This window comes from uncultured Aquabacterium sp. (assembly GCF_913773725.1).
GTDB lineage: Bacteria > Pseudomonadota > Gammaproteobacteria > Burkholderiales > Burkholderiaceae_C > Aquabacterium.
Map to the genome: position 1 here is coordinate 1 of NZ_CAJYGK010000137.1, position 56661 is coordinate 56661.

Below are 56661 nucleotides of genomic sequence, written 5' to 3' on the forward strand. Positions count from 1 at the left end.
TGGATCTGTCCCAGCGCGGACGGGCATATCCAGGCCACGGCCCGGGATGCCCGCGGCCGTAAGCAGTACCGGTACCACGCGCGCTGGCGTGATGTGCGGGACGGGCACAAGTTCGCGCGCATGAAGGCCTTTGGCGAGGCGCTGCCAGCCTTGCGTGAGCGCGTGGACCGCGACCTGGGACGGCCCGAGGCCGAGCCAGGACGTGCCGCTGTGCTGGCCGCGCTGGTTCGCCTGCTGGACCGGACACGGCTTCGGGTGGGCAATGGCATCTACGCGCGGGACAACCGTTCCTACGGGCTCAGCACGCTGCGACAGCGGCATGCCGAGATCGAGGGCCCTCGGGTCCGCCTGCACTTCCGGGGCAAGTCGGGGGTCTGGCACGATGTGGCGCTGCAGGACAAGCGGGTGGCCCGCGTGCTGCAGCGCTGCCAGGAACTGGCCGGCCAGCGCCTGTTCCAGTACACCGACGCGGTCACGGGCGTGCGGCACGCGATCGACTCGGGCGATGTGAACGATTACATCCGCGATGCCACAGGAGGAGACTTCACGGCCAAGGACTTCCGAACGTGGCACGGCAGCGTTCTGGCGTGGCGCCTGCTTCCGGCGTGTGCGGACGGTGACGCCCCTGTCAAAGCCGTTTCGCAGGCGCTCAAGCAGGTGGCGAGTGCCTTGGGCAACACCGTGGCCGTCTGCCGGAAGGCCTATGTGCATCCGGCCTTGATCACGTGTGCGGAGCAGCGCGTGTGGCCTTGCAGACCGCAGACCGAGTCTGCGTCGGCGTTGTCGGTGAACCTGCCTCCTGTGCACGGTCTCGGTGAGGACGAGCGCGGCCTGCTGGCCTTTCTGGAGGCTCTGGCATAGCGCCGTGTGTGCGGAACAGCGTTTGCTGATCGAAGAGATTCCGTCAACCGGCTCAGCAACCATGCGTGCACCTGTTCACCCCTCCGATGCCCCGCAGCCCCGCCCGGCTGCCACACTGAACTGGCTCTGGAGCGGGACGCTGGCCAGCGTCCTGTCCGCCCTTGCGCTCGCCTGGCATGGCCGCCGTCGCCACGGCAGCAGCGTGTCCCTGCTGAACGCGCCCAGCCACTGGCTGCATGGCGAGCGCGCCTTGCGCGCCAACATGCCGAGTTGGCGCTTCACGTTCTGGGGCCTGTTGATCCATCAGCTCAGCAGCCTGTGGTGGGCAGCGCTGTACGAGGGGCTCATCCGCTGGGCCAGGCCTGGCGCCGGCCCCGACAGACCGGTGCCCACCGAACCGCCTTCGCCGGTGGCGGCGACTCCGGTCGATGCGGCGCGTCCGGTGGCGCTGGCCGCGGCCGTCACACTGCTGGCCTGGTTTGTCGACACGCGGGCGGTGCCACCGAAGTTGCGCCCGGGTTTCGAGCGGCGCGCCTCACGTGCCGGCATCGCCTGTGTCTACGGTGCGTTCGGCGCGGGCTTGCTCATCGCCGGGTTGAACCGGCGCCACCGGCAAATTCCAGCGTCCGCCGGCAAAACGTGCGGACGGGCAGATGTCGCTCCTTCGCCCGGGGCGCCGTCGAACTGACCCTGTTGGGGTGAAGGGCCCGGCATGGTGCTTGCCCATGACGTCCGGGCGACCTCGTTGCGAAGCAGTCAAGACGAGGTCATGTGTCCTGTGTATCTCAACAGAAAGGAACGTGTCATGATCAGTTTGATTGTTTGGTTGGTGGTGGGCGGGATCGTCGGCTGGCTGGCGAGTCTCATCATGAAAACGGATGCCCAGCAGGGGGTGTTGCTCAACATCGTCGTCGGACTTGTGGGGGCTGCCCTGGCAGGGTGGTTGATCTCGCCGCTGGTCGGGGTTCCGAGCATCAACGACAACTCGTTCAGCCTCGGCTCGATCCTGGTGTCACTGATCGGTGCCGTGATCCTGCTCGGCATTGTCGGCCTGATCCGCGGCCGGCCTCGGGCGTGATGCCATGACAAGCATGCGCTCGATTCGTGCGGCTGTGACAGGCTTGACCAGATGGCGGTCGAAGCCGGCTGCACGGGAGCGCTTGAGGTCGTCGGCCCGGCCGTAGCCGGAGACGGCCACCAGCCACCCTGCATGCCCGCGGGCGCGCAGGGTGGCCGCCACCTCCAACCCGCCCAGCCCGGGCAGGCCGATGTCCACCAGCGCGAGATCCGGCTGGGTGGACAGGATCAGCGCAATGCCGTCCGGCCCGTTCGTGGCCACCTGCACGGTGTGCTGGTCCAGTGCCAGCATCGACCTCAGGGCTTCGCCCGCATCGTCGTTGTCTTCGACGATGACCACCCGCAGCGGCGGCAGAGGTCCTTCGGCCAGGGCCTGCACGGCGGGCTCGGGCGGCTCGCAGGCGGGTAGCCGAACCGTGAAGGTGGCGCCCTGTCCGGGGCCATCGCTGTGCACGGCGACCTGGCCGCCATGGTGCTCGACCAGCCGCTTCACGAGCGTCAGCCCGATGCCCAGCCCACCCTGCTGGCGATCCAGCGTGCGTTCACCTTGGACGAACAGGTCGAAGACCCTGGACTGCAGAGCCGGGCTCAGGCCTGCCCCCGTGTCCTGCACCGTGGCCACCGCCTCCGGGCCGGAAGCCCCTTCGCCGGGGCCCACGGTGAGTGTGATGTGGCCCCCGGGAGGGGTGTACTTCAGTGCGTTCACCAGCAGGTTGGTGAAGATCTGCTCCATGCGGCTCGGGTCGGCTTCGACCCAGACGGGCTGGAGGTGGGCCTTGACCGTGTGCTGTGCCAGTTGTCCCGCCAGGTCGAGGGTGTGCCGCACGCGGTCGGCCACGAGGTCCAGCCGGATGGCGGTGTTGTCCTCTTCGTGCTGGCCTGCCAGCACGCTGGCCACGTCGAGCAGGTCATCCATCAGACGGCCGAGGTGCGCTGCCTGGCGCGCGATGATCTGACGGGCGCGCTTGGCCAGATCCTCCTGTGTGCCGGCCCGGTTCAATACTTCGCAGCCGGCTGCGATCGCCCCCAGCGGATTGCGGAGTTCATGGCCCAGCATGGCCAGGAACTCGTCCTTGTTCCGGTTGGCTTCTTCGGCCTGTTGCCGCGCGGCCGTCTCACGCGCCACCAGCGCCAGGCGAGCGGCTTCGATGGCCTTCTGGGTGGTGATGTCGACCACCACGCCGCTGACCTGCTCGGGCCGGCCTCGCGCATCCCAGGTGAAACGCAATCGTGTGCCGAGCCAGCGGACCTCTCCGTCCGCGCCCTTGTGCCTGAACTCGAGCATGTGGGCGTTGGTCCGGCCAGCGGCCGCAGCGCGCAGGGCCTGCACCACCCGGTTGCGGTCTTCGGGCAGAACCCGACGCAGGCATCGCCGAGCCGAACCGCGCAGCTCCGACAGCGGCAGATCGAGCAGCCGCGAGAAGCCCGTGCTCCAGTGCACCAGCGCATGACGCCGGCTGTGCTGGAAAAAGCCGACGTGACCGGCCGCCTGGGCCAGTTCCACCAGTTGCTGGTTGGCACGCAGGCCCTTCTCCGCTGCGGCCAGCGAGGCCTCGTCCTGCTGCCGGGCCGTGATGTCGGTGAAGCTGGCAATCGCACCCCGAGGGGCGCCGCGGCCATCGAACAGCGGAACGGCATGGGCGATCACCTTGCGCACGGCCCCGTCCGGCGCCTGGATGGTGAGCTCCACGTCTTTCTGGGTCCACCCTGTCCGCGCCGCCTTCTGAAGGGGCAGGGCGTCGGCCGGGACCACCATGCCTTGCTGGTACATCGGGCAGTCCGGCCAGCCGCTGCGCTCCGCCTGGGCGATGTCCGGGGTCTGCTCGGCATCTTCGCCCAACATGCGCGTGAGGGCGGGGTTGCGCAGCACATGCCCGCAATCGCGTTCCTGCGTCATGGCCAGCCCGATCGGACTGCTCCGGAACAGGGTCTCGAACTCGGCGGCCTGGCGCTGCAGGCGCTCGTGGGCGATGTCGCGCCGGGCTTCTTCTCTCTGCAGGGCCTGTTCCAGCATCTGCAGCTCGCGCACGGTGCTGGGTTCGCCACGCCGTTGGGGCCCGTGCAGGGCCAGGGCCCGCAACGGACCGGTCACACGGCTGGCAACCCCCATGGCGAGCAGCATGCCGCCCGCCAGCGACGCGAGGCCCATCAGCAAGGCCGTGGTGACCGAAGCGCGGTGGGCCCGGTCCATCGGCTCGGCGGGTTCGCCGATCACGACGCCCCATTGCCCGGGATCGATGCGTTGCCATGCGCCATAGGCCTCGCCGCCTTCCAGGATGCCGATCCGGCCGGTTCCCGAGGGGCCGTCATTCAGACGGACGCGCGTGAGTGCGGGCAAAGGTTGGGCGACCACCGCCTCGCCGCCACGGTTGCGCGCCACCAGTCGCAGGTCGCCATCGAAGATCGACATGAAGGCGCTTTGCGGCAAGCCCGATGTGCCGATCAGGCTCATCCAACTGGAGGGGGGAATCCACGCGCCCAGGGCGTAGGCGAGTTTGCCCTGCACGTGCACCGGCACCAGCACCCCGGTGGCGAGACGGCCATCCGGCCCCGTCGTGAGGTTGGTCACCACGGGCCGGGCGGTCTGGCGCAATCTCGTCAACGCAGCGGGGTCGCTGAGCCGGCCCAGCGGTCGTCCCGCCGGTTGCTGGGTGTTGAAGACGATCTGTCCGTCCAGTTCGGACAGGAAGACGCTGCCCCAGCTTTGACGCGGCGAGGGCAGCGCAGCCAGTGATGTGAACACCCCTGCGAGGTCCCCCTGCTGCAACTGGTCCGTCATGGCCAGCACCTGCAAGGCCTCTGCCGACGAGGCCAGTTCACGGTCCACCGTCATGGCGAACGCCCGGACTGCCCGAGCGAGGTCGGCATCGAGCTGCGCTCTGCTTTCCCGGGCCTGCTCCGAGATCAGCCAGGCGGCCAGCAAGGTCATGGGCACGGTGGCCAGAAGGGTCACGGCCAGCAGGTGAGCCCTCAAGGACGCTGTGGACCAGCGCAGCCGGGACCACGCATCACCTTTGAAAAACACGCTCAACCTCATGACTGCGCCGCATCGACGAATCCAACAGGGTACTGCGCCGGGGCCGTCCGTCAAGTCCTCATGCAGGCGGCGGCACCCAGCATGGTGGCTCAATCGGCGCAGGCCACTCAGGTGGCCTTCACACCCAGCTTGCGTGCAATGTCCTGTGCCATGGACAGATGATGCCGCAGTGTCGGCAGCGTGGTCTGTACGAACTCCTTCATGCTGCTGTCGGTCAGCTGGCCCTCGGCCTTCTGGAACAGATCGATGTCCTTCTGATGATCCTGAAGGCCGACTTGCCGGATGAACTGACGGTCGAACTCCTGACCCTTTGCCTTGCCCAGACGCTCGATGACCTGGCGCTTGGCGGGAGGCACGGCATTGGGCAGCGTCATGCGGGTGCCGACCAGCTGCGCCAGACGGTTGTTGGCACTGCCATGGTCGTCCACCAGTGTGGTGGCCATTGCCTTGACATCGGGGTGCTCGGCTTTCTCCACGGCCATTTGGGCCACGGCCACTTCATACAAGCCCGCTTCCGTCGCGGCCCGCGCAAACGCCTGGTCCTGTGCGCTCAGGGGCGCCTGGCTGCTGGCCCCCGGTGTCACGGTGCTGGCGCCTGGTGCTGCGCCGGGAGCGGCGCCCGGCGCGGTGCCGGTGTCGCCGCCCATGCCCGAGCCCGTGTTGCCCGTCGTGCCGGTCGACCCGGTGGTGTCGCCCGAACCGGTGGCGCCCGCGGTGCCGCCGGCATTGTCCGTGCCGCTGCCGGACATGGCCCCGGGGGTCGTGCCCATCGTGCCGGCCGTTCCGGAGTCCGGTGCACTGGCCGGGCTCATGTCGCCCGTGGTCGGGGCATTGTCGCGGCGGTTGCAGGCGCCGAGCAGGGCCGAGGCCGTCAAGAGGCAGGCGAGCAGGCCGGTGAGGCGAAAGGTCCTGTGCATCATGTTCGCTCCTTGCGTGAAGGGTGGATAAGGGGGCGAGCGGACCGGCGCGCTGGCCGGTGCCCTGTGGGAACGGGCAATCCCCGTACCGCCCGCGCGCATCGGGTCAGACCATGTTCTCGGCCCGCACCCTTTCGTCGAACAAGACCATGTCGACGCCCAGTGCGCCGGCGGCTTCGCGCAGCGTGAGCCCGTGTTCATGCGCGTGCAGGGCCACGGCCGCCGCCCGGTCGTAGCCGATGTGGGGTGCCAGCGCGGTCACGAGCATCAATGTGCGCTCACGCAGTTCGGCGATCCGTGCCGCATTGGCTTCCAGGCCCCGTACGCAATGCGCTTCGAAGCTCGTGCATACGTCGGCCAGCAGCCGGATGCTCTGGAGCACGCTGTGAGCCAGAAGCGGCTTGAACGTGTTGAGCTCCAGGTTGCCGCCGGCTCCGGCCAGTCCCACCACGGTGTCATTGCCCAGCACCTGGACGCACACCATGAGCAGCGCTTCGCACTGGCTGGGATTGACCTTGCCCGGCATGATGGAGCTGCCGGGCTCGTTGGCGGGCAGGACCAGCTCGCCGAGCCCGCAGCGTGGTCCTGAGGCCAGCCACCGCAGGTCGTTGGCGAGCTTGGTCAAGGCGACGGCCAGCACCTTCAGGGCGCCATGCAGCGCCACGAGCGCATCGTGTGCCGCAATGGCTGCGAACCGGTTTGCTGCGGGGCTGAAGGGCAGGCCGGTCTCCTCGGCGAGGGCCTGGGCCACGCCCTCACCGAAGCCGGGTGGCGCATTGAGCCCGGTTCCCACGGCTGTGCCGCCGATGGCCAGTGCCTGGACCGCGGGCAAGGCCTGGACGATGGCCTGCTCGGCATGGGCCAGTTGTGCTTCATAGCCCGACAACTCCTGCCCCAGGGTGAGCGGCACGGCGTCCTGCAGATGGGTCCGCCCGATCTTCACGAGGTGGCCGAAGCGGCCGGCTTGAACATGCAGGCTGCCGCGCAAGGCGGACAGCGCTGGCAGCAGACGCTGGTGCACCGCGAGCGCGCTCGCGACGTGCATGGCAGTCGGAAAGACGTCGTTGGACGATTGGCTCCGGTTGACGTGGTCGTTCGGGTGAATGAAGGCGCTGCCGTCCTCTTGAGCGGCCCACAGGGCCTGCGCGCGATGGGCCAGGACCTCGTTCATGTTCATGTTGCTCTGCGTGCCTGATCCGGATTGCCAGATCCGCAGCGGAAAGGCCTGCTCATGCTGTCCGTCGAGCACTTCGGTGGCAGCGGCCATGATGGCCGTGGCGATGGGCTCGGGCACGGTGCCCATCGCCGCATTGGTTCTGGCGCAGGCCCGTTTGACGCGGGCCAGAGCGAGGATCAACTCCCGCGGCAGGGTCTCGGTGGAGATGTCGAAATGCCGCAGCGCGCGCTGGGTCTGCGCGCCCCACGGCGCTTCGACGGGGACGGCCACGTCGCCCAGGGCGTCATGTTCGATGCGCGTATCCAGATGGGTCATGGTGCAGCAACCTGTGGGTGCAGCAGTGGCCCGCGCAGCGCGCGCACGGCCTCCGCCAGGGGAAGGGCATCGCGCTCGTCGAGCAGGGCGCGAAGGCGTTCACGCCAGCATCGGTGGATGAGCGTATGGTCGGCATCGTGGGGATGCAGCTCGAACCGCACCAGCGGTTGGGCGTGCCAGCGTGCGGCCACCCAGGCGTTGCGGGGCAGGGAAACGGCGCGTCGCCAGGCAGAGCGTGTGCTGAACGCCATGCACGCGCTCCGGTAGCGCTCTGCGGCGGGCAGGCTGTAAACGGATCTCAGCGTGGCCGTGTAGTCCAGGGGCAGCTGCTGCAAGGCTTGCCAGGTGCCCCGGCTCATCAGCCAGGCCGGCGCGACAAAGCCGTACAGGGGCCAGCCACGGCGGCTGAACCAGCGGCGGCCGGCCTCCAGCCTGCGCAGTGCCTCGTCCTGAGGCAGAGCAGAAAACTCGCCTTCGCCGTCGGTGTACCAGCGCCGCTTGACATGATCCATCCAACCTGATGGCTCGCCGTCGTCCAGATGGCTGTAGCCGTGCAAGGCGAGTTCGTGCCCCTGCCGGTGGAAGTCGTGCAAGGTCTGCTCGAAGTGACGGTTGGACGGACGAAGGTGGTAGCGCGGCACCACGAGCAGCGTCAGGCGCACGTCCGCCACTTCCTGCACGGCGTCGATGACCCGCTGGCAGGCCGACAGGGTGAAGGGCGCCACGTCGTGGACCGTGACGCTCAACATGGGCCGAGGGGGCAGGGATGGGTGGGTCATGGGATCACATCAGCCTCTGGTAGTGGTGCATCAGACCCTGCATGGCAGCAGACCAGTCGTGCTGCAGCGCACACTGGCGGGCCGCGAGGCCGAGGCGGGGCTGGTCGTCGCGCAGGCAGGCCTCGATGGCTTCGGCGAAGTCGGTGGCCGTGCCTCGCTCCACGCGCAGTCCTGCCCCGCCGTCCACGAGTTCGGCCAGACCGGCCCGGTTGCGCACTACAACGGGACAGCCGCAGGCCATGGCCTCCAGTGCGGCCAGGCCGAAGGTCTCCTGGTCACCGGCATGGACGAACAGATCGGCGCTGGCCAGGATGCGTGCCAGTCCTTCAGGCCGGTGTTCGTGCGGCAACAGGCGCACCTGCCTGCCTCGGGGAGGGCAAGGCCCGGCGCCCACGGCGACCAGAATGTGATCAGGACCCAGGCGTTCGGCCGCGGCAGCCAGAACGTGGAGGTTCTTCTCGGGGGCGAAACGCCCGGCATAGACCAGGATCCGGTGCGCGTCCGACAGACCGAGCTCGCGGCGCCAGGCCGGATCGCGTCGTGCTGGATGGAACAGGCCGGTGTCCACCCCCAGACCCTGGTGCACCACGCGCTGGAGCCCGGCGTCGCACAGCGCGCGGTACATCGCCTGGCTGGGCGCGAAGACCAGGTCGAACTGCCGGTAAAGGTGACGCAGATACCAGCGCGCGGCCGCAGCGCCCGCGGCGCCCGTCCAGCGCTGCACGAGGGTCGGCAGGTCGCTGTGGCAAAAACTGACGACCGGAATGCCGAGCCGCTGGCCGGCGTCCAGCGCGGCCCACGCCAGTCGGTAAGGATCACCGGCTTCGATCAGATCAGGGGAGCGGGATGCCAGCTTGCGCGCGGCCGCCTGGCGATTCAGCGGGGCACGGTAGCCCCCCGAGCCCGGCAGGGGGACCCCGTCCAGCGGCAGGGTGTCCGGACCATCCTGCGCCCCCACACCGGGTGCAGCCACGCTGTGACGCCACCCCGAACAGGCACGCAGCCAGGCGCGCTTGGCCTGGATGTAGCGTCGGACCCCGCCCCCGGTGGCGCTCCAGAACATCGTGACATCGAGCAGGTGGGGCATGACGTGGGACACAGCAAGCCAAAGGGCGATCCTCCGCCTTGGCAAATGACGTGCCCGGCACCCCGGGCACACCGCCTGCCAACACCACGGATGCGGCGCACAGCCGGAAACGGCGCGCCTGTCTTCAACTTCATCATCAGGAGCACATCATGGAACGAGACGACATCATCGAGGTCCTCAACGACCTGATCGAAAACAGCCGTGACGGCCAGCAAGGCTTCAACACCTGTGCCGAACACGTCAAATCGCCCGAGTTGCGCGATATCTTTCTTGCGCGCGCTTCCGCTTGTGCAGCAGCCGTGTCGGAATTGCAGGTCCTGGTCAGCGAGTGTGGTGGCACGCCGGACGACAGCGGCTCGATCAGCGGTGCCATGCACCGTGGTTGGGTGGCCATGCGCGGCACGCTGAGCGGCTACACCGACGTGGGCATGCTGGAGGAATGCGAGCGGGGTGAGGACGTGGCAAAGGCACGCTACGAGAAGGCCTTGTCGCGTCCCTTGCCCGAGCCGATTCGGGCCGTGGTCGAGCGTCAATACCAGGGCGTGCTGCGCAACCACGAGCAGGTCAAGCTGCTGCGTGACCGCTATCGCACGGCCGTTTGACGGCCCGCGCATGCCATTTCTTGCCGGCAGGCTTGCCGGCCCCGACAGGAGGATCCGATGCAGAGAATTGCCGATGTGATGACGCGAGGGGTCGAGGTCATCTCGCCGGACGCAACCCTTCAGCAGGCCGCCCAGATGATGGACGACCTGAACGTGGGGGCCCTCCCGGTGTGCGACAACCGCCGGTTGGTCGGGATGATCACCGACCGCGACATCACCGTGCGCGCCACCGCCAGCGACCTGCGCCCCAGTGACGTGCGGGTGGGGGACATCATGACCGAACACCCGCGCTGGTGTCTGGAAAACCAGAGCGTCGAGGAAGTGGCTCAGCAGATGAGCGACGTGCAGGTCAGGCGCATTCCCGTTCTGAGCGACGCGCAGGAACTGATCGGCATCGTCTCGTTGGGTGACCTGGCGGTGCGTGAGCCCGCCGCGGTGCAGGATGTGCTGCGCGAGATATCCACGCCAGCAGAGCCTGACCGTCCCCCCGTGGCCTGAGCCCGAAACGGACGCCCCCGGCCCGATCATTGTCGGGTCGGGGCGCATGAGAGCATGAGGGGGGCCTCAGCGGCGCTCGCTCGAGCCGCCTTCGAAGAAGCGCCGGTTGGCGCTGCTCCAGCCTTCGTCGACGACGTTCGGCCACTTGTCCGGCTCGAAGCTCGGCGCCTGCTTCAGGCGCTCCTTGTCGATGTCCAGCACCCGGTGGTCACGGCCGGGAACCGAGCGCAAGGCGCTCCAGGGTACGGCGTGCATGCGGTTGCCCATGCCGAGGAAGCCGCCGGTCGACACGACGGCATAGCTGACCATCCCCTGGCGGTCCAAGACCACGTCCTTGATGTCGCCGACCTTCTCACCCTGCAGGTTGCGCACGTCCGACCCGATGATCTTGCTGACGCGGTAGATGCGCTGCCAATCCTCCTGAGCGGACTTCCCCGCAGCCTGGTTGGCTGTGGTGGCAGGGCGCGCCTGACCAGCTGCGCTCGTACTGGCTGGGCCCGTTTGCGCGAAGCCGGGGACCACAACGGCCGCAAGGCCCATGCCGGCCGCGATCCGGATGACTTGCTTCATGATTTACTCCTTGTTAAAAGATGAATGTGAGGAACTTCGCGAAGGTGGCGGCAAACTCCATGCCCAAGGCGGGCATGTCGCGCGCACCCGCTGCGGCGGTCCATTCCCCCTTTCTCCTGCGCATGAAACCCCTGCCACTCCAGAGCCTGAAACGGACTCACCGCCCGCGCCTGCGCTGGCCCGTGGCCTCTCTCCGGACCTATCTGCTGCTGGTCATCGTCGTCGCGACTGTGCCTCTGGGGGCGCTCACGTCCTGGTTGATGGCGCAGGAGATCCTGGCCTCTCGCCGGCAGCTCAGCCAGGGCCTGATCCAGACCGCCGGCTCGCTGGCGCTGATGGTGGAGCGTGAGCAGGTGTCCTCGATCGATGCGCTCACCATCCTGTCTCACACCACGAGCCTCAAGGAGGGCAATCTGGCCGGCTTTCATGCCCGGTTGGTCCGATTGCCGCTGATCCGCCCCTCGTGGAGCCGCGTGGTGTTGACCGATCCGGAAGGCCACACCCTGCTGCGCAGCACCGATCCCGTCGATCCGGTCCTGATGGGCGCGGCCGTCCCTGCGCGCCCTTTGCCGGGCGGGATGCTGCCGCCACCCCGCATTCAGGGGCTTCGCGGTGCATCGGGCAATGACCTGTTCACCCGCATCGCGGTCCCGGTCGAGGTGCAGGGCCGGCTGGCGTACTGGCTGGCCGCCGACATCCATGCTTCGGCCTGGCAGAGCCTCATCGGTCAGGGGCACTCCCCTCATGCCGGCTACGTCACCGTGTTCGACGAGGGGTACCGCATCATCGCGCGCTCGCTGCACCCTGAGCGCTTCGTGGGGCAGATGCTCCCCCAGGATGGCAGGGCCCGGATGGGCAACAAGGCCTCCGGCTTCCAGAAGACCAGCCTGCTCGAAGGCGGTGACACCTACGTCGCGTGGCAGCGGATCGCGCTGTCGCAGTGGGGCATTGGCGTGGGCGTGGCGGCCACCCCGCTCGACCGAGGCAACCTGTGGGCGATCTCGATGGCGGTGCTGGCGGCCCTGATTTCGCTGCTCGCGGGTGTCGGGCTGTCTTTGTTCGTGGTGCGGCGCGTGAACGAGCCACTGCATGCGTTGGCCACAGGCGGGGCCTCCGCCGTGCCGGGCGAGATTGCCGTGCATGAGATCGCGCAGTTGCGCGATGCCATGCGCTCGGCCGAAGCCCAGCGGGAGCAGGCGCGCGAGCGGCTGGAGGCCAAGGCCGCCGAGTTCGAGACGCTCTTCAACACCAGCCCGATCGGGCTGTCCATCACACAGGATCCCGATTGCCGTGTGGTGCTGCGCAACCCGGCGAAGGTCGCGATGTTCGGCTTTCGCGAAGGCCAGGTCGCCTCGTACGAGATGCTGCAGAACGGCCGCCCGTTGCAACCGCACGAGCACCCGCTGCAGCGGGCCGCACGGGGAGAGACGGTCTGGAACCAGGAGGTGGAGGTGCGCCATCCTGACGGCAAGGTGTTGCGTCTGCTGGCGCACGCGGTGCCCCTGCTGGATGGCCATGGGCACCCGCGCGGGGCGATCGCCACGTATGTCGACATCACGGAGCGCATGCTGGCTCAGGAGCGCCTCATGCGTGCTCGCACACGTCTTCAGGACAGCCAGCACCTTGTCGAACTGGCGCAGGAGGCGGGCGATGTGGGCTTCTTCGACCGTGTTCTGGCCACCGACACCGTCACCATGACCTCGGGGCTGGCCCGTCTGTTCGGTCTGGACCGCCGGGCGGTCGAGACGAGCTGGGTGGGCTGGCTGGCTCGGGTGCACCCGGACGACGCGCCGGTGATCGAAGCCACCCTGGCCCAGGCGTGGGCCGAGCAGGCACAACAGGTTGTCTTCAAGTTCCGCACCGCGGGCCAGGCTGAGGAGCGCTGGTTATCGAGCCGGACGGTGATGCTCTACAGCACCGAAGGCACACCGCTGCGGCTCATCGGCGTGATGGTGGATGTCACGGCGCAGCAGCAGGTGGAGCAGGAACGGGCGCGCCTCATTTCGCAGGAGCATCAGGCGCGCCTCGAAGCCGAGCGGGCCAACAGGGCCAAGGACGAGTTCCTGGCCATGCTCGGACACGAGTTGCGCAACCCCCTCAGTGCCATTTCTGCCGCGATCGAGGTGCTCAACCGCATCAGCTCGCAGGACGAGCAGGCTGTAAAGGTGCGCACCATCATCACCCGCCAGACTCGCCATCTGGCGCGCCTGATGGACGATCTGATGGACGTGGCCCGTGTCATTGCCGGCAAGATCCACCTGTCGCGTCAGCCGCTGAACCTCGGTGCCATGGTGGGAAGGCTGGTGCATACCATGCAGGTCTCCGGCCTTCTGCAGGCTCACCCATTGAGCGTGCACACGGAAGACGTGTGGGTCAACGGTGATGCCATGCGCCTTGAGCAGATCGTCAACAACCTGGTGACGAATGCGGTGAAGTACAGCCCGCCCGAACGGCCGATCACCGTGCGGGTCCATCGGGATGGCACCAAGGTCAAGCTGGAGGTCATCGACCAGGGATTCGGCATTCCCGCGCATTTGCTACCGCACATCTTCGACCTGTTCGTGCAAGGCGAACGCACGCTGGACCGGCGCCAAGGCGGGCTGGGTATCGGCCTGACACTGGTGCGCCGCCTGGCAGAACTGCACGATGGCGAAGTCGCTGTGCGCAGTGGCACCGAGGGCAGCGTGTTCACGGTGACGATGCCCGCCCTTGACGGTGAGCCGGTGGAGCCGACCGCAGACTCGGTGCCAGCCACGACAGCCCGCGAGGTGGTACTGGTGGAGGATAACGCCGACGCCCGCGAGGCCCTCACCACCATGCTTACGCTGCAGGGACACCATGTACAGGCCGCGGCCGAGGGACGGTCCGGTCTGGCGCTGTTGCTGGCCCGGCGGCCCCACCTGGCCCTGGTCGACATCGGCCTGCCCGGGCTGACCGGCTACGAAGTGGCCCGACAGGCGAGGGCGGCCGGCCACACGGGCTGGATGATCGCGGTATCGGGGTACGGGCAGCAGCAGGACGTGCAGCTTGCGCTGGAAGCCGGGTTCGATGCCCACATGGTCAAACCCATCGACGGCGCGGCGCTAGAGCGCTGGCTGGCCCGTGCACCCCGTGGACCTGGGGCGGCGGCCTGACCTCCGGTGCACAGCGCGGGGAGCCGGGCACACGCTTTGCCCTGACGGGGCATTGCATTCCCAAGGAGGTTTGACGATGTTCCCGGAACGGCACCCCGAATACCAGCGTCTCCGTGACGCGCTGGAAGCCGCCTACCGCGCCCCCGTATGGAACAGTCAGCGCATCGACCGCCTGGCCGACGCGCTTGCACGGATCGAGCGCCGCGCGGCGGCGCTGCCTGCGGGACTGTCTGCGCCGTTCAGGCCGTGGCCTGAGGGGGATCCTGAGAGGACGACGGGGAGCAGGGCGCGGTCCACTCGCGAAGCAGTGTCTCCGTGAGGTGGTCCCCCCGCGCGGACGCGAGCCGGATCAGGTCCTTCACATTGCCGTCATGGACAAGTTCATGCCCCTGACCGCGCTGCAGGCGGCGAAGGATCTCGTTCAGATCGGTTTCATCGGGTGAGGTGGCCATGGATGCTCCTTGATCATTGATGCGACAGGCCGGTGCGGCAAGCACCGTGCCGTTGTGCATCAGGGGATCGGTATCGGCACGGTGATTGCCGCCATACGGCAGCGCCCGAATCGCGGTGCCATCCGGACGACTCCATGCGCACCCTGACCCACGACCCGCACCTGTCTCAGGCGCACGGCCATGAAACCTTGCCAGGGTGGCGCCGCTGGCTCTTTGCGACCAACCACAAGGACATCGGAACCCTTTACCTGCTTTTCTCGCTGAGCATGCTGATGATCGGCGGCGTCCTCGCCTTGCTGATTCGTGTCGAGCTCTTTCAGCCGGGCCTTCAGTTGTCCTCGCCCGACTTCTACAACCAGCTCGTCACCATGCACGGGCTGATCATGATCTTCGGCGCCATCATGCCGGCGCTGGTCGGTTTCGCCAACTGGATGATCCCGCTGCAGATCGGCGCATCCGACATGGCCTTTGCCCGCATGAACAACTTCAGCTTCTGGCTCATGGTGCCCGCAGGCGTGCTGTTGATCGGCACCTTCTTCATCGATGGCGGAGCTCCGGCTGCAGGGTGGACGCTCTATCCGCCACTGAGCACCCAGATGCCAAGGGGCATGGACCTGGCGATCTTCTCACTGCACCTGCTCGGGGCCTCCTCGATCATGGGGGCGATCAACATCATCGTCACCATCCTCAACATGCGGGCTCCCGGCATGACGCTGATGAAGATGCCCATGTTCTGCTGGAGTTGGCTGATCACTGCCTACCTGCTGATTGCTGTCATCCCGGTGCTTGCCGCTGCGATCACCATGGTGCTCAGCGACCGCCATTTCGGCACCAGCTTCTTCAACCCGGCAGGCGGCGGAGACCCGGTGATGTTCCAGCACGTGTTCTGGTTCTTCGGCCATCCCGAGGTCTACATCATGATTCTGCCGGCCTTCGGCATCATCAGTCAGGTCGTGACTGCCTTCGCCCGCAAGCCTTTGTTCGGCTACGCGTCGATGGTCTATGCCACGTCTGCCATTGCCATCCTCAGCTTCATCGTGTGGGCTCATCACATGTTTGCCACCGGCATGCCTGTCACGGGACAGCTGTTCTTCATGTACGCGACGATGCTGGTGGCCATCCCGACCGGGGTGAAGGTGTTCAATTGGGTCGCCACCATGTGGCGGGGCAGCATGACCTTCGAGACGCCGATGCTGTTCGCCGTGGGCTTCATCAGCGTGTTCTCGATCGGCGGGCTCAGCGGCGTGATCCTGTCCGTCGTACCGGTCGATGTACAGGTCCATGACACCTACTACGTCATCGCGCACTTCCATTACGTGCTCGTGGCCGGCACCCTGTTCGCGATGTTCGCCGGCTTCTACTACTGGGCGCCGAAATGGACGGGCGTCATGTACGACGAACGCCGCGGGCAATGGCATTTCTGGCTTTCTATCGTCAGCTTCAACCTGACGTTCTTTCCCATGCACTTCCTGGGGCTGGCGGGTATGCCGCGCCGCTATGCCGACTACCCCATGCAGTTCGCGGACTTCAATGCCGTCGTCTCGGTGTCTGCCTTCGTGTTCGGGTTGGCGCAGGCCTGGTTTGCCCTCTTCATCGTGTGGCCGATGCTGCGCAAGCGCGGGCTGCCGGCGCCCGCCCGCCCATGGGAGGGCGCGCAAGGGCTGGAGTGGACCCTGCCCACACCGCTGCCTGCCCACACTTTCGAAACGCCTCCCGATCTCCGGAGCCACCCGATGCCTTGAGGCATGAGGTCTCTTTCTTGACCGCGGGCATGGGGTTTGCCGTTTGGAGCCACTCTTCTACGGAACAAGGTGGGTGACGCATGGCCAAATCGACGTTGCGCGTGCTACTGGTGGGCGACGTGATGCTGGATCAGTACTGGGACGGTTCGGCCTCTCGGATCTCGCCGGAGGCGCCTGTGCCGGTGCTGGCCGTCAAGGGGCAGAGACAACGTCCCGGAGGCGCCGCCAATGTCGCCGTCAACCTGGCTGCACTCGGATCGCCGGTCACGCTGCTCGCACCGTTCGGCGACGACGAGGCGTCGGATGATCTGGCCGACATGGTGACGGACGAGGGTGTGGTCCTCGAGCGGGTCACCCAGGCGGGCTACACGGCCACGCGCAAGATCCGCTGCGTGTGCAGGGGACAGCAGTTGCTGCGCGCTGATTTCGAGGTGCCCGTGCCCCCCGCCGCCATCAGCCGCTTGACGCACCGCTATGCGCGCCTGCTGCCCGAGCATGACATTGTTGTCCTGTCCGACTATGCCAAGGGGGCGCTGTCATCGTGTGCGCAGTTCATCCGCATGGCGCGTGAGGCGGGCAAGCCGGTCCTGGTGGATCCGAAGGGGCGCCACATGGAGCGCTATGCCGGGGCGACCTTGCTCAAGCCCAACCTGGCCGAGTTCACAGGCTGGGTCGGTGAGCCAGACGACGAATCGCATTTTTGCCGACTGGCTCATGCCCTGCGCCAGCGGCTTAGACTCGAGAACCTGCTGGTGACCCGGGGGGAGGCCGGCATGAGCCTGTTCACCGCCCGCGGCGTGTTCCATCAGCCGGCTCAGGTCCGCGAGGTCTACGATGTGTGCGGCGCCGGCGACACGGTGCTCGCGGCGCTGACGCATCTGATTGCGCTCGGAGAGCCCTTGGCCGAGGCCATGCGGTGGGCAAACGCCGCAGCCGGCATTGTGGTGGGACGGTCCGGTGCAGCACAGGTGTCGTACGACGAGGTGGCGGCCAGCCTGCATGTCGTGGGCAAGGGCAACGCCCAGTGGCTGCCCACGGCAGCCTCCTGACCGTCGTTTTCTCTGTGTTCCGGGTTCAGGACACCGTGGTGGCGCGCATCCGCTCGACGAGGTGGCTGCTGGAATGGCCGGCCACAAAGGGCATGGTCATCGCTCGCCCCCCCCAGCTCGAGACCAGGGCGGCTTCTTCGAGCTGGCCGACGTCGTAGTCACCACCCTTGACGTACACGTCCGGGCGCACACGCGCGAGCAGAGCCGTGGGGGTGGGCTCATCGAACAGCGTCACGAGCGACACCGATTCCAGTGCGGCCAGCACCCAGACGCGATCCCGTTCGGTCTGAACCGGTCGACCCGGGCCTTTGCCCAGTCTGCGCGCCGAAGCGTCGCTGTTGAGCGCCACGATGAGCGTTTCACCTTGGGCGCGAGCCCCCGCCAGACACTGGACGTGCCCTCGATGCAGCAGGTCGAAGACGCCGTTCGTGAAGACCCATGGACGAGGCAGGCCGGCCAGTGCGGCGGGCAGCGATGCTGCCGCGCGGTACTTGGCCGGCCAGTCCTCCGGATCGTACGGTCGATCCGAGGCCGTCATGTCAGAACCGGTACTTGAAACCGATGGTGGCGATGTCGGTGTTCTTCTTGTCGTCACCGGGGAACTTCAGATGGTGGCGGTCCCAGTCGAGGGTGACGCTCCAGTTGCGGTTGAAGTCCCAGGCCACGCCGACGCCATACGAGGCGCCGAAGCCGGTTTCGTCACCGGTGGCCGTGACCACGCCCGGCGCGGCGGAGACGTCGGTCCAGCCGTAGGTGCCGCCCACGCGACCGACCAGGCTGAAGGTGTTGGTGAGCGGGGCGACACCGGTCAGCACCAGGTTCACGCCACTGATCTTGGTCTTGCCGCCATTGCGGTCGGCGTCGTTCAGCCGGAAGTAGCCGAGTTGCAGGCCGAAGTTGGGATTGAACATGCCGCCGGTAAAGATGTGCACGGCACCATCCGGGTCTTCACACTTGGTGCCGGCCGCGCAGCTGCTGTCGATGTCGCCCGTGCCGATGGAGAGGCCGACATAGCCGGAGGTCGTGTAGGGCAGCCACGAGTAGCTGCTGTCATAGCCCGCGCCCGGGCCGGCTGCCGTCGGCTCTGAAGGCAGCGTCGACAGGTCGGTGCTGTAGCGGCTGGCGGCGCCATCACCGGATGCCGCGCCCGTCGTGCCCATGGTGTTGCCACTGTCCTGGCTCATGGGGCTGCTGGTGCCGGTGTCGCTGCCCGACATGCTGCCGGCGGGAGTGCCCTGGCTGCCCGGCGTGCTGGTGCTTTCATAGGTGCCCGAACCCTGGTTGGTCACCGAGCTGGGCGGGCGTTGGCTGCTGGGATCGGGGTTGTTGCGTACCGCGCCGTCAAACTGGCCCCCGGCGGTGCTGTCCGTACCCTGGTAGGTGCTGGTGCCGCTTCCGTTGGGCGCGGCGCCGGTCTGTGCCACCGCGTGGGCGGCCACCAGAGACAAAACGGCTGCCGCGATCGCGCAGCGTGCGGGGCGATGGATCTCGTTCATGCTTGGCTCCTTGTGTGTCAGATGGAAGGGGCCCGACGGTTCGGGCGGTCGCAAAGGGAACGGACGCCATGTGGCAAACGGCGTGCCACGGTGTCCCGATCGCTCATCCGATGAGCTCCACCTGGCGCGCAGGGGTGTCGTGTTCGGCCCCGGCATGACGAGGGATCTCGAGCAGGCCGTCCTGTAGCCAACCGGCATGGCGGTCCTTGCAGGCCGCACGCAGCTGTGCCGCGATGGCCACACCAAACGCTTCATCGAACCACGGGTGGGCGCCGCTGACGCCCACCACGATGCCATCAAGGCAGATGCCGCCTGTCAGCATGGTGTCGCCCGGCCTGAGCAGGTGCGGGTGGTGGGTCTGTATCGCCGTGCCGTCCAGGCCGGTCTGCCAGCTGAGCCGGGCCTTGGCGCGGGCAAAGCCGGTGTAGTCGGCGTCGCGGCGGGCTGTGTCTCCCAGTTCGTGCTCGAGCAGGATGGCCTCCTCGAATGGGCAGGACCCGGGGCGCTTTCCAGGGTCCATGACGACCACGTGCATGAAGCCCGCGCCGCATACGGTGCGATCGTGGACGCCCGCTTCCAGCATGGGCAGAACGCGTTGAAGAGCCTGTCGAGCGAGTTGGATGTCGATCATGGTGTGGTGGTTCCGGGTTTGCAGGGGCCTTGGGCGCCGGGCTGGAGGGTCCAGTCCTTGCGGTTCTCGGCGGACGTCAACAGTGCATGTGTGTGCATGGCGGCGCTGGGCGAGATCGGATCGCTTGCCGGAAAGGTTTGCTCCAGCGCGTCGTCCAGCAATTCCTGGTAGGTGGGCACGCGCTCCCGCTTGCGGGTACAGCAGCCGTCCATCCGACGTTGTTCGCGCTCACGTGCTTCGGGCGTCATCGGCCGTCTCCTTCCGGGGCCAGAGTGAGGTCCTCGATGGGAGGGCTGTCGGCGGTTGGCGTCGCCTCGTTCGGTGCGCGGCCAGGGCGTACCTCGATGCGCCGGCTGGATTCCGCCCGGGCCGTCTTCGGGATGCGGATGGTCAGCACGCCCTGCTCGTGCTCGGCCGTGATGCCGGCGGGATCGGGTGTGAAGGGCAGGGGCAGGGTGCGCCGGAAGCTGCCGAAGCTGCGTTCCATGAGGCGGTAGCGTTCGAGTGCCGTTTCCGTCTGGGCGCGCTTCTCGCCACACAGCGTCAGGGTGTCGCCCTCCAGCTGCACATCGATGTCCTGAATGTCGACGCCAGGCAGTTCTGCGGAGATGACCACGGCCTGCTCGTCTTCCTGGACGTCGACGCGGGGCACGGCATGGGTTGCCAGCCTTGCTCCCACGCCCATCAGCTGGCCGGCTCCGGGAAAGAAGGCGTCCATCACGCGGTTCATCTCGCGCGACAGGTCGAGGAACGGGTCGATGCTGCGCAGGGGGCGGGTGGCATCGAACAGGGTGGGGTAGGGCGAGGCCATGCTCTGACTCCTGTGGTTGGTGGGCGCGATCTCACGCGGCGGCGGCAAGCCCTGTGCCCGCGTGGCGGCAGCCCAGTCCAGGGCACGGGGTTTGCCGCACTCCCTGACCCAGCCTGTCACGGCTGTTTTCGAGCCCAGATACCGGAGACCGTTCATGTTCGTCACGCCCCCTGCCTTTCGCCAAGCCTTACCCCACGCACCCATCTTTCCGCCGCTGCCCGCTGGCGAACTGCCCGGTGAGCGACCCGAAGCACCCACCGGTTCACCTGCGCCGATGTACTGCCCTCGACGGACGCCCCGCCCCCTGTCCTGGCGAGCCTCTGACGGCGCGATGCGTCTGGGTGGCACCAGCATTGGCCACGGCCCGGGGGCGGGGGGCAACGACGGGACCGCACCCGACCGGAGCACCGGCCCGGGCGGCTCGAATCTGACCCGCCAGGACGGCGGGCCATCCGGTGACGACATCAAGGGACCCGGCAACAGCGGCCCCGATGGCGGACCGATTCCGGGACGAGAGAAGGACGGCGTGCTCGAAGGCACGCAGGGCGGCCCCGCACAACCGCGACGCCCCAGTTGAGCGGCAAGACTTACATTCCCCGTCGCTTGTTGCGGCAAGTCACTGGGCGGAGGGCACGGGATTCGGGGGCGCGGTACCGCGCGTCACGCGCAGGATGGTATCCAGCAATTCCCCGGGTTGGACAGGCTTGACCAGGTGCGACTGGAAGCCGCTCATCAGAGAGCGTACGCGGTCCGCTGGTTCGGAAAGCCCGCTCAGCGCGATGGCCGGGACACGATTGTCCAGCGGTACCTGACGCTCGTCCTCCAGCTGGCGGATGCGGCGAACCACTTGATGGCCGTCTTCATTGCCCAGATCGATGTCGCACAGCACCAGGTGAGGCCAATCCGACGCCGGCGTGTCTGCCAGCCACGCGAGCGCTTCGCTGCCCGTCCTGAACGGGGCGACACGGGCGCCTTCTGCGGACAGCAGCAGCACCAGGGACTCCAAGGCATCCGGCAGGTCGTCCACGGCCAGGATGTCGAGCCCCATCAGCGCTCCGGCACCGGGTGCGGTCAGCGCGGCCGGTGTCGTGGGGGCCGGATTGCCAGGCTGTTCGGGCAGCATGGAGGGTGCACGCGCCGACAAGGCGAGCAGTGGCATCTCGATGACATGACGCGGCCCTTGCACCGAGCTGGCAGGCTCCGAGCGGAACTGCCCTCCCTGACGTTCGACCGTGGCCCGCAGCGCCAGCGGATCCAGCGTCACCACCGGCATGGGCAGCGCGCCGGCAGGCAGCACACCCGGGTCGTCTTCGCCCAGAGCAGGCTGCAGCCCTTCGGTGATCGACAGGCGGGCGTGTGCATGGTGGCGCTCCAGTCGCAAGGCAAGGCGGCCGCCGGGGGGGATGGTCTGAATGGCCCGGGTGCACAACTGGCCGATGGCCTGAGCCAGCGAACTGGGGTCACCAGTCACACGGGCGTCTTCGAAGGCGATGTCGGCGTAGAGCTTGATGTGCCGCGATTCGATCGCTTCTCGCAGCCCGTCGAGCACGCCCATCAACAGCACTGCGAGGTGAATGGGTTGCCGCGCCAGTTCCTGTTCGAGGTGCTCCACCTGCTGTTGCTGACGTTGCAGGCGCCAGAGCTGGGCGTACAGGCCGTCGTGGGCAAGCAATGCCTCGTGGCGACCGCGTTCGACGATGCGACCCTTGTCCATCACGATGATCAGGTCTGCGTCCACGATGGTGGACAGCCGGTGCGCGATCACCAGGGTCGTCCGACCGTGGGCGATGCGGTCCAGTTCGGCCTGAATGGCCCGCTCTGATCGGGCATCGAGCGCGGAAGTGGCCTCGTCGAGCACCATGATCGGCGGGTTCTTCAGGAACGCGCGGGCGATGGCGATGCGCTGGCGTTCGCCGCCGGACAGCGTCAGCCCTCGCTCACCGACCGGGGTGTCGTACTGATGGGGCAGGGACTCGATCAGTTCGTGAATCTGCGCGGCCTTGGCAGCCTCGATGACATCGGCCAGGCTGGCGCCCACCCGCCCATAGCCGATGTTGTGAGCGACGCTGTCGTTGAACAGGGTGGTGTCCTGCGGAACCACCCCGATGGCCCGTCTCAGGCTGCCCATGCGCACACTGCGGATGTCCTGCCCGTCGATCACGATGCGACCCTGACCGACCTCGTGCAGACGCAGCAGCAGCCTGGCCAGTGTCGACTTGCCTGAACCGCTGCCACCGACCACCGCCACCGTCTCGCCCGCTCCGATCTGAAAGCTCACATCCTGCAGAATGGGCCGACCCGGCTCGTACGCGAAGTCGACATGCTCGAAGCTGATGCTGCCCCCTTCGACCACGAGATCCGGGCTGTCGGGGCGGTCTTCGATGTCCGGCCGCTGAGCCAGGAGGCCCAGCAACTTCTCGGTGTTGACGAGCGCATCGCGGGCTTCCCGGAAGACGAAGCCCAGCGCATTGAGGGGCAGGCAGATCTGCAGGATGTACGCGTTGACCAGAACCAGATCGCCGACCGTGAGGCGCCCTTGTACGGTCTGCTCGCCAGCCAGCAGCATCACGAGGGCCACGCCGACACCGATGATGGCCCCTTGACCGATGTGCAGCGTCGACAACGCCTTCTGGTTGGCCACGCCCTGCTCCACCCAGTGACCCAGTACCGTCGCATACCGCTGGCGCTCTTGCGCCTCTCGGGCGTGCAGTTTGATGGCCTCGTAGTTGAGCAGGCCATCGACCATGCGGCCATGCGCGGCAGAGTCGACCTCGTTGACGCGGCGCTGGCGCACCTCCCTGCGCTGTGTCATTGCCGTGGTGTAGGACGCATAAGCCACGAAGGTCAGCATGATGACCACCGTGAACCAGAGGCTGTAGCCACTCACCATGACGATGAGCACGGCAAAGAACTCCACCAGCGTGGGCACGACCGTGAACAGGCCCGCCCCCAGCAGAAAGCCGATGCCGCCCGTGCCACGCTCCAGATCCCGGATCAGCGCGCCGGTCTGGCGCTGAGCATGGAAGCGCGGTGTGAGCGCAAGCAGGTGGGCGAAAGCCTCCTCGGCGTACCGGGTGACCACGCCCAGCGTGACACGCGAGAAGATCAGGTCGCGCAGTTCGGTGAACAAGGTGCCTGCAAACCGCAGGGCCGCGTAGCCCAGCAGCATGAACACCGGCAGGACCAGCACGGTGTGGGCCGATGGCAGCAGGTCAGCCTGTCTTGACACGTCGGCGGCGAGGTTCTCTGGCCGGCTGAAACGGTCGATGATCGCTTTGAGCAGCAGGGGCACCATGACCGCGGTCACTTTGGCGGCCACCAGCAGCAACAGCGCGAGGGAGGTTCGGCGCCAGCGAGGTCGGACGGCTTCCCACAGGATGGGCATCACGGCACGCAGGCCGCCGCTGCTGTTCATGTCTGGGTCTTTCTGCGCCCTCGGCCGCCCTCCGAGGGGCGCCTGCACACGCGTGGTGGTGCGGGGGCGGCCGCAGGATGGAGCACCTGGCGTGCCCGGGAGGAGGCGGGCACGCCGTTTGCCGGGAAGTGCATCCGGAAACCTTTTCGCCCACGCGGTTGCGATCCCTCACATGGTCATTCTTTCTCCTCATCTGGATGACGCGGTGTTTTCCTGCGGGGGGCTGCTGGCGGCCCGTCCGGGCGCCACCGTGGTCACCGTGTTTGCAGGACTTCCCGCCGACGATGTGCCTCTTACCGATTGGGATGCCCGGTGCGGGTTCGAGAGTGCGCGCCAGGCGATGACCGCTCGTCGGGAGGAAGACGCCCGCGCCCTGGCCGCGCTGGGCGCCACACCCCATTGGCTGGACTTCCTGGATGCGCAGTACAGCCGGAGTCCGTCGCCGCACGAACTGGGCGAAGCGCTGCTCGACACCCTGCGCACCCTTGATGACGCGCCCGTCATCCTGCCGATGGGCCTGTTTCATTCCGATCACCTGCTTGTGCACGAAGCGGCACTGTGGGCGCTGCGTCGTGTGCTGGTCGACTGGCCGGTGCTGCTTTACGAAGACGTGCCCTACCGGCGGCTCGAAGGCCTGCTGCAACAGCGACTGCAGACCCTGGCCGGTCTGGGGCTCGTGGCCACGCCGTCGGACATGGCCATCCCGGTGGCCGACCCGCTGAAGGCCCAGGCCGTATCGGAGTACGTCAGCCAGGTGCGCGGGCTGGGTGAGCAGGGGAAGGCGGATCTCGGCCGTCCCGAGCGTCTGTGGTCGTTGGCAGGGGCCTGTGGAGGTGGCGATGCGTGAAACGCGTGTGACAGTCGTGGTGCGCACTCACCAGCGGCCCGCAGAACTGAGGCGGACCCTGGCCCACCTCTGTCGATTGCCCGAACGGCCCGAGATCGTGGTGGTGGACAACGGCTCGTGCCCCCGCAACGCGCGCGCCATCCGGGAAGCGGCTGCGGAAGCCGGCGTGGGACTGCTGCGTTTGTCCCACCACGTCGGTGCCGCGGCTTGCAACCTCGCTGTGGCGCACGTGCGAACGCCCTACGTGGCTTTCTGTGACGACGACACGTGGTGGGCCGACGGTGCGCTTGAACGGGCCGTGTCCATCATGGACACATGCCCGGATGTGGGGTTGGTCAATGGCCGTGTGTTGGTGGGGCCGGAGCAGCGGGAAGCGAAAGTGTGCCGCCGAATGGCCAGCAGCCCGCTTGAGCGGGCCGGGTTGCCGGGGACCTCTCTGTTGTCCTTTCTGCCCGGGGCGGTTGTGATGCGCATGGCTGCCTTCCGGGAGGCCGGCGGATACGAGCCCCGGCTCGGGCTGGGCGCCGAGGCCGTGCTGATGGGACTGGATCTGGCCACGATCGGCTGGCACATGCTGTATGCCCCGGATGTGGTCGTCCACCATCATCCATCGCCTGCATGCCGCCGGCCCGAGCGTCAGGTCATCCTCGCTCGCAACCGCCTGTGGGTTGCCGTGCTCCGCCTGCCCTGGGGCGATGTGCTCCGAGAAGCCCGGCAGATCTTGCGGCAAGCCCAGGTCGATGGTGTGGCCGGACGGGTGTTGTGGCGGGCGGCGGCCGGCCTTGCGTGGCCCTTGCTCAACCGGCAGGTGGTGCCGGTCGACGTGATCCGCTTGTACCGCGGCTGGCATGCCGAGCCCGAGCGCGGGCACGCCATTTGCCGTGGACGCATGGCCGGCATGCATTGATTCCACTGCATGACGCCTGTTACCCGATACCGGAGCCTCATGTGACCGTGACCCCGTCCTGGCGGACCCGCCTCCCTGCTGTCCAGCGCCTTCTGCGAATGGGGCTGGTCTTCATCGTGCCCCTGGTGCTGATTCTGGGGGTGCTGGGCGGGCTGGCCATGCAGGTCAGCGGCCCGCTGTTGCAGGGCTGGACCAACCGCGAACTGGACGAGCGCGCGGACCTCGTGAGCAAGGCGCTGCACGGCGCGATCATGCTGTCGCTCGAGGGGGGCAACCCGGTCGAGCTCACCCAGCAGATCGAAAGTCTCACAGAGGACGAGCGCCTGTACGCGATCGCGGTGTGCACGTCTCCGAACGCGGTGCTCGCTTCCAGCCGGCAGTATCCGCAGGCACTCGGTTGTGCCGACACGAAGGAGGCTGCGGGCAAAGTGGGGCAGCCGATGGCTCGCTGGCTGAGCCAGATGCACGTGCGGCGCATCGATCTGCCGGTGGCACCGGCTGCCGGCGGCGGCCTGGTCTCCGACGCGGTGCCCGACGACGGCCATGTGACGCTGGTCGTCATGCAGAACCCTGTCGAGGCCGGGCGACGTGGCGAACTGGCGCAGCGCTACCTCACGATGCTGTTCGTGGGGCTGGGCGTTGTCCTCACCCTGCTGTTCCTGACGGTGGCGAACTTCGGCTGGCGGCACTGGACGAACAGCGTGCGACGCATCCTGAGCGACGGTGCGCGATCGGCCGTGCTGGGCCACGCCTCGCCCGAAGTACAGCCGCTTCTGCCCGACCTCAAGCGCCTGCTGCGCAGCGTGCACGAGGATCGCCGCATCCTGAAGGACACGACGATCGAATGGCGGCCCGAAACCCTCAAGCTGCTGCTGCGCGAACACCTGTCGGGCGACGAGGTCATCGTGGTGTCCAACCGCGAGCCTTACATCCACCAGCGCAACGAAGACGGCAGCATCCGGGTGCAGCGCCCGGCGAGTGGGCTGGTGACCGCCGTCGAGCCTGTGATGCGAGCCTGCTCCGGAACGTGGGTGGCGCATGGCAGCGGCAGTGCCGATGCCGATGTGGTGGACGCCCGGTCACGGGTGCGCGTGCCACCCATCCCGGCCGGGGGAGAGCCCCTGCACGATGCTTACACCCTGCGGCGGGTGTGGCTCTCGGAAGCCGAGGAGCAAGGCTACTACTATGGCTTCGCCAATGAGGGGCTCTGGCCGCTGTGCCACATCGCCCATGTCCGCCCCGTTTTCCGTGAGGAAGACTGGCAGCAGTACCGGGCGGTGAACGCCCGCTTTGCCGACGCGGTGGCCGATGAGGCACGCACAGACAACCCGGTCGTGCTGGTGCAGGACTACCACTTCGCGCTGTTGCCCCGCATGCTGCGTGAACGCCTGCCCAAGGCCACGATCATCACGTTCTGGCACATCCCATGGCCCAACCCGGAGTCCTTCGGCATCTGCCCGTGGGCGCGGGAGATCCTCGAAGGCATGCTGGGCAGCACCATCCTCGGCTTCCACACGCCTTACCACTGCCAGAACTTCATGGCGACGGTCGATCGCTTTCTTGAGGCCCGCATCACCCAGGAGGATCAATCTGTGAGCTTCATGGGGCAGCGCACGCAGGTAAGGGACTATCCCATCTCGATTCCCTGGAAACCGCCTGCTGACGATGCACTTTCTGTCGCGCAAAGCGAGCGTGCCTCCGTGCGGCTGGCGCTGGGCCTGGCGCCGGAGCACAGGCTGGCCATCGGCGTCGACCGCCTGGATTACACCAAGGGCATCGTCGAGCGCATGCTGGCGGTCGAGCGTCTGCTGGAGCGCCACCCGATGTGGCTGGGCCGGTTCTCGCTCATCCAGATCGCCGCACCGACCCGATCAAGCCTGGAGGCCTACAGCCAGCTGGATCAGCGCGTGCGGGAAGAGGCGCGCCGCATCAATGCCCTGGCGGCCGAGCGGGCGCCCGGTACGCCACCGCCCATCATCCTGCTGATCGAACAGCACGACAGCGAGTCCGTTCGCCGTCACTACCGTGCCTGCGAGATCGCCATGGTCACAAGCCTGCACGACGGCATGAACCTTGTCGCCAAGGAGTACATCGCCACGCGCGATACCGAGGACGGGGTGCTGATCCTCAGTCGCTTCGCGGGTGCGGCCAGCGAGCTGCACGAAGCCCTGGTGGTCAATCCGTATCACATCGACGAAACCGCCGAGGCCTTGGCCAAGGCACTGTCCATGCACCCGGCCGAGCAGCGCGAGCGCATGCGGGCCATGCGCAAGCGGCTCGCCGATTTCAACATCTACCGCTGGGCGGGTCGCATGCTGCTCGACGCCGCGGACGAGCGCCAGCGTGCGCGGGTGCAAGACCGCATCGTGCAGGTGTCCGGGGTGGTGGCGCCGGAAGGCCTGTTCCGGTCACCCTGGCGCGGGCGGCGTGCCGCCAACGGGGGCATCAATCCGCCAGCGAACGATCGCAACAAGCGCGCGCACGAGGTCTGACCGATGACGCCCTGGCTGCTTGATCCCGTTCACCGCGCCCAGCTCGACGATTGGCTGGCGCCGGCGACCCTGTTCGTGTTCGATTTCGACGGCACACTGGCGCCCATCGTCGATGACCCCGCCGAGGCCCGCATGGCGCCTGCCACTTGGACCCAGCTGGAGCGGCTCGGACGCCTGGCCCCGGTGGCGGTGGTCTCCGGGCGTTCACGCGAAGACCTCACCGCCCGCGTGCCCCCGGCTGTATCCCATCTCATCGGCAACCATGGCAACGAAGGTCTGCCCGGGGGCGATGCCGACACCCGCGAGCGTCGGCACATCTGTGCCTTCTGGGAAAGCCGGCTGCGTGAGGACGACTCCCTGTGGCGGGCCGCGAAAGGCGCGCAGATCGAGAACAAGGGCTTGACCTTGTCCCTCCATTACCGGCACTGTGAAAACCCCGCCTGGGGTCGGTCGCTGCTGCTGGCGCGGGCCTCGCGGCTGGTGCCGTCACCCCGTGTGATCCGCGGTCATGCCGTCTTCAACCTGCTGCCGCCGGGCACCTTCACCAAACGTGAGGCACTGGAAGCCTTGATGCGCCACACCCGGTGCGAGCGCATGCTGTTCATCGGCGACGATGTCACCGATGAGCTCGCCTTCCGCGATGCACCGGAGAACTGGATGACCGTGCGCGTGGGCCGCAGCATGGACACAGCCGCGCGCTACCACGTCGACCACGTCGACGAGGTCGGATGGCTCATTGCCCACGCGGTGGGCTGCTGTCAACAGGCTGATCGGGGCCTGGGCGGCCGTCAGCAGGGCCAGGCCCACTGACCCGCCCGTCGCCCAGGCCGTCGGGCGCCGACAGCTCGGCGCGCACGCGCGGAAGGCTGTCCGGCCAGTGTTCCTGGACCAGCTGAATCAGACCTTCCCGCACCAGGCAGCGCAGATCCCAGTTGCGTCCCGAGTCGGCCGAGCTCACGAGGCAGCGGATCTGCATGGCCCGATCGCTTGCCTCCACCACCTGCAGGCCCGCTACCACCCCGTCCCACAGGTCGCTGCCTTCGCACAGCCGCCGCAGCTCTGCACGCAAGGGCTCGAGCGGCGTGCGGAAGTCCAGCCACAGCAGTACCTGGCCCGTGATGGACGCGCTGCTGCGCGTCCAGTTCTGGAACGGATTCTGTGTCCACCATTCCAGCGGCACGATGAGGCGGCGCTGGTCCCAGATCTTGACCACCACATACGTGCCGGTGATCTCTTCGATGCGCCCCCACTCGCCGGCCACGACCACCACGTCGTCCAGCCGGATGGGCTGCGTGAGCCCGATTTGCAGGCCGGCGATCAGGTTGCCCAGAACGGGACGAGCTGCCAGACCCGCCACGATGCCAGCCAGGCCGGCTGATGCCAGCAGGCTGGTGCCGATGTGGCGCACGCTGGGAAAGGTCATCAGCGCGATGGCCACACCGATGAAGGTGATCAGCGTCACGAGGGTGCGCGTCAGTGCCGTCGTCTGGGTCCTGAGCCGTCGGGCAGAGAGGTTGTCTGCATGGTCCAGTGGCTGGAGCGAGGTCACCACCTCGGCCGCGCCCCGCACTCCCTGGATCACGAGCCAGGTGAGGGTGGCGATCACCGCCACGGTCAGCAACTGCCGGACGGTGTCGATGCCGACCAGTTCATCCGGCGCGCTGGAGAGCACCATGTTGAAGGCGATGAGCGGAACCAGAACCCGGATCGGGCGCCGGGTGGCGCGTTGCATGGCCTGGAGCGCCAGCGACTGCCGTGTGGCGCGAGCGAAGATGGCTTCGGCCACGCGCAGGATGAGCGAGAAGGTCAGGGCCGCGGCCACGGCGAGCCCCAGTTGGACGAGCCAGCGTGCTTCGTCACTTTGCCAGGTCAGGAAAGGCATTGTCCTTTGGTCCAGGAAGTGAAGACCGCAGCGTGTGGCAAGCCGCATTCCTGTCATCTCGGTGCGTGGCCTTTTGCCACCCGAACGGCCTTCAGAGCCTTTGCCGCAAGGATTGCCGCACTTCAGCGCCCCGCAGACCGCCGGCTCGGGCCTTACTCAGAGCGGTACCCGGGCAACGTCTGAACTGGGCACACGCCTTGCCGCATCTGGGGCAGGCGGGCACCACAGTGCCCAGCCCTCAACGCAACGCTTTGGAAGGATTTCGGATCATGACCACACACACGCAACTGAGGAAGACATTCGTCGCACTGGCCGTCGCGCTTGCTTCGGGCGCCCTGTTCGCACAGTCCACATCGGGCAGCGGCACATCCGACCGTTCCAGTGGCGGCACGTCGGCCACGCAGGGTGGAACGGGGGGCAGCTCGTCGATGGGCGCCGGAACCGGGGGCACCACGGGCCGCGACCGCGACACGGGTTCATCCGACACGGGCAGCCGCGCCGGCACCCTGGACAACATGCCGGCCACGGGTGCAGGGCAGGATGATCGTCGCCCGGGCACCAACGCCACAGGCACCGGGCAGGAGCGCCACGACAAGACGAAGCGTTCGAACAAGAAGCAGCGCAGCGGCGACACGGATCCGACCGATCCGCATCAGCTCAACCGTCCCTCCGGCAGTGGAACCGGCTCTGGCACCGGGAGCACCGGCTCGTCCGGTGGCAGTTCCTCGGGCGGAAGCGGAACCCGCTGATCCCGATCGCAGGCTCGATCGGTGAGCCTGCGGACCTTGCCCTTACTTCACCCCGTCAACAGCCAAGGAGGGATCTCGCATGGACGAAATCGGACACCGCGCCCAGCTCTGGGACCTGATCAAGGACATTCACTTCGGCATGTTCACCACGCGACACGCCAATGGGCACCTGCACGCCCGTCCCATGACGACGCAGAACCGCGCGATCGACGAGGACGACAGCCTGTGGTTCTTCATGTCCGCGGGCAGCGACACGGTGGCCGACCTGCTGCGTGACAGCCAGGTCAACGTCGCCTATGCCGATCCTGACAAGCAGGCCTATGTGTCGGTCGCCGGCCAAGCCCAGGTGGTGGACGACCTCCAGCGCAAGCAGGCGCTGTGGTCGAAGATGAACGAGGTGTGGTTCAAGGGCGGACCAACCGACCCGGATCTGGCCCTGGTTCGCGTGCGCATCGAGCATGCGGACTATTGGGACGCGCCGGGCAACCGCCTGGTGCGGCTCTACGACATGGCCATGTCGGCGCTCAAGGGAGAGCGCCCGAAGGACATGGGGGAGCGCGGCCACGTGGACATGCGCTGACCCCCGTGTCTCGAGAAGTCCGGCTTACAGCACCCGGACGTTCACCATGGTCTGGTTGACCAGTTGGTAGGCGATTTCGCCGAAGGTGACCGGACCTTGCACGCCACCGATGGCCTTGCCTTCCAGTTCGCCGAACACGAAGTTCAGGATGCAGTTGCACGAGATCACCGTGCCGCTGGTGTCTTGTTCGCTGAGGCGCTGACGGAAGGCGGCCGCGTAGTCCGGCACCGGCTTGGCAAAGTGGTAGTCCACGCCAGGGAACACCGGGGCGTACAAGTCGACCACGCCGTCCTCGGCCCGCACCTTCTGCAGCGAGGCGTTCACGTGGGCGCCCGCAAAGTCGCCCACCAGTGGCAGGCTGCCGTGCTGCAGGCCGCGCTTGGTCACGTACTCGGCGAAGTTGACGGTTTCACCGTTGACCTCGCACTCGCGCACACGGAACGAGGTGTCCTTGAAGCGCAGCGTGTCGTTCGCATCCGGCTCGAACAGGTTCAGGATGTCGACCTGCACCAGCTTGTCGGCCGGCAGCGCCACATACGCCACCACAGCTCGATCGGTGTGCTTGGTGGCAGTGCGACCGTCGTACACTTTGGGGCTGGCCTTGCCCAGATCGTCCAGGTGCACGCCGGCGATCCACCCCACGGCCGGCTTCAGGAACGCATCCTTGTAGGTGGCGGCTTCGGCAGCAAATCGGCGGTGGCTTTCGCTGGCAGCCGGGATGATGGTCACCGCGAAGCCGTTGTCCGGGGCGTGACCCGAGATGCCGGCGAGCTCGTCCGGGCCATAGCTGGCGAGCGTCACGGCGCCCAGATGGGACAGCTCGGTGGCGAACAGTCGGTCGTCCTGCACCACGGTGCCGCCTTCGGCCACCATGAAGTAAGGAATGGTTCCGGCAATCCAGTTGCCAGCGGGCAGCTGGTCCAGTGTGGATTCGTTGCCAGCCAGGCTCAAGGCCTTGCCCTGTTTGATCAGGTCGATGGCCGCTTGCAGGGTGATCAGTTGGTTCATGGATGCTTCCTCACAGGCTGGACAGTTGGGCGACTTCAGAAGGCAGCACCTTTTCCCACTTGGTAAAGAAGGCCTGGATCTCGGCCACCTTGACCGGCATGGGATCGGTACTGCGCTCGATGCGCTTGGTCAGCAGCTGTGTGCCCAGGTGCTGGGTCTTGAGCTTGGACAGGCCCCCGCTGGCCAGGCGCTGCCAGCAGGGATGGTTGGAAGGGGGAACAGCCATTCACGGTCTCCTCGAATGAAAGCAGCCTGCGGCGCGTTTAACTTCTTGCGACGCTTCTGGCTTATCGGACATCGTGACGCTGAATGAACCGCCTTGAGTCCTTTTTTCGTCTTGGACGCTCGGTTACCGTGAAACATTGCACGCTGGGCAATGCTGGCCGGCGGCTGTCTGCTGAGGGTCAGCGCGAGGTGGGGGTGCCTGCGGAAGGGAACTGGGCTTCGGGCGGCACGGGGCCGCCGTACGTGATCACCACCTTGCGGTAGACCTGGCGCGTGGCCGGGTCCAGCAGGTTGGACACCCCCGTGTAACGCAGCAGCCGCGTGCCCCGTGTGTCGTACACCAGCTCGATCGGGTCGACCAGCATGCGCAGCACAGAGTCGGGCTCCACTTTCACCCGCAGGGCCGCTTCACCATTCACCGTCTCGTCGCCCACCTTGCGGGCCCGGAAACGGAAGCTGTCGGTCCGGCCGGCCACCACGAGCGTGAAGCGCACGGTTTCGCCGGCCTGAATCTGCCGGAACTGCGACAGCATCAGGTTGTTGAATCCCGCATCGGCGGCGATCAACTCCCCCTCGGGTGTGATGCTCTTGCGTTCCACACGCCCCTGGTCTGACTTGAACACGGCCAGCGCGGGTGTGAGGCTGGTGATGCCTTCGCTGTAGCCCTGGCCGGGCACGTCGAGCCGGTACACGGGCACCGTGCGGTTGGCGCGAAAGTCCAGGCTGCGCCGCGCCACTTCCTTCCCCTGAGCGTCGTAATACAGCGTCTGGCCCTGCAGCATGGCCCCATCGGGCGCCTGTTGCGTGTCATGCACCTCGGTGTAGAGGTAGCGCTGGGTGACGGCATCGCGGGCGAAACCCAGCAGTCGTGCAGCGGCAGGGATGTGGGCGCACAGCAGCGCCGCCGCGAGCGTCACGGTCAGGGGCAGGCGAACGGACATGAGCGGGTCGTCGGGGATGGCCAGGACGGACTGATTCTAGGAGTGGGTCTGTGCCGGGCACCCGGACCCGACCGCAATAGCCCCGTGTCGTGCAGGGGGCTTGCCCTGGCTCACCGCACCCGCGTGGACAGCCAGGCGCCCAAGGACACCAGCGCGAGGCCGGCCACCAGGGTCGCGGTCAGCGGCTCACCCAACAGGGGCACGGCGCCCAGCCCCGCCATGACGGGTACCAGCGCGACGAGGGCGCCGGTGCGCTCGGCCCCCAGCGTCTTCACGGCGTGCAGGAACAGCACCATGGCCAGGATGGCCGGGCCCAGCCCCTGATACAGCCCCTGCAGCAGCAGCATGGACACGGGCACGGTGTCCAGCCCCTTGGGCAGCGCCAGCGCGTACACCGGCAGGAACAACAGCGCCGAGGCGATCGTGACGAAGCGTGTAAGCAGCCAGGCGTCATACACCCACTTGCGCACCAGCACGCTGTAGGTCGCCCAGCACAGCGAGCCTGTGAGCAGCAGCAGGTCGCCGCCAAGCGTGGAGGGGCCTTCGCCCAGGCTGGCCACGACGGGCACCGCCATGCAGGTCACGCCCAATGCGATCGGCACCAGGGCCCACAGGCGCTGCCGCGAGGGCTGCGCCCCGAGCAGCACCCAGGCAATGGCCGTGACGAGAAAGGGCTGCATGCCGGGGATCAGGATGCCGCCGTGGGCGGCTGGCGCACGCTTGAAGCCCAGGTAGACGAAGATCAGAAAGCCCAGGCAGCCGATGATGGCCAGCGTCCACAACCGGCGATCGCGCCACGTGCCCGCCGGCAGGCGCAGCGACAGGGGCAGCATCACGACCGAGGCCACACCCAGCCGCAGCGCCACGATGTCCCAGCCCGTCAGGCCGGTCTTGCCGCCCAGCCGGGACACGAGGATGAAGCCAGCCCAGATCACGACGGTGGCCAGGGCGGCAGCGTAGCCGTGCCAAAGGCGTGGCGCGGCAGAAGAGGTGGGGGCGGTGGTGCTCATGCTTGGCCGCGAGTCTGCCACGCGGCCAGGCCGGTCACTTGCCGCCGTGGGCGACAGCCACAGCCGTCATGTTGACAATGCGGCGCACCGTGGCAGACGGGTTGAGGATGTGCACAGGGGCCGCAGCGCCCAGCAGGATCGGGCCCACCGTCACGCCATTGCCACCGGTCATCTTCAGCACGTTGAACAGGATGTTGGCGGCATCCAGGTTCGGACAGATCAGGATGTTGGCCGTGCCGTCCAGCGTGGTCTCGGGCAGCAGCTTGCTGCGCAGGGATTCGCTCAGCGCGGCATCGCCCTGCATCTCGCCATCGGCCGGGATGTGGGGCATGCGGGCGACGAACAGGTCGCGCGCCTGGCGCATCTTCTGAGCCGAGGGACGGCGGCTGGAACCGAACATCGAGTGCGACAGGAAAGCCACGCGCGGCGGCAGGCCGAAGCGCTGCACCTCTTCCACGGCCATCATCGCGATGTCGGCCAGCTGCTCGGCTGTCGGGTCTTCGTTGACGAAGGTGTCGGCGATGAACAGGTTGTGCTGGTCCAGGATCAGCGCGTTCAGCGCGGCCAGACCGTGGGCGCCCGGCTTCACGCCGATCACTTCGCGCACGTGGTCCAGGTGGTAGTCGTAGCGGCCGATGACGCCGCAGATCATGCCGTCGGCATCGCCCATCTTCACCAGCAGCGTGGCGATCAGCGAGTTCGAACGGCGCACGGCCACCTTGGCGAGCTCCGGCGTGAAGCCATCGCGGCAGCGCAGCTGGCGGTAGGCCTCGACGTACTGCTTGAAGCGCTCGTCCTTGGCCGGGTTCACGATCTCGCAGTTCACGCCCGGCTCCAGGCGGAGGCCGGCCCGCTCGATGCGCGTGGCGATGATGTCCGGGCGGCCCACCAGAACGGGGAAGGCCAGGCCTTCGTCAACGGCGATCTGGGCCGCGCGCAGCACGCGGTCGTCTTCACCTTCGGCGTAGGCGATGCGCTTGCGTTGCGGATTGGCCTTGGCGCCCAGGAACAGCGGGCGCATGAACAGGCCCGTGTTGGTGACGAACTGCGACAGCGAGTCGCGGTAGGCCTTCAGGTCGGCGATGGGGCGCGTGGCCACGCCCGAGGCCGCGGCGGCTTCGGCCACGGCCGGCGCGATGCGCAGGATCAGGCGCGAATCGAACGGCGTCGGGATCAGGTAGTCTGGGCCGAAGCGCAGCTCGCGGCCCGGGTAGGCTGCGGCCACTTCGTCGGAGATCTCGGCCTTGGCCAGGTCGGCGATCTGGCGCACGCAGGCCAGCTTCATGGCTTCGGTGATCTTCGTGGCGCCGCAATCGAGCGCACCGCGGAAGATGTAGGGGAAGCACAGGACGTTGTTGACCTGGTTCGGGTAATCGGAGCGGCCGGTGGCGATGATGCAGTCCGGACGCGCGGCTTTGGCCAGCTCGGGGCGGATCTCGGGCTCGGGGTTGGCCAGCGCCAGGATGATGGGCTTGTCGGCCATGGTCTTGACCATGTCTGCGGTCAGCACGCCGGCGGCCGAGCAGCCCAGGAACACGTCGGCACCCATCACCACATCGGCCAGCGTGCGGGCGTCGGTGGTCTGGCAATAGCGGCGCTTCGAGTCGTCGAGCTTGGCCGCATCCGCGCGGTCGCTGTGGATCACGCCCTTGGAATCGCACACGAAGATGTGCTCGCGCTTGACGCCCAGGCCCACCATCACGTCCAGGCAGGCGATGGCCGCGGCTCCGGCGCCCGACACGGCCACCTTGACCGCGCCGATGTCCTTGCCCACCAGTTCCAGGCCGTTGAGCAGCGCCGCGCTCGAGATGATGGCGGTGCCGTGCTGGTCGTCGTGGAACACGGGGATGTTCATGCGGGCCGACAGCTGCTTCTCGATGTAGAAGCACTCGGGCGCCTTGATGTCTTCGAGGTTGATGCCGCCGAGCGTGGGCTCCAGCGCGGCGATGATCTCGACCAGCTTGTCCGGGTCGCGCTCGGCCAGTTCGATGTCGAACACGTCGATGCCGGCGAACTTCTTGAACAGACAGCCCTTGCCTTCCATCACCGGCTTGGAGGCCAGCGGGCCGATGTCGCCCAGGCCCAGCACGGCCGTGCCGTTGGTCACCACCGCCACCAGGTTGCCGCGCGACGTGAAATCGGCCGCCAGGGTCGGGTCCTGCTCGATGGCCAGACACGGATAGGCCACGCCCGGCGAGTACGCCAGCGACAGGTCGCGCTGGTTCGACAGCGGCTTGGTCGGCGTGACCGCGATCTTGCCCCGCGAAGGCAGGCGGTGGTATTCCAGGGCTGCGTCGCGCAGCGCCTGTTCGGCATCAGACAGGTTCTTGGAACTCATGGATGGGGTCGATTCCAGGGGAAGGGGAGGGATGGTACGCCAAACAACCACCCATTCAGGCGTCGGGTTTCACCCGGAAAGCCCCGCAATCGCGGGCACCTCGGCGGTTTGTCCTCACACCTGCACGAGTCTTTTGACGTCATGATGGCGTCAGATCGAGGGCTCCGGATGGCCCGGTAGGTGGACATGGCAGAGCAGTACGACCCATACCCAGGCTGGTGGATGCGGTGCAGGCAGTCGTTGCGCGGCTGGCTGGACGAAGTGCGCCCCAACGAAGCCACCGACGGGGCTTACGCGGCCCGCTTCCGGGCGCGCCAGATCCAGGCGTTGATGGCCTTGCTGCCGCTGAGCGTCATCGGCAACGCCGTCAACACGGTGACGCTGGCCTGGGTCTTCTGGGCCCGCATGGCAGAGCCGCTGTGGCTGGCCGCATGGTGTCTGGCGGTGGTCCTGTCGCTCGGGCTGGTGGGCCTGCTGTGGCGGCGCAGCCTGCTCAGCGACGGCCGCAAGCGCGTGGCCTCTCCGCACGCGACGCGGTTGGTTGCGGCCCATGTCGGCTTGTTCGCGGCCCTATGGGCCAGCTTGCCCATCGCGGTCTTTCCGGAAGCGGACCAGGCTGGCGCCCTGTTGTTGTCCACCCTCAGCGTCGGCATGATCTGCGCGGGCGCCTTCATGCTCAGTCCGCTGGCGCCCGCCGCGCTGGCTTACGTGGGGGTGCTGCTGTGTGGCTGTTTGCTGGCGCTGACACGCTCGCCGTACGCAGACAACGGCGCCCTGATCGTGATGCTGGCGGTGTACGCCGTCATGATGGCCGGCATCATCTTCACGAACGGCCGGGTGTTCATGAGCCGCCTGCGTGCGCAGGCAGAAACCGAGCGGCAGAAGCAGCTGATCGACCTGCTGCTCAAGGACTTCGAGGAGCATGCCTCCGACTGGCTGTGGGAAATCAGCGCCGAGGGCCGCCTTCGTCACGTCTCGACGCGCCTGGCCCAGTCCTTCGGCATGCCCGTGCGCCAGTTGCTCGACCGCAGCCTGGTGGGCCTGCTGTCCGACATGTTGCCGCCTGACGAGCTGGAGGGCGCAGACAGCCTGCGGCGCCTGACCAGCCACCTCCGCCTGGGTCAACCCTTCCGCGATCTGGAAATTCCGGTCGAGGTGGGGCACGAGGTGCGGTGGTGGTCGCTGACGGCCAAGCCGTTGTTCGACGAGCGGGGTCGTGCCGCCGGCTGGCGGGGCGTCGGATCGGACATCACCCAGACCCGCCAGAGCCGTGACGAACTGGCCCGCTTGGCCAACTACGACGCGCTCACGGGGCTGTCGAACCGGCATCGCTTCGGCACCGAGCTCGAGCGCCTGGGTCGTTCACCCGAGGAGGCCGCAAGACCTTGCGCGTTGCTGTTCATCGACCTGGACAACTTCAAGCACATCAACGACACGTTGGGCCATGCCGTGGGCGACCAGCTGCTGAGGCGGCTCGGCGCCCGGTTGCGCAGCTGTGTGAGCGATGGCGATCTTCTGGCCCGGCTGGGGGGCGACGAGTTCGCGCTGCTGACCTGGGCCCATGCCGATGCCTCCGCGGCCGAGGCTCTGGCTGCCCGGCTGCTGGCGCTGATCCGCGAGCCCCTGCAACTGGAAGACGCGCAGGTGGTGGTGTACGCCAGCATCGGCATCGCCCAGGCCCCGCGGGATGGCAGCGACCCCCGGGCCCTGTTGCAGTGTGCTGACCTGGCGCTGTATGCCGCCAAGGCGGCGGGCCGAGCTACCTGGCGCCACTTTGCGCCCGAGATGGCCGAGCATGCTCTGGCACGGGTGCGGCTGCAGCACGAACTGGGGCAGGCCTTGCAGGCCGAGCAGTTCACGCTCCACTTCCAGCCCCAGGTGCGCCTGCGTGACGGCAAGGTGCTGGGCTTCGAGGCGCTGGTTCGCTGGCAGCACTCCGAGCGCGGCCTGATGGGGCCGGGCGAGTTCATTCCAGTGGCTGAGGAGACGGGCCAGATCGTGCCGTTGGGCAGCTGGGTGTTGCGCGAGGCGTGCCGACAGGCCGCACAGTGGCCGGCTGACTTGCGTGTGGCGGTCAACCTGTCGGCGGTGCAGTTTCGAACCGGCTCGGTGCTCGAGCTGGTGGATCAGGCCCTGGCTGAGAGCGGTCTGCCCCCGGAACGCCTGGAGCTGGAAGTGACCGAGTCGGTGCTGATCGACGACCACGAGGGGGCGCACGACACCTTGTCTGCCCTGCGCACGCGGGGTGTCCGGATCGCCATGGACGATTTCGGCACCGGCTATTCGTCGCTGGCTTACCTGCGCCGCTTCCCGATGGACAAGCTCAAGATCGATGGGCTGTTCGTGCGGGCGCTGGGCAGTGACGAGGACGCACAGGCCGTGGTCACCGCCATCATCAGCCTGGCTCGGGCGCTGCGCCTGGAAACCACGGCCGAAGGCATCGAGTCGGTCGAGCAGATGGCCATGCTCAAGGCCCTGGGCTGCGACGACGTGCAAGGCTATCTGGTGTCCCGGCCGATGCCCGGTGAGGCTGTGGAAGCCTACCTTGCGCGTTCGCATGCCAGGGTCGCGGCCTGAGCCCGGTCGTCATCGCGGGCCGCCCCCTTGGATCGGGGGCCCCAATGGCCCCGACAGGCCCGATTCGGGGGGAACCCTGGCCGCCATGGCGACTCCATTGCGACAAGGTGTGCCGTGCGGTGCCTCGTCAGGGGCTGGCCGGTGTACAGTGCTTTTGAACACCGCCCCGCCGGGGCCTTGAACATCAATAGAGGACTGAACGTATGAAGTGGATGCGTGAGATTGCGCGCTGGCTGCTGGCCGCCACCCTGCTGAGCGCCGGCCTGGCGGCCCAGGCTGCCCCCCAGGCCGACTACGTGCTGGGCGTGGGTGACCTGATCCGGGTTTCGGTGTACCAGAACCCCGACCTGACCCTGGAGACCCGCATCAACGAAGGGGGCACCATCTCCTACCCGCTGCTGGGCTCGGTCAAGATCGGCGGCCTGTCCGTCGTGGCCGCCGAGAAGAAGATCGCCGATGGCCTGCGTGAAGGCAACTACCTCAAGCAGCCTCAGGTCACCATCCTGCTGCTGGCCGTGAAGGCCAACCAGGTGTCCGTGCTGGGTCTGGTCAACAAGCCGGGTCGTTATCCGCTGGAAGCCGGCACCTCGAAGCTGAGCGAAGTGCTGGCGGCCGCCGGGGGCACCGTCGCCGGATCGGCCTCGGACATCGTCGTGATCTCCGGCCTGCGCAACGGCAAGGCCTTCCGCAAGGAAATCGACTTCCCCAAGGTGTTCGCCTCGATCGGCACGGTGGACGACATCCCGCTGGAAAACGGCGACGCCATCTGGGTGGACCGCGCGCCCCAGATCTACATCTATGGCGAAGTGCAGCGCCCTGGCGTGCAACTGCTGCTGCGCGACACCACGCTGCTGCAGGCACTGGCTTCGGCAGGCGGCCTCAACATGCGGGGCACCGAGCGCGGCATCCGCGTGCACCGTCGTGATGAGGGCGGCGAAGTCCGCATCATCCAGCCGGGCATGAACGACAAGCTGCAGCCCGGCGACGTGGTCTACGTGCGCGAAAGCCTGTTCTGATCTGCGCTGCCGCATGAAAAAAGGCCCGGTTCAACCGGGCCTTTTTGTTGGGCGCTGCGGAGTCTGCTGGGCCCGTACGGCCCGGCCTCAGGCTTTCTTGTCCCAGGCCGCCGCGTAGAAGCCATCGGTGGCATGCAGGTGCGGCCACAGGCGCAGGTGGCCGGCCGGGGTCACCAGGCCGCTGGCGTCGGGCACGCCGGCCTGTTCCAGCTTTTCTTTTGCGTCCACCGGGATGAAGTCGGGGTGGGCAGCGCTGAACGCGTTGGCGATCACCTCGTTCTCGGCGGGCATCAGGCTGCAGGTGGCGTACACCAGACGGCCGCCCGGTTTCAGCAGGCGCGCTGCGCTTTCCAGGATGGCCGTCTGCTTGGCCTGCAGTTCCTCGATGGCCTTCGGGCTCTGGCGCCATTTCAGATCGGGGTTGCGGCGCAGCGTGCCCAGGCCCGAGCACGGGGCATCGACGAGCACGCGGTCGATCTTGCCGCGCAGGCGCTTGATGCGGTCGTCGTTTTCGTGCGCGATCTGGGCCGAGTACACGTTCGACAGCCCGCTGCGGGCCAGGCGTGGCTTGAGGTTTTCCAGCCGATGGCCGGACACGTCGAAGGCATAGAGCCGGCCCGTGTTGCGCATCATGCCGCCCAGGGCCAGGGTCTTGCCGCCCGCGCCGGCGCAGAAGTCGACCACCATTTCACCGCGCTTGGCGCCGGTCAGCAGGGCCAGCAGCTGGCTGCCCTCGTCCTGCACCTCGACATGGCCGTCGGTGTACAGCGGCAGCTTCTGCAGGTTGGGCTTGCCGTCGATGCGGATGCCCATGGGCGAATAGGGCGTGGGCAGGGCCTCGATGCCGGCTTCGGCCAGCTGGGCCAGCACCTCGTCGCGCTTGGCCTTGATGGCGTTGACGCGCAGGTCCAGCGGGGCGCCACCGGAGAGGCGCTCGACCAGGGCCCAGAAGCCGGCGTCGTCCAGCTGCTCGCGCAGCTTGTTCGACAGCCAGTCCGGCATGTTGTGGCGCAGCTTGTCGGGCAGGGTGCTGCGGTCGATGGTGGCGGTGCGGGCCAGCCAGGCCTGCTCGTCGGCCGTCGCGCCGTTCTTGATGATGTGGGGCTGACCTTGCCAGGCCAGCAGCACCAGGCGGCGCTCCATGGGCCCGTGGCCCGACTGGGCCAGGTGGGCCCACAGCAGGCGCTGACGCAGCACGGCGTAGGCGGTCTCGGCCAGGGCGTGGCGTTCGCGGGCGCCCAGCGCCTTGTGCTTGCGGAAGAAATAGGAAACGATGCTGTCTGCCGGGGCGTCGAGCTTGAGCACCTCACGGACGAGCTGGGTCGTGAGGTCGAGAAGGGCATTCGGGTGCATGGGCGCGATTATCCCCGCTTGGCTGGCTTCGTTCCCACTCCGGCGGTGCCCACAGGTGCTTGAGCCGCGCGGCCAACGGGCCGGGCTGCAACATGTCACGCACCATGGCCACCCATTCGTGCACGGTCAGCCAGACCGGATTGTGGCTGTGGACCTGCCGCACCAGCCCGTAGTCGGGCGCCTCGGTCTCTTCCACGAAGGTGCCGAACAGCCGATCGAACACAATCAGCGTGCCGCCGTAGTTCCTGTCGATGTAGCGGGGGTTGCGGCCGTGGTGGGCGCGGTGGTGCGAGGGCGTGTTGAACACATATTCGATGACCGGGTGCAGCTTTCCCACCCACTGTGTGTGGATGAAGAACTGGTAGGCCAGGTTGCACGACAGGGCCAGCAGCACCCAGCGCGGCTCGAACCCGATCCACACCATGGGCAGGTAGAACAGCCAGTTGCCCGCCACCGGATACAGCCAGCTCTGACGCATGGCGGTGGTGAAGTTCATGTGCTCCGAGCCGTGGTGGACCACATGGGCGCACCAGAACCAGCGGATGCGGTGGCTGGCACGGTGGAACCAGTAGTAGCAGAACTCGACGCCCAGGTAGAGCAGGGCGAAGCGCAGCGGGGTGACCTCGATGTGCGTGAGCCGGTGCTGCGCCACCCAGTTCATGGCAGGCAGCACCATGAAGACGACGAAGGCCACGTCGACCAGGGTGTAGATGCCGCCCAGGTTGAGGCTGTCCAGGCTGTCGCGCCAGTCGTAGCGCCCGTGGCCACGCCAGCGCCAGGCCTCCAAAGCCACGACCATCAGAAACAACGGAGACAGGGCCACCAGCAGCCAGTCTCCGGGTTCGGTCCGGGACAACCAGCTGGCAAGCAAGGGAGGCAGATCGGTCATCATGGGGCGACATGCTCCCTCAGCGAGCGCGCAGCGGGCTTGACGTCGGCGGTCAATTTCTTGACGGTTCGCGCCAAGTTGCGCTTTCGCTCTCGTGTGAAATCCGCATGGGCAGCGCCGCGCGGCCGCGGCACGATCGCAGGGTTGTTCAGGGTAGTGCCACCATGACGGAAAACCGGGTCGCTTCGAGCTATGTGCGGCTCCTATACGAATACATCGAGAGACAGGGCCGTGATCCTGTCGACGTGCTCGGGGAGCCGCTGGATGAGTCTGCGCACTTCGTGCCGATGGCGCGCTGGCAGACCATGCTGGCGCGCGTGGATGCGCTTGAACGCCGCCCGGCGCTGGCCCTGCGCATTGCGGAGGGCATCGGCGCGCGGCACTTCGGTGTGGTCGGCTATGCCGCCCTGGCCTGCGGCAATCTGGCCGAAGCCTTGCAGCGCCTCGAGCGCTTCCATGCCTCGGTGTACGACGCGAACCCGGCCACCGTGCACTATGGGCCTGAGGGGGTGAGCATCGAATGGGGTGTGGCGCGGGGGCGCCCCGGGGCGCTGGTCGACGAGACCGCGATCGCGGCCCTGGTGCAACTGGCCCGGGACCTGACGGGGCGCTTCTGGCCGGTTCGGCGCGTGAGCTTCGTCAACCCGGTACCGATGTGGACCCAACCCTACGAAGATTTCTTTGGTGGCGAGGTCTGCTTCGAGGAGGACGCCACCCGTCTGGTCTTCGATCCGCAGGTGCTGGCCTTGCCCTTGCGCAAATCGGATCCGGCTTTGCTGACCTTGCTGGATCACCAGGCCGAACAGCTGCTGGCTGAAACCGCCGCGGTTCCCCCCGTCGTGGACGCCTGGCGGCGGACGCTGGTACCCCTGATCCGGGAGGGCCAGACCTCGTTGGCCGCGCTGGCAGAGGCGCACCACATGAGCCCCCGGACCCTGCAACGCCGGCTGGCCGAGCAGGGCACCAGCTTCCAGGGCCTGCTGGACCAGACCCGGCGGCATCTTGCGGAGCGCCACCTGCGCGACGCCCAGCTCGACCTGGCCGAGATCGCCTTGATTCTGGGCTACTCGGAGCAGAGCGCCTTCACGCGGGCCTTCCGTGCCTGGACGGGGTTGGCGCCCGCCCAGTGGCGGCGTCAGCACGCGCCGACCTTGCGGCGATGACGAGGGTGTCGTTCTGCGGTCGGTGAACGTTTGTCGTTCCTCAAGTTCGTTTGCGGAATGCCGACAACGGGAGACAAGGGGGCGCGTGGCCCGGTCGTGTGCGCACTCGACCGGGGTCACGCCCCCGCTTTTCATCCCGTGCAAGGAGTCGGCATGTTCTCTCTTCCCAGTTCCATCAAGGCCAAGCTGGTCCTGGCCTTTGGCGGGGTGGCCGGCATCGTGCTGGTGCTGGGTGGATTCGCCCTGTACTCGCTCCATGAGGCCACAGGACGCTTCACCACCTTTGTTCATGGTGTGGATGCCCGGGCCAAGGTTGCGGCCCATTTGCAGCATGCGGTGGACCACAGGGCCATCGGCGCGCGAAACCTGGTTCTGGCCGCGACCGACGAAGAGCGTGCCAAGGAAAAGGCCGATGTCGTGGCAGCGCATGGCGACGTGCAGCGCTTGCTCAAGCAGTTGAACGACATGATCGCCGTGGCCACTGACACATCCGAGGAAGCCCGTCGCCTGGTGGTTCGCTTGAGCGAGATCGAACAGGTCTACGGGCCGGTGGCCCTGGCCATCGTGGAGCAGGCGGCGCGGGGCGATGCCGAGCAGGCCCGGCGCAAGCTGCATGACGAGTGCCAGCCGCTGCTGACCCAGTTGCGGGGTGTCATGCGGGACTACAACGCGCTGGTCGAGCGGCGTGCCGCGGCCCTGGCCGCCGATGCCGAGGAACAGATGGCCACGCGTCGGGTGCTGTTGACGGCCGCTGTCCTGGCCGCGGTGTTGCTGGGCGTGGGGGGCGGCGTGCTCATCACGCGCAGCCTGATGGACGATCTGGGGGCCGAGCCACACGATCTGAACGTGTTCGCGCGCCGCGTGGCCGATGGCGACCTGAGCCCCATTCCCGGCGTGGACCGGGCGCCTTCGCACAGTGTGCTGGCCTCGTTGGGGTCCATGCAAGTCAACCTGGCCGCCATCGTGAACCAGGTGCGCGAGTCCTCGGACACCATCGTCACCAGCTCCACCCAGATCGCGCAAGGCAACAACGACCTGAGCCAGCGCACCGAAGAGCAGGTGAACGCCCTGCAGCAGACGGCCGCGACCATGGACGTCCTGGGCCACATGGTGGCCAGCAACGCCGACAGTGCCCAGCAGGCCAGCGAACTGGCAGTAGGGGCCAGTCAGGTGGCGGGCAAGGGCGGCGAGGTCGTCAGCCAGGTGGTCGACACCATGCGGGGCATCAACGAAAGCTCGAAGAAGATCTCCGACATCATCGGGGTGATCGATGGCATTGCCTTCCAGACCAACATCCTGGCCCTGAATGCGGCCGTGGAGGCGGCCCGTGCAGGCGAGCAGGGCCGGGGCTTCTCCGTCGTGGCCTCGGAGGTGCGCAGCCTCGCCCAGCGCAGTGCGACCTCGGCCCGCGAGATCAAGGCACTGATCACCCACAGCGTCGAGCAGGTCGAGCGCGGCACCGGTCTGGTGGACCAGGCCGGCGAGACCATGGCCGACATCGTGCGGGCCATCCAGCGCGTCACCGACATCGTGACGGAGATCAGCCAGTCCAGCACCGAGCAGAGCGAGGGCGTGACCCAGATCGGTGACACCATCAACCAGATCGACGACACCACCCAGAAGAACGCCGCCCTGGTGGAGGAAAGCGCCGCCGCCGCGGAGTGCCTCAAGCAGCAGGCCGATCGCCTGGCCCGGGCTGTGTCGACCTTCCGCATCAATGGGCGCAGCGTGCTGTGAGCGGTGGACGGGCCAGCGTCATTCGTACTTCAGTCGGGCGTCGTTCGGCAGACCGTCGATGGGGCACTCGGCCGTGCCCACGGTCTTGCGGGTGATGGCTTCGACCCGGGCCTGCGCGGCAGCGGGGTCATTGACCCACTCGCGGTAGAAATCGTAGGGGCACTCGGCCACGCCCTTGTCGCCTTCGCCCGAGTTGATCTTGCCCGTGTAGCCGCGGTGCAGGAGCTTGAACAGGTGGTTTTGTGACTGGGCCGTGCTGCGCGCGTCGCGGATGAGCCGTTTGCTCAGCTGGGCGTACTGGATGCCGTAGTCCTCTTCGCCGCATTCGCCCAACGTGCGCCCGTCGAAGCCGATGATGGCGCTGTGCCCGAAGTAGCTGTAGACGCCGTCGAAGCCGGCTGCGTTGGCCACGGCCACATAGCTGTTGTTGGCCCAGGCCATGGCCTTGGCCATCAGCACCTGCTGGTCCTTGGCGGGGTACATGTAGCCCTGGCAGCGCACGATCAGCTCGGCGCCCTTCATCGCGCAGTCGCGCCAGATCTCGGGGTAGTTGCCGTCGTCGCAGATGATGAGGCTGACCTTCATTCCCTTGGGTCCGTCCGACACATAGGTCTTGTCACCGGGGTACCAGCCCTCGATAGGCGTCCACGGCATGATCTTGCGGTACTTCTGGACGATCTCGCCCTGGTCGTTCATCAGGATCAGGGTGTTGTAGGGCACCTTGGCCGGGTGGGCCTCGTGGCGCTCTCCGGTGAGCGAGAACACGCCCCAGACCTTCGCGTTGCGGCAGGCCTGCGCGAAGATGTCGGTCACCTCGCCAGGAATGGTCACCGCCGTGTCCATCATCTCCTGCTTGTCATACATGATCCCGTGGGTGCTGTACTCCGGGAAGATGACCAGATCCAGCCCGGGCAGACCCAGCTTCATGCCTTCGATCATCTGGCGGATCTTGTGGGCATTGGCCATCACCTCGGCCGTCGTGTGGAGCCGGGGCATCTTGTAGTTGACGACGGCCACGCCGACCGTGTCTTCGCTGCTTGAAATGTCGCCGTGAAGCATGCTGCCTCTCCTGCAGGGTTGCGAAGCCTGCAGGGTGCGACGGAGGCCGGCTGCGCTCAATACGTTGATTGACGTATCGGCTCGCCTACTGTCGGGACGGTTCAACCTTGCGCGGGCAGGGCCGCAGGGGCGTTCCTACAATCCGGTGCATCGTTCACAGATTTCGGGAGACCCCTGTTCATGCCACTCTGGACCGTTCTCGTGCCCTTGGTTGCCGCCGGCTTGCTCGGGGTGTCGTCGATGCTGGGGGCTTCGGTCGGCATGCTGGCCCTGTTCGGCGGGGCCCTGATGCTGTCGGTGCTGGCTGCGGTTCACCATGCGGAGGTGATCGCGCACAAGGTGGGGGAGCCCTTGGGCACCCTGGTGCTGGCGCTGGCCGTGACGGTGATCGAGGTGGCGCTGATCGTCAGCATCATGATGGCGGGGGGCGCGAAGTCCGCGGCCGTGCCGCGCGACACGGTGTATGCCGCGATCATGATCATCTGCACCGGCGTGCTGGGCCTGTGCGTGCTGATCGGGGCGGTGCGGCACCGCGTGCAGACCTTTCGCGTGGCCGGCGCCAATGCCGGCCTGAGTGCCCTGATGGCCCTGGCGACGCTGTCGCTGGTGCTGCCGAGTTTCACCACCTCGACGCGCGAAGGCACCTACAGCCCGGCCCAGCTCGTGTTCGCCGGTGTGGCCTCGTTGGTGCTGTGGCTGGTGTTCATCTTCGTTCAGACCGTGCGCCACCGTGACTATTTCCTGCCCGAGGAAGAGGCGAGCAACGAGCACGTGCATGCCGCGCCGCCCGGAACGTGGCAGGCGCTGGCCAGCCTGTCGTTGCTGCTGGTGGCGCTGGTGGCGGTCGTGGGCCTGGCCAAGCTGCTGTCGCCCGCCATTGAACAGGCCGTGAGCGAAGCCGGCGCGCCGAAGGCGGTCATCGGGGTCGTCATCGCGCTGCTGGTGCTGCTGCCCGAAACCGTGGCCGCCATCCGCGCCGCGCACGCCAACCGACTGCAGACCAGCCTCAACCTGGCCATCGGCTCGGCGCTCGCCAGCATCGGCCTGACGATTCCGGCGGTGGCCGTGGTGTCGGTGTGGCTCGACCTGCCCCTTCAACTGGGCATCGTGGGCAAGGACCTGGTGCTGCTGCTGCTGACGTTCGCCATTGCCATCGTCACCCTGGGCCACGGCCGAACGACCGTGATGCAGGGTGCCGTGCACCTGGTGATCTTCGCAGCCTTCCTGTTCCTGACGCTGGTGCCGTGAACCCGGCCGCCAGGCCGTATCCGGGCTCAGTGGCTGATCATCCAGGGTCGTTTGGTGGGGAAGGTCTTGGCGCCATTGGCCGCCGTGACGGTGGCGCTGCGCAGGCCCTTGCTGCCTGAGCAGCACCCGCATCCCGCCGGGTGACGCAGCCGCGCATAGCCGCCTTCCTGGTAGCCCTTGGACGTCATCGGGGCGTGGCGGGCGGCTTCGTTGCGGTCCATGGCCGTGCGGGTGTCTGCGCTCAGACAGGCCAGCCGAGGGGCCGACGCGAACACACGCGGCGACGCGGTCCCGCAGTCGGGGCAGGGGGCCAGTTCATTGCGGTCGGCCAGGCTGCGGAAGGCGTCGAAGCCGCCGCAATGGGGACAGGCGTAGTCGTAGGTGGGCATGCGGCGGCTCCTGGGCGAGGGGGCGGGCTTACTTGACGAGGTCGTACGAGATCGGCATGTCGATGCTGCCGTCGAGCATCTTCACGGGGCCGGCGGCCGTCGGGTTGATGTCGAACTCGAAGATCTCGGTGGGCAGCCACAGCGTGGCGCAGGCGTTGGGGATGTCGACCACGCCGCTGATGTGGCCCTGCACCGGCGCGGTGCCCAGGATGGAGTAGGCCTGCGCCCCGGTGTAGCCGAACTTCTTCAGGTATTCGATGGCGTTCAGGCACGCCTGGCGGTAGGCCACGTGCACGTCCAGGTAGTGCTGCTTGCCCTGCTCGTCGACCGAGATGCCTTCGAAGATCAGGTAGTCCTTGTAGTTGGGCGTGATGGGGCTGGGCTTGAAGATCGGGTTCTTGATGCCGTACTTGGCCATCCCGCCCTTGATGAGCTGCACGCGCATGTGAACCCAGCCGGCCATCTCGATGGCGCCGCAGAAGGTGATCTCACCATCGCCCTGGCTGAAGTGCAGGTCGCCCACGGAGAGGCCCGCGCCTTCCACGTACACCGGGAAGAAGATCTTGGAGCCGCGTGACAGGTCCTTGATGTCGCAGTTGCCGCCGTGCTCGCGCGGGGGCACGGTGCGGGCACCTTCGGCGGCAATCTTGTCCTTGACCTCGCCAGTGGCCTTGCCAGCGTGGGCGGTCTTGGCGAACGGCGGGTTGGCCAGCGGTGGCACGCGGTCGGGCTGGGTGGCGATGAAATCGACCTCGCGCTCGTTCCACATGTCGAGCATCTTCTTGTCCGGCAGGCAGCCGATGAGACCCGGGTGGATCAGCCCTGCGAACTCGACGCCGGGGATGTGACGGCTCTTGGTGAACATGCCGTTGAAGTCCCAGATGGACTTCTGGGCGTGCGGGAAGTGCTCGGTCAGGAAGCCGCCGCCGTTGTTCTTGCTGAAGAAGCCGTTGAAGCCCCACAGGCTGTCGGCCTTGGCGCCGATGTCGAGCAGGTCCACCACCAGCAGGTCACCGGGCTCGGCGCCCTTGACGCCCACCGGGCCCGACAGGAAGTGCACCGTGGTCAGGTCGACATCGCGCACATCGTCGGCGCTGTCGTTGTTCTGGATGTAGCCGCCCGTCCAGTCGTAGGTCTCGAGCACGAAGTCGTCGCCGGGGTTGACCCAGCAGGCCATCGGGATGTCCGGGTGCCAGCGGTTGTGCACCATCGGGTTGTGGTAGGGAGAGTCTTTCAGGTCGACCTTGATCAGGGTTTCGGGCATGGCTTGCTCCTTGGTTCAAACAGACAGGTAGGCTTTGATGCGGTCGGCATCCGTGTCGGCGCGGGTCGTCTCGTGCACCAGGCGGCCGCCTTCGATGACGAAGAGGCGGTCGGCCACGTCCATCGCAAAGCTCAGCACCTGCTCGCTCACGACGATGGTGATCTCGCGCAGCTTGCGGATCTCGTTGAGGGCCTTGGCGATGTCCTTGATGATCGAAGGCTGGATGCCTTCGGTGGGCTCATCGAGCAGCAGGACCTTGGGGTTGGTGACCAGCGCACGGGCAATGGCGAGTTGCTGCTGCTGGCCGCCCGAGAGGTTGCCGCCCTTGCGGTGCTTCATGTCGAACAGCACCGGGAACAGCGCGTAGATGTCGTCGGGGATGCGCTTGCTCTTGCTGTTCTCCAGCCCGGTCTGGATGTTCTCCTCCACCGTCAGCGTCGGGAAGATCATGCGGCCTTGCGGCACGTAGGCAATGCCCTTCTTCACGCGTTGAAAGCTCTCGTCCTTCACCACGCTCTGGCCCGCCACGCTGATCTCGCCGGCCTTGGATGGCAGCACACCCATCAGGCTCTTGAAGAGCGTGGTCTTGCCCATGCCGTTGCGGCCCATGATGGCCACTGTCTCGTTCTTGTTGGCTTCGAACGAAATGCCGTGCAGCGCCTCGCTCTGGCCATAGCTCACGAACAGATCTTTGACTTGCAACATCGAGGTGCTCCTATCCTTGCTTGTGCGACGTTGGTGTTGACCCAGCGGCCACCATGGATCCGGCTTTGCCGGGCCATTGGTGGCGCCCCCTTGAGGGGGCGGCCGCAGGCCGCAGGGGGTGGGCCATCAATGGCCGAGATAGACGTCGATGACCTTGGGGTCGCTCTGGACCTGATCCATCGTCCCTTCGGCGAGGATCTTTCCTTGGTGCATCACGGTCACCTTCGAGGCAATCTGCTTGACGAAGTCCATGTCGTGCTCGATGACGATCATCGAGCGCCCCTTGCAGATGCGCTTGAGGAGCTCGGCGGTGAGTTCGCGCTCCTTGGCGCTCATGCCGGCAATCGGCTCATCGAGCATCAACAGCTCGGGCTCCTGCATCAGCAACATGCCGATCTCCAGCCACTGTTTCTGGCCGTGGCTCAGCAGGCCGGCTTCCATCTCCAGCTTGTCCGCCAGGCCGATCTCCTCGGCCACCACCTGCACCTTGGCCTTGACCTCGTCGGTGCATTTGAAGCCCAGCGCGCCGAACACCGAGCGGCCCTCGGGATAGGAGACTTCCAGGTTCTGGAAGACGCTCAGGTTCTCGTAGATCGACGGCGTCTGGAACTTGCGGCCCACGCCCGAGCGGACGATGGCGTGCTCGGACTTCTTCGTGAGCTCGGTGTCCATGAACTTGATGCTGCCGTGGCTGGCCTTGGTCTTGCCACAGATCAGGTCGAGCAGCGTCGTCTTGCCCGCGCCGTTCGGGCCGATGATCACGCGCAGCTCGTCCTTGTCGACATACAGGTTGAGGCTGTCGATGGCCTTGAAACCATCGAAGGAGACCGTGAGGTCTTCGATGTACAGCACGAATTCCTTGGCACTCATGGGGGACTCCGGTGAGGTGGGGCGGGTGGGATCAGGCTTGCTGGCCGCTCATGCCGTGAGGCAGGCCAGTCCCCGGTTGAGACGGCGGCAGGACTTCGGGGTAGGCCGCGTGCGCGGCCTTGATGCGCTCGGCCTGCAGCTTGCGATCGGCCTGACGTCGGGCCCACCAGGGCTTGATCTTCTGGTCCCACAGGCCAGCCAGCCCATCGGGAAAGGCCATGGTCACGCCGATGAACAGGGCAGCCATCAGGAAGAGCCACAGATCGGGCGCGCTCTCCGAGAAGTAGGTCTTGCCGAAGTTGACGATGAGCGCGCCGTAGATGGCACCGACCAGGCTCATGCGCCCGCCCACTGCCGCAAAGATCACCATCTCGATCGATGGCACGATGCCGACGAAGGATGGCGACATGAAGCCCACCTGCAGCGTGAACAGCGCGCCGCCGATGGCCGAGATGCCCGCCGCCAGGCAGAAGGCGAACACCTTGAACATGGCCACGTCGTAGCCGGAGAAGCGCACGCGGTCTTCCTTGTCGCGCATGGCCAGCAGCAACGTGCCCAGCTTGCTCGACTGGATCCAGCGGCACAGCAGCACGCAGGCGATCAGCAGGGCGGCGCTGACGTAGTACAGGATGAGCTTGGCACCGTCGGTGCGGATGTCCCAGCCCAGCAGCGTCTTCAGGTCCGTGATGCCGTTGACGCCGCCGGTGTAGCCCTGCTGGCCGATGATCAGCACGGTCAGCACCAGGGCCACGGCCTGCGTGATGATGGCGAAGTACACCCCGCCCACGCGCCGCTTGAACATCGCGTAGCTGATGATGAAGGCCAGCAGCATCGGCACGATCACCACGGCAGCCAGTGCGAACGGCAGGCTCTTGAATGGGGTCCACCACCATGGCAGCGCCGTGAGCTGATTCCAGTCCATGAAGTCGGGGATGCCGGGGGTGGACTGGATCTTGGTGCTGATCGGATCCGAAGCCTCGAGCTTCAGGAACATGGCCATCATGTAGCCGCCCAGCCCGAAGAACACACCCTGGCCGAGGCTGAGGATGCCGGCATGGCCCCACAGCATCACCAGGCCGATGGCCACGAAGGCGTAGGTCAGGTATTTGCCGACCAGGTTGAGACGGAAGGTGTCCAGCCCGAGGGGAAACACGACGAAGAGCAGCAGGGCGAGCAGCAGCAGGCTGCCAAGCTGGCGGCGTTGAAACCAGGTGGTGAGGGCGTTCATGGGGTGTACTCCGTGTCCGTGTCAGCGACGCACCTTCGAGGCGAACAGGCCTTGCGGACGGATCATCAGGATGGTGATCACCAGCATCAGCGTCAGCACCTTGGCCATCGATCCGGTCATGAAGAACTCCGAGATCGACTGTGTCTGAGCGATGCCGAAGGCCGATGCGACCGTGCCGAGCAGGCTGCCGGCGCCACCGAAGGTCACGACCAGGAAGCTGTCGACGATGTAGAGCGAGCCGCTGGTGGGGCCCGTTGAACCGATGGTGGTGAAGGCCGCGCCCGCCACGCCGGCGATGCCGCAGCCGATGGCGAAGGTCAGGCGATCGGTCTTCTTGGTGTTGATGCCGATGGCATTGGCCATCACGCGGTTGCTGACAGTGGCACGCACGCGCAATCCCCAGCGGGCCTTGTAGAGCGCGATCAGCAGCAAGGCCGTCACGATGGCGGTCAGTGCCATCACGAACAGGCCGTTGATGGGGATGTCCAGGCCTTCCGACGGCGCCCAGGAGCCCATCAGCCAGTCAGGCAGCGTGGGGCTGACTTCCTTCGGGCCGAAGGTGGAGCGAAAGACCTGCTGCAGGCCCAGGCTGAGACCCCAGGTGGCCAGTAGCGTGTCCAGCGGCCGTTTGTAGAGGTGACGGATCAAGGCCCATTCCGTGAGCCACCCGGCCGCGAAGGCGATCAGGAAGGCCGCCACAATGGCCACCGGGAAGTACATCTGCATCAGGCCCGGCGCGAACTTCTCGGTCAAGGTCGATCCGAGGTAGATCGTGTAGGCCCCGATGGTCATGAACTCGCCATGCGCCATGTTGATCACGCCCATCTGCCCGAAGATCACGGCCAGGCCGAGGCCCATGAGCAGCAGCACGGAAAACAGGCTCAGGCCGGCGAACCCCTGCATCACGCCGATGTTCCACATGTCGGATAAGGTCATGTCCATACGTTCTCTCTTCCAGGCTCGTGCCATGCAAACCGGATCAAGCAGGACACCGCGGATCTGGCGCTGCCAGTCCGCTGGTGTGGCCCCGGGGTGCGGCCATCAGGCCGCAGGGGAGGTCACTGATATCCCTTGGGGAAGGGGTTCGGCTCGATCAGGTCCTTGGACTCGGACACCACCTTGAACGTGCCGTCGGGCTGGCCTTGCGCAATGCGCGACTTGCTCCAGAGGTGGTGGTTGGCGTGGACCTTCACATAGCCTTCGGGGGCGGTCTTGAGCTCGATCCCCGGCGAGGCGGCCACGACCTTGTCCACGTCGAAGCTGCCGGCCTTCTCGACGGCGGCCTTCCACAGCCAGGGGCCGAGGTAGCCGGCCTGGGTGACATCGCCGATCACCGACTTCGGTCCGTACTTGGCCTTGAAGGCCGCGACGAACTTCTTGTTGTTCTCGTTGTCCAGCGACTGGAAGTACTTCATCGAGCCGTAGAAGCCGGCGAAGTTTTCGCCGCCCACGCCGAGCATCTCGTCTTCCGTCACCGACAGGGTCAGCAGGAACTGCTTGGCGCCGGTGATGCCGGCAGCCTTGAGCTGCTTGTAGAAGGCCACGTTCGAGCCGCCCACCACGGCCGCAAAGATGCAGTCGGGCTTGGCCACCTTGATCTTGTTGATCAGCGAGTTGAAGTTGGTGTGGCCCAGCGGGTAGTACTCTTCGCCCACCACGCTGCCCAGCTTGCCCACGGTCTCGATGTGCTTGCGCGCGATCTTCATCGAGGTGCGCGGCCAGATGTAGTCCGAGCCGACGAGGAAGAAGGTCTTGGCCTTCTTCTCCTTGGCGCCCCAGTCCAGGCCATAGATGATTTGCTGTGTGGCTTCCTGGCCGGTGTAGATCACGTTCTTGGACTGCTCCAGGCCTTCATAGAAGGTGGGGTAGTACAGCAGGCCGTTTTCCTTCTCGAACACAGGCAGCACCGCCTTGCGCGAGGCCGACGTCCAGCAGCCGAAGACGCAGGCCACACGGTCGTTGACCAGCAGCTTCTTGGACTTCTCGGCGAACGTGGGCCAGTCGGAAGCGCCGTCTTCCTTGATCACACGGATCTTGCGGCCCAGCACGCCGCCCATGGCATTGATCTGGTCGATGGCGAGTTGCTCGGCCTGGATGGAGCCTGTTTCCGAGATGGCCATCGTGCCGGTGGCCGAGTGCAGCTGGCCCACGACCACCTCGGTGTCGGTCACGGCCAGCTTGGTGGTGTTGACTGCGGAGGTGGCCGGTGCGGCGCCGTAGCTCAGGCCGGTGAGGCCCATCAGCGGCACCGCGCCCAGGCCTTGCAGCACCCGGCGGCGGTTGAGAGACAGGTCATCGTCGTGTTGGGACATGAAAGGACTCCTTGCACAAAAAGGGGGGTGGCCTGTGCCGCGCGCTGGTGCACTGTGGCGTGCAGGCCCTGTGTTGCGCGGCCTTGGGTGCAACAGTAAGGAGCTCAGGGTTTCTGCTGAATACGTCAATTAACGTAGTCGGCCGGGCGCCACGCGCGTGTGCCGCGCTTGGACTGCTTCTTGCATTCGCCCCGCCGCGTTGTTCAGCGAAAGACCGCATGTGACCGTCGCCCGGCAGAAGATCTTCCGCATCCGCCGTGAGTACAACTCGTGGGTTGCCAACGAGACCCTGGAGGACTACGCGCTGCGCTACACACCGCGCAGCTTCCGCAAGTGGAGCGAGATGCGTGTGGCCAACACCGCCTTTGGCGCGGTGTCGTTTCTGGCACTCGAAGCCATCGGGGGCGCCATCGCGCTCAACTACGGATTCACCAACGCGCTGTGGGCCATCCTGCTCGTGGGTCTGGTCACCTTCCTGACCGGCTTGCCGATCAGCTATTACGCCGCGCGCTACGGCGTCGACATGGACCTGCTCACGCGGGGTGCGGGATTCGGCTACCTGGGCTCGACCCTGACTTCGCTGATCTACGCCAGCTTCACCTTCATCTTCTTTGCGCTCGAAGCGGCCATCATGGCGCTGGCCCTGCAGATGCTGTTCGACTGGCCGCTGACCGTGTGTTACGTGGTGTCGTCGCTGGTCATCATTCCGCTGGTCACGCATGGCATCACGCTGATCTCGCGTCTGCAGACCTGGACGCAGCCGGTGTGGGCTGCGCTGTGGCTGTGTCCGTTCATTGCTGTGGCGCTGAAGCATCCGGATGCGTACCGCGCCTTCACGGGGCTGGCTGGCCGGGCCACGGGCGACAGCGGCTTCGACTGGCTGGCCTGCGGCATGGCGGCCACCGTGGCGTTTTCCTTGGTGGTGCAGGTGGGCGAGCAGGTTGACTTCCTGCGCTTCCTCCCCGAAAAGACCCGCGAGAACCGCGTGCGCTGGTGGACGGCCGTGCTGGTGGCCGGCCCTGGATGGATCGTGCCGGGGATGCTGAAGATGCTGGCCGGTGCGTTCCTGGCGTTCCTCGCCCTGCAGCGCGAGGTGCCGGTGGACAAGGCCATCGAACCCACGCAGATGTACCTGGCCGGCTTCAGCGAGGTCTTCACTTCGCCGGGATGGGCGCTGGGGGCCACGGTGCTGTTCGTCATCGTGTCGCAGGTCAAGATCAACGTCACCAATGCCTATGCCGGATCGCTGGCCTGGTCCAACTTCTTTGCCCGCCTGACCCACAGCCACCCCGGGCGAGTGGTGTGGTTGGTCTTCAACGTGCTGATCGCCGTGCTGCTGATGACGCTCGGCGTGTTCGGCGCGCTCGAGCACGTGCTGGGGCTTTACAGCAACGTCGCCATTGCGTGGGTGGGGGCACTGGTGGCCGATCTGGTCATCAACAAGCCGCTGGGCTGGTCGCCGCGGGGAATCGAGTTCCGGCGTGCCTACCTGCCTGATCTCAATCCGGTCGGGTTGGGCGCCACCTTGCTGGCCACCATCGTGGCCCTGGTGGCGCACGCTGGCGTGCTGGGCAAACTGGCGGCGGCGTGGTCGCCGTTTCTCGCGCTGGCCGTCGCCATGGTGGCCTCGCCCGTGCTGGCCCGGGTCACGCGGGGACGGTTCTACCTGGCGAGGCAGCCTGCGGCCTCGTGGCAGCCGGGCGAGATGGTGCGGTGCTCGGTGTGCGAGAACCTGTTCGAGGCCGAGGACATGGCCGCCTGTCCGGCCTACGACGCCCCCATCTGTTCCTTGTGCTGCACGCTGGAGAGCCGCTGCCACGATCGCTGCAAGAGCCGATCGCGCGCGGCCGAACAGGTGTCCGATGGCCTGACCGCGGTGTTGCCGCCCGCCTGGTCGCGGCGCATCAACTTTCGGGTCGGCCACTACCTGGTGGTCTTTCTGTCGATGGCCGCGCTGCTGGCTTTCGTGCTTGGCGTGGTCTATTACCAGGAGGGGGTGCTGTCAGCGGGGCTGCATGCCGGTGCAGAGGTGCCTGCCCCTGCCGGTGCGCTGCAAGGGCCCTTCATCAAGGTGCTTGCGCTGATGCTGCTGGTGGCGGCCGTGTGTGCGTGGTGGGTGGTTCTGGCGTCCGAGAGCCGCCGCATGGCGCAGGACGATTCCAATCGGCAGACCCAGCTGCTGCAGGTGGAGATCGACGCCCACCGCCGCACCGACGCGGCGC

Annotated in this window: 50 protein-coding genes (1 of these 50 only partly in view); 21 read left to right on the plus strand and 29 right to left on the minus strand. The window is 67.0% G+C overall.

What is annotated here, in order from left to right:
- The 3 genes from QZ709_RS16140 to QZ709_RS16150 form a co-directional block, all read left to right on the plus strand.
- Positions 1–861, plus strand: an 861-nt coding sequence (locus QZ709_RS16140; RefSeq protein WP_294638439.1) for a DNA topoisomerase IB, incomplete at its 5' end; no start/stop codon positions are given.
- A gap of 61 nt (positions 862–922) precedes the next feature.
- The gene (locus QZ709_RS16145) at positions 923–1549 is read left to right on the plus strand and encodes a hypothetical protein (RefSeq protein ID WP_294638441.1); all 627 of its coding nucleotides are present in this window, start codon (positions 923–925) and stop codon (positions 1547–1549) included.
- A gap of 24 nt (positions 1550–1573) precedes the next feature.
- Positions 1574–1939: a GlsB/YeaQ/YmgE family stress response membrane protein gene (locus QZ709_RS16150; RefSeq protein ID WP_366937187.1), complete on the plus strand. Its 366-nt coding sequence runs from the start codon at positions 1574–1576 to the stop codon at positions 1937–1939.
- Here QZ709_RS16150 and QZ709_RS16155 read toward each other — a convergent pair.
- The 5 genes from QZ709_RS16155 to QZ709_RS16175 all read right to left on the minus strand — a co-directional run bounded on the left by QZ709_RS16155 (position 1874) and on the right by QZ709_RS16175 (position 9250).
- Positions 1874–4963: an ATP-binding protein gene (locus QZ709_RS16155; protein ID WP_294638443.1), complete on the minus strand. Its 3090-nt coding sequence runs from the start codon at positions 4961–4963 to the stop codon at positions 1874–1876. The genes QZ709_RS16150 and QZ709_RS16155 overlap by 66 nt on opposite strands.
- Positions 4964–5082: 119 nt before the next feature.
- Entirely contained in the window at positions 5083–5895 is an 813-nt protein-coding gene (locus QZ709_RS16160; protein WP_294638445.1) for a DUF4142 domain-containing protein, read from the minus strand.
- A 103-nt stretch (positions 5896–5998) separates the two neighbouring features.
- The gene (locus tag QZ709_RS16165; protein WP_294638514.1) at positions 5999–7375 is read right to left on the minus strand and encodes a lyase family protein; all 1377 of its coding nucleotides are present in this window, start codon (positions 7373–7375) and stop codon (positions 5999–6001) included.
- A gap of 5 nt (positions 7376–7380) precedes the next feature.
- Positions 7381–8163, minus strand: coding sequence for a polysaccharide deacetylase family protein (locus tag QZ709_RS16170; protein ID WP_294638447.1), 783 nt, complete (start codon positions 8161–8163; stop codon positions 7381–7383).
- Between the two features lie 4 nt (positions 8164–8167).
- On the minus strand, positions 8168–9250 hold the full coding sequence (locus QZ709_RS16175; RefSeq protein WP_294638450.1) for a glycosyltransferase family 1 protein: 1083 nt from the start codon (positions 9248–9250) through the stop codon (positions 8168–8170).
- Positions 9251–9399: 149 nt separating this feature from the next.
- On the opposite strand from QZ709_RS16175, the gene QZ709_RS16180 reads away from it, so the two are divergent.
- Both QZ709_RS16180 and QZ709_RS16185 read left to right on the plus strand, forming a co-directional pair.
- Positions 9400–9852 (plus strand): PA2169 family four-helix-bundle protein, encoded by a 453-nt coding sequence (locus QZ709_RS16180; RefSeq protein WP_294638452.1) that lies wholly within the window; start codon positions 9400–9402, stop codon positions 9850–9852.
- Positions 9853–9909: 57 nt separating this feature from the next.
- Positions 9910–10350, plus strand: a complete 441-nt coding sequence (locus tag QZ709_RS16185; RefSeq protein ID WP_294638453.1) for a CBS domain-containing protein — start codon at positions 9910–9912, stop codon at positions 10348–10350.
- A gap of 66 nt (positions 10351–10416) precedes the next feature.
- Here the strand turns inward: QZ709_RS16185 and QZ709_RS16190 are convergent, their stop codons facing one another.
- Positions 10417–10920: a PRC-barrel domain-containing protein gene (locus tag QZ709_RS16190; RefSeq protein WP_294638455.1), complete on the minus strand. Its 504-nt coding sequence runs from the start codon at positions 10918–10920 to the stop codon at positions 10417–10419.
- 122 nt (positions 10921–11042) lie between these two features.
- Between QZ709_RS16190 and QZ709_RS16195 the strand changes: the two genes are divergently transcribed.
- Positions 11043–14054: an ATP-binding protein gene (locus QZ709_RS16195; protein WP_294638456.1), complete on the plus strand. Its 3012-nt coding sequence runs from the start codon at positions 11043–11045 to the stop codon at positions 14052–14054.
- Between the two features lie 239 nt (positions 14055–14293).
- Here QZ709_RS16195 and QZ709_RS16200 read toward each other — a convergent pair whose 3' ends face one another.
- Positions 14294–14506, minus strand: a complete 213-nt coding sequence (locus tag QZ709_RS16200; RefSeq protein WP_294638458.1) for a hypothetical protein — start codon at positions 14504–14506, stop codon at positions 14294–14296.
- 134 nt (positions 14507–14640) lie between these two features.
- On the opposite strand from QZ709_RS16200, the gene ctaD reads away from it, so the two are divergent.
- Positions 14641–16248 (plus strand): cytochrome c oxidase subunit I, encoded by a 1608-nt coding sequence (gene ctaD, locus QZ709_RS16205; RefSeq protein ID WP_294638459.1) that lies wholly within the window; start codon positions 14641–14643, stop codon positions 16246–16248.
- Positions 16249–16328: 80 nt separating this feature from the next.
- Entirely contained in the window at positions 16329–17297 is a 969-nt protein-coding gene (locus QZ709_RS16210; RefSeq protein ID WP_294638460.1) for a PfkB family carbohydrate kinase, read from the plus strand.
- A 25-nt stretch (positions 17298–17322) separates the two neighbouring features.
- On the opposite strand, the gene QZ709_RS16215 is transcribed toward QZ709_RS16210, so the two are convergent.
- The 5 genes from QZ709_RS16215 to QZ709_RS16235 form a co-directional block, all read right to left on the minus strand.
- The gene (locus tag QZ709_RS16215) at positions 17323–17835 is read right to left on the minus strand and encodes an adenylyltransferase/cytidyltransferase family protein (RefSeq protein ID WP_294638462.1); all 513 of its coding nucleotides are present in this window, start codon (positions 17833–17835) and stop codon (positions 17323–17325) included.
- 1 nt (position 17836) lies between these two features.
- On the minus strand, positions 17837–18793 hold the full coding sequence (locus QZ709_RS16220) for an outer membrane beta-barrel protein (RefSeq protein WP_294638463.1): 957 nt from the start codon (positions 18791–18793) through the stop codon (positions 17837–17839).
- A gap of 103 nt (positions 18794–18896) precedes the next feature.
- Positions 18897–19424, minus strand: a complete 528-nt coding sequence (locus QZ709_RS16225; protein WP_294638464.1) for a hypothetical protein — start codon at positions 19422–19424, stop codon at positions 18897–18899.
- Positions 19421–19672 carry a hypothetical protein gene (locus QZ709_RS16230; RefSeq protein WP_294638466.1) on the minus strand — a complete coding sequence of 84 codons (252 nt, stop codon included), beginning with the start codon at positions 19670–19672 and terminating at the stop codon, positions 19421–19423. The genes QZ709_RS16225 and QZ709_RS16230 overlap by 4 nt, the downstream gene beginning before the upstream one ends.
- A complete protein-coding gene (locus QZ709_RS16235) occupies positions 19669–20235 on the minus strand; it encodes an Hsp20/alpha crystallin family protein (RefSeq protein ID WP_294638467.1) in 567 nt (188 codons plus the stop codon). The genes QZ709_RS16230 and QZ709_RS16235 overlap by 4 nt, the downstream gene beginning before the upstream one ends.
- A 154-nt stretch (positions 20236–20389) precedes the next feature.
- Between QZ709_RS16235 and QZ709_RS16240 the strand changes: the two genes are divergently transcribed.
- Entirely contained in the window at positions 20390–20812 is a 423-nt protein-coding gene (locus tag QZ709_RS16240) for a hypothetical protein (protein ID WP_294638469.1), read from the plus strand.
- Positions 20813–20851: 39 nt separating this feature from the next.
- On the opposite strand, the gene QZ709_RS16245 is transcribed toward QZ709_RS16240, so the two are convergent.
- A complete protein-coding gene (locus QZ709_RS16245; RefSeq protein WP_294638470.1) occupies positions 20852–23650 on the minus strand; it encodes an ATP-binding cassette domain-containing protein in 2799 nt (932 codons plus the stop codon).
- A 172-nt stretch (positions 23651–23822) separates the two neighbouring features.
- Here QZ709_RS16245 and QZ709_RS16250 point away from each other — a divergent pair, with 172 nt between their 5' ends.
- The 4 genes from QZ709_RS16250 to otsB are packed head-to-tail and all read left to right on the plus strand — an operon-like array spanning position 23823 to position 28706.
- A complete protein-coding gene (locus tag QZ709_RS16250) occupies positions 23823–24497 on the plus strand; it encodes a PIG-L family deacetylase (RefSeq protein ID WP_294638471.1) in 675 nt (224 codons plus the stop codon).
- Positions 24490–25404, plus strand: coding sequence for a glycosyltransferase (locus tag QZ709_RS16255; RefSeq protein ID WP_294638472.1), 915 nt, complete (start codon positions 24490–24492; stop codon positions 25402–25404). The genes QZ709_RS16250 and QZ709_RS16255 overlap by 8 nt, the downstream gene beginning before the upstream one ends.
- Before the next feature lie 41 nt (positions 25405–25445).
- Positions 25446–27896, plus strand: a complete 2451-nt coding sequence (locus QZ709_RS16260) for a trehalose-6-phosphate synthase (RefSeq protein WP_366937188.1) — start codon at positions 25446–25448, stop codon at positions 27894–27896.
- Between the two features lie 3 nt (positions 27897–27899).
- A complete protein-coding gene (gene otsB, locus QZ709_RS16265) occupies positions 27900–28706 on the plus strand; it encodes a trehalose-phosphatase (protein ID WP_294638473.1) in 807 nt (268 codons plus the stop codon).
- On the opposite strand, the gene QZ709_RS16270 is transcribed toward otsB, so the two are convergent.
- Positions 28630–29778, minus strand: a complete 1149-nt coding sequence (locus tag QZ709_RS16270) for a mechanosensitive ion channel family protein (protein ID WP_294638474.1) — start codon at positions 29776–29778, stop codon at positions 28630–28632. The two genes, otsB and QZ709_RS16270, sit on opposite strands and share 77 nt — an antisense overlap.
- Positions 29779–30047: 269 nt before the next feature.
- Between QZ709_RS16270 and QZ709_RS16275 the strand changes: the two genes are divergently transcribed.
- Complete coding sequence (locus QZ709_RS16275) at positions 30048–30527, plus strand: hypothetical protein (protein ID WP_294638475.1); 480 nt, start codon at positions 30048–30050, stop codon at positions 30525–30527.
- Between the two features lie 79 nt (positions 30528–30606).
- Complete coding sequence (locus tag QZ709_RS16280; protein WP_294638476.1) at positions 30607–31107, plus strand: pyridoxamine 5'-phosphate oxidase family protein; 501 nt, start codon at positions 30607–30609, stop codon at positions 31105–31107.
- Between the two features lie 24 nt (positions 31108–31131).
- On the opposite strand, the gene QZ709_RS16285 is transcribed toward QZ709_RS16280, so the two are convergent.
- The 5 genes from QZ709_RS16285 to QZ709_RS16305 form a co-directional block, all read right to left on the minus strand.
- Positions 31132–32115, minus strand: a complete 984-nt coding sequence (locus QZ709_RS16285) for a hypothetical protein (RefSeq protein WP_294638477.1) — start codon at positions 32113–32115, stop codon at positions 31132–31134.
- Between the two features lie 10 nt (positions 32116–32125).
- Complete coding sequence (locus QZ709_RS16290; protein WP_294638478.1) at positions 32126–32341, minus strand: hypothetical protein; 216 nt, start codon at positions 32339–32341, stop codon at positions 32126–32128.
- Positions 32342–32519: 178 nt separating this feature from the next.
- Positions 32520–33281 carry a hypothetical protein gene (locus tag QZ709_RS16295; RefSeq protein WP_294638479.1) on the minus strand — a complete coding sequence of 254 codons (762 nt, stop codon included), beginning with the start codon at positions 33279–33281 and terminating at the stop codon, positions 32520–32522.
- Positions 33282–33391: 110 nt separating this feature from the next.
- Positions 33392–34291, minus strand: a complete 900-nt coding sequence (locus QZ709_RS16300) for a DMT family transporter (protein WP_294638480.1) — start codon at positions 34289–34291, stop codon at positions 33392–33394.
- Positions 34292–34325: 34 nt separating this feature from the next.
- A complete protein-coding gene (locus QZ709_RS16305) occupies positions 34326–36629 on the minus strand; it encodes an NADP-dependent malic enzyme (protein WP_294638482.1) in 2304 nt (767 codons plus the stop codon).
- Between the two features lie 186 nt (positions 36630–36815).
- On the opposite strand from QZ709_RS16305, the gene QZ709_RS16310 reads away from it, so the two are divergent.
- Both QZ709_RS16310 and epsE read left to right on the plus strand, forming a co-directional pair.
- On the plus strand, positions 36816–39206 hold the full coding sequence (locus QZ709_RS16310) for a bifunctional diguanylate cyclase/phosphodiesterase (RefSeq protein ID WP_294638483.1): 2391 nt from the start codon (positions 36816–36818) through the stop codon (positions 39204–39206).
- A 203-nt stretch (positions 39207–39409) separates the two neighbouring features.
- A complete protein-coding gene (gene epsE / locus QZ709_RS16315; RefSeq protein ID WP_366937189.1) occupies positions 39410–40222 on the plus strand; it encodes a polysaccharide export protein EpsE in 813 nt (270 codons plus the stop codon).
- Positions 40223–40309: 87 nt separating this feature from the next.
- Here the strand turns inward: epsE and QZ709_RS16320 are convergent, their stop codons facing one another.
- The gene (locus QZ709_RS16320; RefSeq protein WP_294638484.1) at positions 40310–41575 is read right to left on the minus strand and encodes an RsmB/NOP family class I SAM-dependent RNA methyltransferase; all 1266 of its coding nucleotides are present in this window, start codon (positions 41573–41575) and stop codon (positions 40310–40312) included.
- Entirely contained in the window at positions 41529–42467 is a 939-nt protein-coding gene (locus tag QZ709_RS16325; protein WP_294638485.1) for a sterol desaturase family protein, read from the minus strand. Before QZ709_RS16325 ends, QZ709_RS16320 begins: the two co-directional genes overlap by 47 nt.
- Positions 42468–42628: 161 nt before the next feature.
- On the opposite strand from QZ709_RS16325, the gene QZ709_RS16330 reads away from it, so the two are divergent.
- Together QZ709_RS16330 and QZ709_RS16335 are read left to right on the plus strand one after the other, a co-directional pair.
- Positions 42629–43627, plus strand: coding sequence for an AraC family transcriptional regulator (locus tag QZ709_RS16330; protein WP_294638487.1), 999 nt, complete (start codon positions 42629–42631; stop codon positions 43625–43627).
- A 153-nt stretch (positions 43628–43780) separates the two neighbouring features.
- Positions 43781–45364 carry a methyl-accepting chemotaxis protein gene (locus tag QZ709_RS16335; protein ID WP_294638489.1) on the plus strand — a complete coding sequence of 528 codons (1584 nt, stop codon included), beginning with the start codon at positions 43781–43783 and terminating at the stop codon, positions 45362–45364.
- A gap of 18 nt (positions 45365–45382) precedes the next feature.
- Here QZ709_RS16335 and QZ709_RS16340 read toward each other — a convergent pair whose 3' ends face one another.
- On the minus strand, positions 45383–46423 hold the full coding sequence (locus QZ709_RS16340; protein ID WP_294638490.1) for an aliphatic amidase: 1041 nt from the start codon (positions 46421–46423) through the stop codon (positions 45383–45385).
- A gap of 180 nt (positions 46424–46603) precedes the next feature.
- Between QZ709_RS16340 and QZ709_RS16345 the strand changes: the two genes are divergently transcribed.
- The gene (locus tag QZ709_RS16345) at positions 46604–47671 is read left to right on the plus strand and encodes an ionic transporter y4hA (protein WP_294638491.1); all 1068 of its coding nucleotides are present in this window, start codon (positions 46604–46606) and stop codon (positions 47669–47671) included.
- Between the two features lie 26 nt (positions 47672–47697).
- Here the strand turns inward: QZ709_RS16345 and QZ709_RS16350 are convergent, their stop codons facing one another.
- The 7 genes from QZ709_RS16350 to urtA all read right to left on the minus strand — a co-directional run bounded on the left by QZ709_RS16350 (position 47698) and on the right by urtA (position 54439).
- Complete coding sequence (locus tag QZ709_RS16350) at positions 47698–48060, minus strand: zinc ribbon domain-containing protein (protein WP_294638492.1); 363 nt, start codon at positions 48058–48060, stop codon at positions 47698–47700.
- A 28-nt stretch (positions 48061–48088) separates the two neighbouring features.
- Positions 48089–49324, minus strand: a complete 1236-nt coding sequence (gene fmdA, locus QZ709_RS16355) for a formamidase (RefSeq protein WP_294638493.1) — start codon at positions 49322–49324, stop codon at positions 48089–48091.
- A 15-nt stretch (positions 49325–49339) separates the two neighbouring features.
- A complete protein-coding gene (gene urtE, locus QZ709_RS16360; RefSeq protein ID WP_294638494.1) occupies positions 49340–50029 on the minus strand; it encodes an urea ABC transporter ATP-binding subunit UrtE in 690 nt (229 codons plus the stop codon).
- Positions 50030–50155: 126 nt separating this feature from the next.
- On the minus strand, positions 50156–50899 hold the full coding sequence (urtD, locus tag QZ709_RS16365; protein WP_294638496.1) for an urea ABC transporter ATP-binding protein UrtD: 744 nt from the start codon (positions 50897–50899) through the stop codon (positions 50156–50158).
- A gap of 31 nt (positions 50900–50930) precedes the next feature.
- Entirely contained in the window at positions 50931–52127 is a 1197-nt protein-coding gene (urtC, locus tag QZ709_RS16370; protein WP_294638498.1) for an urea ABC transporter permease subunit UrtC, read from the minus strand.
- A 21-nt stretch (positions 52128–52148) separates the two neighbouring features.
- Entirely contained in the window at positions 52149–53063 is a 915-nt protein-coding gene (gene urtB / locus QZ709_RS16375) for an urea ABC transporter permease subunit UrtB (RefSeq protein ID WP_294638519.1), read from the minus strand.
- A gap of 122 nt (positions 53064–53185) precedes the next feature.
- Positions 53186–54439: an urea ABC transporter substrate-binding protein gene (gene urtA / locus QZ709_RS16380; RefSeq protein ID WP_294638500.1), complete on the minus strand. Its 1254-nt coding sequence runs from the start codon at positions 54437–54439 to the stop codon at positions 53186–53188.
- Between the two features lie 220 nt (positions 54440–54659).
- Between urtA and QZ709_RS16385 the strand changes: the two genes are divergently transcribed.
- Positions 54660–56661: the 5' portion of an ATP-binding protein gene (locus QZ709_RS16385; protein WP_294638501.1), read on the plus strand. It continues 1457 nt past the right edge of the window; the window shows 2002 of its 3459 coding nt (coding positions 1–2002); its start codon is at positions 54660–54662; its stop codon lies beyond the right edge, outside the window.

What these genes read in the sequence shown, in the direction of transcription:
- QZ709_RS16145 (WP_294638441.1), top strand. Translation starts at nt 923, where the DNA reads ATGCGTGCACCTGTTCACCCCTCCGATGCCCCGCAGCCCCGCCCGGCT.
- QZ709_RS16150 (WP_366937187.1), top strand. Translation starts at nt 1,574, where the DNA reads ATGGTGCTTGCCCATGACGTCCGGGCGACCTCGTTGCGAAGCAGTCAA.
- QZ709_RS16160 (WP_294638445.1), bottom strand. Translation starts at nt 5,895, where the DNA reads ATGATGCACAGGACCTTTCGCCTCACCGGCCTGCTCGCCTGCCTCTTG.
- QZ709_RS16170 (WP_294638447.1), bottom strand. Translation starts at nt 8,163, where the DNA reads ATGACCCACCCATCCCTGCCCCCTCGGCCCATGTTGAGCGTCACGGTC.
- QZ709_RS16175 (WP_294638450.1), bottom strand. Translation starts at nt 9,250, where the DNA reads ATGCCCCACCTGCTCGATGTCACGATGTTCTGGAGCGCCACCGGGGGC.
- QZ709_RS16180 (WP_294638452.1), top strand. Translation starts at nt 9,400, where the DNA reads ATGGAACGAGACGACATCATCGAGGTCCTCAACGACCTGATCGAAAAC.
- QZ709_RS16185 (WP_294638453.1), top strand. Translation starts at nt 9,910, where the DNA reads ATGCAGAGAATTGCCGATGTGATGACGCGAGGGGTCGAGGTCATCTCG.
- QZ709_RS16190 (WP_294638455.1), bottom strand. Translation starts at nt 10,920, where the DNA reads ATGAAGCAAGTCATCCGGATCGCGGCCGGCATGGGCCTTGCGGCCGTT.
- QZ709_RS16195 (WP_294638456.1), top strand. Translation starts at nt 11,043, where the DNA reads ATGAAACCCCTGCCACTCCAGAGCCTGAAACGGACTCACCGCCCGCGC.
- QZ709_RS16200 (WP_294638458.1), bottom strand. Translation starts at nt 14,506, where the DNA reads ATGGCCACCTCACCCGATGAAACCGATCTGAACGAGATCCTTCGCCGC.
- ctaD (WP_294638459.1), top strand. Translation starts at nt 14,641, where the DNA reads ATGCGCACCCTGACCCACGACCCGCACCTGTCTCAGGCGCACGGCCAT.
- QZ709_RS16210 (WP_294638460.1), top strand. Translation starts at nt 16,329, where the DNA reads ATGGCCAAATCGACGTTGCGCGTGCTACTGGTGGGCGACGTGATGCTG.
- QZ709_RS16215 (WP_294638462.1), bottom strand. Translation starts at nt 17,835, where the DNA reads ATGACGGCCTCGGATCGACCGTACGATCCGGAGGACTGGCCGGCCAAG.
- QZ709_RS16220 (WP_294638463.1), bottom strand. Translation starts at nt 18,793, where the DNA reads ATGAACGAGATCCATCGCCCCGCACGCTGCGCGATCGCGGCAGCCGTT.
- QZ709_RS16225 (WP_294638464.1), bottom strand. Translation starts at nt 19,424, where the DNA reads ATGATCGACATCCAACTCGCTCGACAGGCTCTTCAACGCGTTCTGCCC.
- QZ709_RS16230 (WP_294638466.1), bottom strand. Translation starts at nt 19,672, where the DNA reads ATGACGCCCGAAGCACGTGAGCGCGAACAACGTCGGATGGACGGCTGC.
- QZ709_RS16235 (WP_294638467.1), bottom strand. Translation starts at nt 20,235, where the DNA reads ATGGCCTCGCCCTACCCCACCCTGTTCGATGCCACCCGCCCCCTGCGC.
- QZ709_RS16240 (WP_294638469.1), top strand. Translation starts at nt 20,390, where the DNA reads ATGTTCGTCACGCCCCCTGCCTTTCGCCAAGCCTTACCCCACGCACCC.
- QZ709_RS16245 (WP_294638470.1), bottom strand. Translation starts at nt 23,650, where the DNA reads ATGAACAGCAGCGGCGGCCTGCGTGCCGTGATGCCCATCCTGTGGGAA.
- QZ709_RS16250 (WP_294638471.1), top strand. Translation starts at nt 23,823, where the DNA reads ATGGTCATTCTTTCTCCTCATCTGGATGACGCGGTGTTTTCCTGCGGG.
- QZ709_RS16255 (WP_294638472.1), top strand. Translation starts at nt 24,490, where the DNA reads ATGCGTGAAACGCGTGTGACAGTCGTGGTGCGCACTCACCAGCGGCCC.
- otsB (WP_294638473.1), top strand. Translation starts at nt 27,900, where the DNA reads ATGACGCCCTGGCTGCTTGATCCCGTTCACCGCGCCCAGCTCGACGAT.
- QZ709_RS16270 (WP_294638474.1), bottom strand. Translation starts at nt 29,778, where the DNA reads ATGCCTTTCCTGACCTGGCAAAGTGACGAAGCACGCTGGCTCGTCCAA.
- QZ709_RS16275 (WP_294638475.1), top strand. Translation starts at nt 30,048, where the DNA reads ATGACCACACACACGCAACTGAGGAAGACATTCGTCGCACTGGCCGTC.
- QZ709_RS16280 (WP_294638476.1), top strand. Translation starts at nt 30,607, where the DNA reads ATGGACGAAATCGGACACCGCGCCCAGCTCTGGGACCTGATCAAGGAC.
- QZ709_RS16285 (WP_294638477.1), bottom strand. Translation starts at nt 32,115, where the DNA reads ATGAACCAACTGATCACCCTGCAAGCGGCCATCGACCTGATCAAACAG.
- QZ709_RS16290 (WP_294638478.1), bottom strand. Translation starts at nt 32,341, where the DNA reads ATGGCTGTTCCCCCTTCCAACCATCCCTGCTGGCAGCGCCTGGCCAGC.
- QZ709_RS16295 (WP_294638479.1), bottom strand. Translation starts at nt 33,281, where the DNA reads ATGTCCGTTCGCCTGCCCCTGACCGTGACGCTCGCGGCGGCGCTGCTG.
- QZ709_RS16300 (WP_294638480.1), bottom strand. Translation starts at nt 34,291, where the DNA reads ATGAGCACCACCGCCCCCACCTCTTCTGCCGCGCCACGCCTTTGGCAC.
- QZ709_RS16305 (WP_294638482.1), bottom strand. Translation starts at nt 36,629, where the DNA reads ATGAGTTCCAAGAACCTGTCTGATGCCGAACAGGCGCTGCGCGACGCA.
- QZ709_RS16310 (WP_294638483.1), top strand. Translation starts at nt 36,816, where the DNA reads ATGGCAGAGCAGTACGACCCATACCCAGGCTGGTGGATGCGGTGCAGG.
- epsE (WP_366937189.1), top strand. Translation starts at nt 39,410, where the DNA reads ATGAAGTGGATGCGTGAGATTGCGCGCTGGCTGCTGGCCGCCACCCTG.
- QZ709_RS16320 (WP_294638484.1), bottom strand. Translation starts at nt 41,575, where the DNA reads ATGCACCCGAATGCCCTTCTCGACCTCACGACCCAGCTCGTCCGTGAG.
- QZ709_RS16325 (WP_294638485.1), bottom strand. Translation starts at nt 42,467, where the DNA reads ATGATGACCGATCTGCCTCCCTTGCTTGCCAGCTGGTTGTCCCGGACC.
- QZ709_RS16330 (WP_294638487.1), top strand. Translation starts at nt 42,629, where the DNA reads ATGACGGAAAACCGGGTCGCTTCGAGCTATGTGCGGCTCCTATACGAA.
- QZ709_RS16335 (WP_294638489.1), top strand. Translation starts at nt 43,781, where the DNA reads ATGTTCTCTCTTCCCAGTTCCATCAAGGCCAAGCTGGTCCTGGCCTTT.
- QZ709_RS16340 (WP_294638490.1), bottom strand. Translation starts at nt 46,423, where the DNA reads ATGCTTCACGGCGACATTTCAAGCAGCGAAGACACGGTCGGCGTGGCC.
- QZ709_RS16345 (WP_294638491.1), top strand. Translation starts at nt 46,604, where the DNA reads ATGCCACTCTGGACCGTTCTCGTGCCCTTGGTTGCCGCCGGCTTGCTC.
- QZ709_RS16350 (WP_294638492.1), bottom strand. Translation starts at nt 48,060, where the DNA reads ATGCCCACCTACGACTACGCCTGTCCCCATTGCGGCGGCTTCGACGCC.
- fmdA (WP_294638493.1), bottom strand. Translation starts at nt 49,324, where the DNA reads ATGCCCGAAACCCTGATCAAGGTCGACCTGAAAGACTCTCCCTACCAC.
- urtE (WP_294638494.1), bottom strand. Translation starts at nt 50,029, where the DNA reads ATGTTGCAAGTCAAAGATCTGTTCGTGAGCTATGGCCAGAGCGAGGCG.
- urtD (WP_294638496.1), bottom strand. Translation starts at nt 50,899, where the DNA reads ATGAGTGCCAAGGAATTCGTGCTGTACATCGAAGACCTCACGGTCTCC.
- urtC (WP_294638498.1), bottom strand. Translation starts at nt 52,127, where the DNA reads ATGAACGCCCTCACCACCTGGTTTCAACGCCGCCAGCTTGGCAGCCTG.
- urtB (WP_294638519.1), bottom strand. Translation starts at nt 53,063, where the DNA reads ATGACCTTATCCGACATGTGGAACATCGGCGTGATGCAGGGGTTCGCC.
- urtA (WP_294638500.1), bottom strand. Translation starts at nt 54,439, where the DNA reads ATGTCCCAACACGACGATGACCTGTCTCTCAACCGCCGCCGGGTGCTG.